Here is a 57011-nt window from a genome sequence, read left to right as displayed (position 1 = left end):
TCTCCTGAAACAACATGGCATCGAATCCGAGAACCCGATCGAATGCGTCGCAGATTTGCGCTCGCTGGAAACCGAAATAGCTTCGCAACACCCACTCCGTCTCGAGCATGACGCTTAACGACACGAAAAATTGGCCGGAGGAAAGGAGCCTCCGCGCAGGTGCTACATGCTCGCTTCCGTCGTCGACAAGAAAGCGGATAAGCACATTGGTATCAATGGCGCTCGGCATTCCACATCCGCCGTGCTTCCTCCTCCACGCCTCGCTCCATATCCTCAAGCGTCACCGGAGGACCGTCATATTTCAGGAAGCCTGCAACCTCGTCGAACGTGTATTTCTTACGCTCTTTTCTGAGGAGCGGCGTCAGAATAATGCGGTCAACCATGGTCTCGATATTCACTTCCGAGCCAGCGACCAGCCCGAACTCGTCTCTCACCGCCTTCGGCAGCACGAGTTGTCCTTTGCTCGATATCTTCGCTCGAACATTCATCTCGCTCTCCTAAAGTAAGATGCGGTAAGACAATATACGGCTTACCATGTCTTACTTCAACTCACACCAGTTCCCTGCCCTTGGCGTCGATTGCGTTGGCCACCACTTCATCCGTTGCCTCGTCCGGCAGCAGCATCTCGTTATGCGCCTTGCCGGAGGGGATCATCGGGAAGCAGTTGGCAAGAGCGGCCACCCGGCAGTCGAACAGAACCGGCTTGCGGATCTCGATCATTTCCTTGATGGCATCGTCGAGGTCACCCGGTTTCTCGCAGCGTATGCCATGGCCGCCATAGGCTTCGGCCAGCTTCACGAAATCCGGCATGGCCTCCGTATAGGAATGCGACAGCCGGTTCCCATGCAGAAGCTGCTGCCACTGCCGCACCATTCCCATATACTGGTTGTTGAGGATGAAGATCTTGATCGGCGCCTCGTACTGAACGGCCGAGCTCATCTCCTGCATGGTCATCTGAACGGATGCGTCGCCGGCAATGTCGATCACCAGCGCGTCGGGATGGGCGATCTGCACGCCAAGGGCTGCCGGCAGGCCGTAGCCCATCGTACCGAGTCCGCCCGAGGTCATCCAGCGGTTCGGCTTCTCGAAGCCGAAGTGCTGCGCGGCCCACATCTGGTGCTGGCCGACCTCGGTGGTAATGAATGTCTCGCGCCCTTTGGTCGCCTCGTAGAGCCTCTGGATGGCATATTGCGGCATGATGACGTCGTCATTCGGACGATAGGCGAGCGAATCCCGCGCCCGCCACTTTTCGATCTGTTCCCACCAGGGCTTGAGCGCGGCCTTGTCGGTCTTGGCCGTCGCCCGCCACAGACGGACCATATCCTCCAGCACCCTTCCGACATCGCCGATGATCGGCACATCGACGCGGACATTCTTGTTGATCGAGGACGGGTCGATGTCGATGTGGATCTTCTTGGAATGGGGCGAGAAGGCATCGACACGGCCTGTGATGCGGTCATCGAAACGTGCGCCAAGGCAGAGCATGACGTCGCAGTCATGCATCGCCATATTGGCTTCATAGGTGCCGTGCATGCCGAGCATGCCGAGCCAGTTCTTGCCTGAGGCCGGATAGGCCCCGAGTCCCATCAGCGTCGAGGTGATCGGAAAGCCTGTGAGGTCCACCAGTTCGCGCAGGAGATGGCTCGCCTCCGGGCCGGAATTGATCACGCCGCCGCCTGAATAGATGATCGGCCTACGGGCACCGGCCAGCAGCGCCACGGCCTCTTTGATCCTTTCGAGATCCCCCTGGACCGTCGGGTGATAGCTGGTGCGCGGCGCCGTCTGCGGCGAGGTGTAGATTCCCTTGGCGAACTGGATGTCCTTCGGGATATCCACCACGACCGGGCCGGGACGGCCTGTCGTCGCCACATGGAAGGCCTCATGAATGATGCGAGCAAGCTCGTTGACGTCCTTTACCAGCCAATTGTGCTTTGTGCAGGGACGCGTGATGCCGACCGTGTCGCATTCCTGAAAAGCGTCGGAGCCGATCAGCGTCGTCGGCACCTGACCGGTGATGCAGACCAGCGGAATCGAATCCATCAAGGCATCCTGCAGAGCCGTCACCGCATTGGTGGCGCCGGGGCCGGAGGTCACCAGCATGACCCCGGCCTTACCCGTCGAGCGGGCGTAACCCTCCGCAGCATGGCCGGCACCCTGCTCATGGCGCACCAGAATGTGCTGAACGTCATCCTGCTGGAAAAGCTCGTCATAAATCGGCAGCACGGCACCGCCCGGATAGCCAAAGATGTGCTTGACGCCATTGTCCTTGAGCGCCCGCACCACCATCTCGGCTCCCGACATCTCATTGCCGGTTTCGTTTCCTCTCGGATCTGTGTCTGCCTTCTGCATCGGTCTGGTCCCGCTTTTCGCGCCTTGCGGCATTCCTGGTCGTTTGACGGCCTCGCGGCCAATAAAAAAGGCCCCCGGAGGGAGCCTGCTTCGCGCATGAGTGGCTGTCGCCCGGCGGTTACACCGCCTTGCCCATGCGCGTTCCTACTACGAGAATGAGTGTCTGTTTCATGGGCGCGGACAGTAGTCGGCAATCATCGTGCCGTCAACGGCTTTTGTTCGGTACTTTTCTTTCGGTGCGTCACGGACGCTTAATGCCTCTTTAACCATGATCGGAAAGGCCCTTTGCATCCTCGGGCGGCACTTTATGCCATTCGGGCCCGAGCTGATGGCGCAGCCATGTGACCTGACGCTTTGCGTATTGGCGGGTTACCGCCTTGGCCCTTGAGACCGCCTCTTCCAGTGTCATCTTGCCATCCAGATAAGCCCGAAACTCCGGCACGCCGATCGCCTTCATGGCAGGCATCGAGGCATCCAGACGGAGCGCCAGCAGTTCCCTCACCTCCTCCACTGCGCCCGCCGCAACCATGCGGTCGAACCGCTCGTCAATTCTTCTGTGCAGCGATTCCCGATCAGGAACGAGCGCCAGAAGCCTGCTGGAACCCGCATCGACCAATGGTTGCGAGCGCTCTGCCTGCCATGCGCTGATGGGACGTCCCGAAGCTTCCAGCACCTCCAGGGCACGCAGGATGCGCTGCCCGTCCGAAGGCCGGATGGCTTCGGCGGCGGCAGGGTCCTTCCGCGACAGCAGGGCATGCAGGGCTTGTGGTCCCTCCTCAACAAGCCGACGGCGCAGCTTTTGCCTGATCTCGTCGGGAATGTCAGGCATGGGCGACAGCCCCTCCGTAAGCGCCCGGAAGTAAAGCCCCGTGCCGCCGACGAAGACGGCCGTACGGTTTTTGAACGTCCCCGCACCGATAAGACCGGCCACGTCGCGCATCCAGCGGCCCGTCGAATAGGGCTCGGATGGATGGACGTAGCCGTAGAGCTTGTGTGGTACCTTTGCCACGTCGGTTGCGGTCGGCCGCGCCGTTAGCACCGAGAGCACCGAATAGACCTGCATGGAATCGGCATTGACGACGATGCCGCCGGTGCGCCGGGCAAGTTCCATGGCAAGGTCGGACTTGCCGCTGGCGGTCGGCCCCGCTATCAGGATCGCGTTCTTCAACGGCCCGGCCTGACCGGGATCAGCGGACCGGTTCATGCCTCTCGTCGCCACTCTCATATCCAATCCGAAACAGCGCGCAGTGACGCCCGACCTTGCGAATAAGGCCACAGCGGCACTCGGCGCAAGCCATGTGGATTGGCTCGCCCCGCAAATCGCCTGCGATATCGTTCTTAGGCAGGGAATGCAGGCGGACGAAGCGAAGAAAATCCTGGCCGATCTGCTTTCCACTGTGCCTGTCGATTTCGCGGTGCATAAGGCCGAGGGCCGACGCAAGAAACTGCTGATCGCCGACATGGATTCCACCATGATCGATCAGGAATGCATCGACGAACTGGCCGACGAGATCGGCATCAAGGAGCATGTGGCCGCCATCACCGCGCGCGCCATGAACGGTGAGATCGCCTTCGAGCCTGCCCTGCGCGAGCGCGTCGCACTTCTGAAGGGTCTGGAGTCCTCGGTCATCGAAAGCGTGGTCGCGAACCGCATCACGCTTGCGGCCGGCGGTCGCGAACTGGTCGCCACCATGAATGCGAACGGCGCCAGGACGGCGCTGGTTTCGGGCGGCTTCGATGTCTTCACGTCCAAAATCGCCGAAAGGCTCGGTTTTCACGAGCAACAGGCGAACAGGCTTCTTGAGGAGGACGGCAAACTGACCGGCGAGGTAGCCGAGCCGATTCTCGGCAAGGCAGCAAAGGCCGAGGCCCTGCGTAGCCTGGCCGCGAGACTCAGCCTCGAAAATGCCGAGGTGCTGGCGGTCGGCGACGGAGCCAATGATCTCGACATGATCCGTATCGCCGGCATGGGGGTCGCACTCCATGCCAAGCCCGCAGTCGCGGCGGAGGCGCGTTTCCGCATCGACCATGGCGACCTGACGGCCCTTCTCTATCTTCAGGGCTATCGCCAATCGGAATTCTTGGCATGAAGCCGATCACCACCGAACGGCTGATCATCCGCAACTGGGAGGAGCGCGACCGCGGCCTCTTCCATCGGATCAATTCCGACGAGAAAGTGATGGAATTCTTCCCGTTCCGCCGGAACCGGGTCGAATCCGACCGGTTTTTCGACGAATTGCGGGCACGGATTGCCGAAAAGGGCTTCGGCTTCACCGCGATGGAATTGCGGGGTACAGCCGAATGCATCGGTTTCGCCGGACTGCATGCCGACAGCGTCGTTCCCTCCCTGCCCGCCGAGATGATCGAGATTGGCTGGSGGCTCGCGCCGGAATATTGGGGCAAGGGCTATGTGACCGAGGCAGCCGAGGCCCTTCTTCGGCACGGTTTCGAAGAGATGGGGCTGGACCGGATCGTCTCATTCGCCGTCTGGAACAACCAGCGTTCCATCAGTGTGATGCGCCGCATCGGCATGACGCCCGAGCCGGAACACGATTTCGATCACCCGAAAGTGCCCGACACGTATCCGCATCTGAAGCGGCATCTATTCTATCGCATCACGCGCGATGAATGGCTGGCGCGGAAGAAGGCAGCGTATAGACGGCGCGGCCCGAACAGAGCGGCACGAACAATCCGGTCGATGCCGGGCCACGACTAAAGGTCTACCCGTCAATCCATTCGGATTGTGACGAAGCGCAATTCACCTGTCTTTGAGGCCAGCATCAATAATGCGTTCTTGCGGCCTTGCTTCTTCAAGGCTTCCAGCCGCTCGACCATCTGCTGCGGAGAAGACACGGCTTCCTGAGCGATTTCGGCCACGACTTCGCCGGCTGCCACCCCCTTCTCGGCGGCAGGGGAACCGGGAGCGACCTCGGTTATCACCACGCCCGATACATCTTTGGATATCCCGAACTGCGACCGCGTTTCCTCATCCAGCGCGGCAAGGCTCATGCCGAGGACCTTGGCGACCTCGGCGGGCGCGCCTTCTTCGCTGGGCTGCCCGCCCGCCGTCTCGGTTTCCGCCAGCTTCTCACCGTCTTCGAGCCGGCCGAGCTTGACCTTGACCGTCTGTTCCTCGCCCTTGCGCACAATCACTACATCGACTTCCTTGCCGACCGGGCTTTCGGCGACGATGCGCGGCAGGTCGTGCATGTCATCGATCTCCTTGCCGTCGAAGCGGATGATGACGTCGCCGGGTTCGATCAGGCCGTTGTCGACCGGACCACCTTCCATGATGCCGCTCACAAGCGCTCCGTTGGCGCTATCCATGCCGAGGCTTTCGGCGATCTCGTCGGTCACCTCCTGAATACGGACGCCGAGCCATCCGCGCCGGGTCTCGCCGAATTCGCGCAACTGGTTGATGACGGAAACGGCCAGTTCCGAGGGGATCGAGAAGCCGATGCCGATGGAACCACCCGTCGGCGAAATGATGGCGGTGTTGATGCCGATCACCTCGCCGTTCATGTTGAAGAGCGGACCGCCCGAATTGCCTCGATTGATGGCAGCGTCGGTCTGGATGTAGTCGTCATAGGGGCCAGAGCCGATCTCGCGATTGCGCGCGGATACGATTCCCACGGTGACGCTACCGCCAAGCCCGAAGGGATTGCCGATCGCCATGACCCAATCACCAATGCGCATGGCATTGGAGTCGCCGAACTTGACTGCCGTCAGCTTCTTTTTGGTGGCATCAATCTTCAGGACTGCAAGATCCGTCTTGGGATCCTTGCCTACCAGTTCCGCATTCAGCTTCGAGCCGTCGGAAAAGTTCACGGCAATCTGGTCCGCGCCTTCGATGACGTGGTTGTTGGTAACCACGATGCCTTCATCGGCATCGATGATGAAGCCGGAGCCGAGTGACTGTACCTGGCGCGGGGAGCCGTCATTGCCCCGGCGATTGTTGAAGAACTCGTCGAAGAAATCCTGGAAGGGCGAGCCTTCCGGCAGTTGCGGCATAGGCACCTGACCGGACCCGCCGCCGCTTCGATCCATGTTCTGCGAGGTCGAGATATTGACCACCGCGCCGAGCAGGCCTTCGGCCAGATCGGCCACCGAGGCGGGCCCGCGCATTGCCGGCGCCTGCATCTGCGCCTGGGGTGCTTGTGGCGCCTGAGCTTTCTGTGCGGCAGCCGGCGACATTGCGAGGCCGGCCGCAACTGCCGTCACGAAAGACACCCCGCGTGCCGCCTGCGATAAACTGGACCAAATCATGCCAGATGTTCTCCCTGTCGCGGCTTTGGCATCGCATGTGCCGCATTCAACGATCATTCTGCAAGAAATAAGGCGTGGTTGGGGCTTCGCCCAGCTTCACGATAAATCCTGCGTTACCCGCGCACGCACCATACGAGAACGACCCCTGCCGCCATGGCCAGCAGGCCACCGATGCGCAGGGTCGATTCCGGCATTTGGGTCACCTCGGCGGCGAGCCGCTTGGCGAGATTGGGAGCGCCGCCGTAGACCAATCCCTCCAGCACGAGGACCAGACCCAGGGCGGCGACGAAATCAGCCACAGGACTCACTGTTCGGCGCTGCCATCAGCCTCCCCGCCTCCGGCGGGCTGTTCGGCCGCCGAAGCCGCAGGCCCACCAGTGCCATTTCCCCCGCGCTGGCCTTGCCCGCGGCCCTGGGGATCGCCAAAATAGCGGAAGAACTGCGAATCCGGCGAGAGCAGCATAGTGGTCCCCGCGGGATCGAGTGATTCACGGTAGGCCGACATCGAGCGATAGAATTCAAAGAATTCCGGATCGCGCTGGAAGGCATTTGCGAAGATCGCGTTGCGCTCCGCCTCGCCCTCACCGCGAAGGATTTCGGATTCCCGCTGTGCGGCGGCGAGGATTTCCACCACTTCGCGATCGGCACGCGCCCTGATACGGGCGGCAGCTTCGCGGCCTCGCGCACGCAGCCTTTCGGCCTCGGCCAGTCGCTCCGCCTTCATGCGGTCATAGGTCTGCTGGGAAACCTCGGCCGTCAAGTCGGTCCGGCGGACGCGCACGTCCCGGATTTCGAGACCAAGCGACGCAGCATCGGGCCGCAACTGGTCGGCGACCTCACGCATCATGGAGCCGCGCTCCTCCGACAGCGCCGCCTCGAAGCCGCGCAAGCCGTAGACACGGCGCAAGGCTGCATCGAGACGTGTCCTCAGACGCTGCTCCGCGAAGGCAACATTGCCGGAAACGGCTTGCCGGAAACGGCGCGGGTCGCTGATCGAATAGGCGACGAAGGCATCGACCTCGTAGAACTTGCCGCCCGAAACCTGAAGGCGGATGTCGTCGAGATCGAACCGCAGGATGCGATCCTCGATGATCTGCACATTGTCAGCTTCGAGGAAACCGAAAGGCAGCTTGAAATAGATGCCAGGCTCGGTCTCCACCTCCACGATTTCGCCAAAACGCAGCACGATCGCCTGCTGACGCTCATTGACCACGAAAATGGACGAGTAGACCAGGAAAAGAACGATGACGGCCAGTATGGCGATGAAAGGAAGACGGTTTGCCATCAGTTGCTTCCTCCCTGCGTCTGAAGCTGTCCCTGCCCGGTACTCTGCTGCCGCTGACGCAGTTCAGGCAGCGGCAGGTATGGAACGACGCCCGATCCGCCTTCCTGGCCGACGATCACCTTGTTGGCGCCTTTCAACACATTCTCGAGCGTCTCGAGGTACAGGCGCTCGCGCGTGACCTCGGGGGCTTTCGCATATTCCTCGTGCACCGAGATGAAGCGTTGTGCCTCACCCTCGGCTTCCTGGACGACACGGTTCTTGTAGGCTGCGGCTTCCTCGCGGATCTGTGCTGCCTCGCCGCGCGCCTGACCGAGTTTCTGGTTCGAATACTGGTTGGCCTCCTCGACGAAGCGGTCCTCATCCTGCTCGGCGCGCTGCACTTCGTCGAACGCATCGGCCACCTCGCGCGGCGGCGCCGCGTCCTCGATGGAGAGCGCATTGACCGTCAGGCCCGCGCCGTAATCCTCCATGGTGGTCTGTATGATGTCCCGGACGCTGTTGGCGATGCCCTCGCGATCGTCGCGGAACACATCCTGTGCCGGACGCCGGCCGACGACCTCGCGCATCGCGCTTTCGGCGACCTGTATCAGCATGGCGTCGGGGTCCGCGACACTGAACAGGTAAGCGATGGGGTCGGTGACCTGATAGGCCACTGAGAACTGGACGTCCACGATGTTTTGATCACCCGAAAGCATGAGACCGGTCGATGTGCCTCCGCGCGTTTCGCCGATATTGACAAGCTTTTCGGCGATGGTGGCTTTTTCAATGGTTTCGATCGGCCACCAGTGGAAGTGGAGACCAGGTTCGGAAAGTTCCGCCTTCGGCTTTCCGAAACGCAATTCCACCGCCAGCTCGTCGGGCTGGACGGTGTAGATGGACTGGAACAGCCACAGGGCGACGAGCACAAGGCCAATCAGCCCGATCATCGCCGGATTGGACCCGCCACCGCCCGGCAAAGCACGGCGCAGCCGATCCTGGCCGCGACGAATGATTTCCTCCAGATCAGGCGGCGAGCCTTGCGGGCCGCTCGGGCCCCGTGGTCCTTGCCCCCATGGGCCTCCTGTATTGCCGCCGCCCCCCCAAGGGCCGCCACCGCTCTGATTGTTCCAGGGCATTATGATTCCTTCTCGCTAGTCGCCACCCGAGGGCGACGGCCTTCCCGACGCCTTATATTTGCGGGACGGTTCCCTTTCAACACGACCACGTGTCGCAAGAAATTCGGCGCGCCGATGCCGGCACGGAGAGATCCGCCCTATTTCCCTTGGCGCCGTTCGTAAACGACATGTCGTGTGGGGTAAATGTCCTTTTCACCGGCAGGCACTTCCTCGGATCGCACCGGTTTCCAGACACCGGGCTCGATCTTGGGAAAATAGGTATCGCCATCGACATTCGCCAGCACATGCGTGACATAGAGCCGGTCGGCCAACGGCATCGCCTCGCGATAGACCTCTCCACCGCCAATGATGCTGACCTCGTCGGCCGGCGCCGAATCTCCGGCGGCCCTGCAGACCAGTTCCAGTGCCTCGCCCAGCGAGCCGACGACCTCAGCCCCTTCCGCCTTGTAGTTCCGGTCGCGGGTGATCACGATATTGCGCCGTCCCGGCAAGGGGTGCGTCGGAAAACTCTCCCAGGTTTTGCGTCCCATGAGGATGGGCTTGCCCATCGTCGTCGCCTTGAAACGCTTCAGATCGGTGGAAAGCCGCCAGGGCAGCCCGCCTTTGCTGCCAATCACCCCGTTCTCTGCGATTGCCACGACAAGTGCGATCTTCATCCCGCTTCTTCCAACCCAGTCACACGGCGATGGGCGCGCGGATGGTCGGATCGGCCTCGTAGTGCTCTAGGCGGAAATCCTCGTAGCGGAAGGCAAAGAGATCGGTGATCTCGGGATTGATCCACATTCCGGGCAACGGCTTGGGCGTGCGGCGCAACTGCTCCTTCGCCTGCTCGAAATGGTTCGCATAAAGATGCGCGTCACCGAGCGTGTGGACGAAATCACCCGGTTTCAGGTCGGTGACCTGCGCAATCATCATCGTCAGCAAGGCATAGGAGGCGATGTTGAAGGGCACGCCTAGGAAGATGTCGGCCGAGCGCTGGTAGAGCTGGCAGGACAGCCGGCCGTCGGCCACATGGAACTGGAAGAGACAATGACATGGTGGCAACGCCATATCGTCCACCTCGGCCGGATTCCAGGCCGTCACGATATGACGCCGTGAGTGAGGATTCGTCCGCAACTGCTTCAGAAGATTCGCAATCTGGTCGATGTGCCGTCCGTCCGGCGCAGGCCATGAGCGCCACTGGGCCCCGTAGACCGGGCCAAGATCCCCATTCTCGTCCGCCCACTCGTCCCAGATGGTGACGCCGTTATCGTTCAGATAGCGGATGTTGGTGTCGCCTTTCAGGAACCAGAGCAGTTCATGGATGATCGACTTCAGATGCAGCTTCTTGGTCGTCAGGGCCGGGAACCCCTCGGAAAGATCGAAACGCATCTGATAGCCGAAGACGGCTCGCGTGCCGGTTCCGGTCCGGTCGTCCCGGTCGATGCCCTTTTCCAGGACATGGGAGAGAAGATCGAGATATTGACGCATTCCGTTTGCCGATTCGTGTTTCGCGGCACCATAGCCCAACGGAACGAAATGGGCATCAGTCGATCCTGGACCGCGCGGCGATGCCCGCGGAAATATCCGGCTTATCTGACCGCGCCATTTCCGGGAGAGGCGACATGCGCCACGCCCGAAACCTGAACTTCGATTGGTTCTAGAGGGAGCTCAGCTTGTCGAGGTGCTTGGCGACCAGATAATAGAAGGTAACGCGGCTTTTGGTGTTGTCGCTCGACATGGTCTGGCAGACCTTCTCGATCACGGCATCGCATTTCGCCGCATCCGTCACGCCGAGCTTCTTTTCGCACCAGCGCTGCCGCACGCGCTCCAGCTCCTTGGGATCGGTGCACGAGACAAGCGACGAATCGCGGTTGCGCAACGCGATGCCGAGATGCCTGACGATCTTGTTGACCGCCTCCTCGCTGGCAGTCGCGTCATATTTCTTCACGTCTGCAACATAGTCGACCATGAAAATATTCCCTCCTTACCGATCCGAAAGGGCACCGGCCAATGGAAACCGACTGTCGGTGCAACCGTCGCCTTATTGTCGGCCCGTCCTCACCGGAAGCGAGCTTCGACAAACTGGGCTGGCGAGTCAATCCTCAAAAGGCCTTCCAAATCCGCCGCCTAGTTCCTATATTGGGCCCGTCAGCTCGACTGACTATGGCGATAAACGGCCGATGCAATAAGCCATTCGGACCCGGGGGCGGTACCCGGCGCCTCCACCACAAGCCGCCGCTGCTACGCTGGCGGTTTGTGATGGGGGCGAAACAGGATCGACGAGGGTGTAAAGATCGGACTTTCGCTCGGCATGGTACCACCGTTATCGGGCTAAACCTTATAGTTGCCAACGACAACTATGCTGAGGCACGTCTCGCTGCTTAATGCGGCGCGATAGTCTCGAATCAAGCCCTAGCAGTTAGCACTTCTAGGCGGGGTTCGGAGGCACCTGGCAACAGAAGCCTCCACTTACCCTCTTCCATCTCCCTATCTACAGCCCGCGCACATGCAGGACCTTCGCATGTCCGTCCCTGTCATGGCCCTGATCAATGCGGATCTGCAACTACCGATACTGTTCAACGAAACGCTGACAGACGAGCAGCTTGCCACCACGGCGACCACCGCCGCGCGCACCTTCCTGCACGCCTATGGCCGTCAGTACGCGCCGGCGGACAAGATCGAGGAAAAGCTTCCGGTCTGAGACCTGCTTTTACAGGTTTACGACCGCACGGACCTTGATTAGAGGTAGGTGGAACGAGTCCTGAACCTGTTCCTGCGATGGCTGAAGACCAGATCCGATACGACATTCTTGCCCAGGAGGCATTGCGTGGCGTCATGCGCAAGGTCCTGGCCGAAGTTTCGCGCACCGGCCTTCCGGGAAACCATCATTTCTTCATCACCTTCCTGACCAATGCGCCGGGAGTGCGCATATCGAGCCGGCTGCGCGAACGTTATCCGGACCAGATGACGATCGTGCTGCAGTACCAGTTCTGGGATTTGAAGGTGAGCGAGACGGGCTTCGAGGTCGGGCTTTCCTTCTCCGACATTCCCGAGAGACTCGAAATCCCCTTCTCCGCCGTGCGCGGCTTCTATGATCCGTCGGTCAATTTCGAACTCGAGTTCGACGTGAAGACCGATATTCCCGCTCCGGCCGAAGTCGACGCCCTGCCGGGACAGGAACGCACTGCGGACAGGAAGCCCGACGCAAAGACGACCAGGAAAAAGGATACGGTCCCTAGAGAGACCGCATCCGAAGGCGCAGAGGCGGAAAAGGAGGGCAAGAGCGCGGACGTCGTTTCCCTCGACGCCTTCCGCAAGAAGTGATCCCTGCCTCATGGGCGAGGTCGTCAATCTTCGCATGATCCGCAAGCGCAAGCAGCGTATGGAAAAAGAGCAGCTTGCAGCCGAGAATCGCCGGAAGCATGGACTCTTGCGCGCCGAGCGGGACCGGCAGCGGATGGTCGAGGAGCAGGCGAACCACATCCTCGACCTGCATCGTCGCGAAAAGCCCGCTGCGGACGGAAACGACGCAAGCGGCGGATCATGAGCGCCGTCCGCAAGCGCTCGGTGGTCATCCGAGGGCATAGGACGAGCTTTTCCCTGGAAGAACCCTTTTTCGCCGAACTGGAACGCATCGCGGTCGCACGTCGGATGTCGCTGGCCGCCCTCGTGGCCGAAGTCGATTCCAGGCGCGGCAGCGAAACCAATCTTTCTTCGGCTCTCAGGCTCCATGTTCTCGCATGGGTCAAGCGCGAGGGGGCTGACAAAATTTAGGGCGACCGTGATCCGGATTGCGGGTCGAGCAGGTCCATCAGCCCATCAACGCTGAGATTTTCCTGCCGGAAGAAATTCTCGACTTCGTCACCTGAGAGATCCAGCTGGCTGTCGTTTCTTCTGCCGGCCTCGGGCGCCGGCAATGGCGCGCGCTCGATCGTGGCGCCTTCCTGCCTGTTCCCCGAAGACGAAGGGGCGGGGACGGGAGCAAGCTGCAGCCGTTCCGCTTCGCGCGCCTTCCGTTCCGCCTCCTCCTCGGCTCTGGCCTTTCTTTCCGCTTCCGCCCTTAGCCGTTCTTCCTCGGCGGCTCTTGCCCTTGCCTCTGCTTCCCGGCGCGCACGTTCAGCCTCCTGGCGCAGCCTCTCGGCCTCGCGGGCAAGCCTTCGCTGCTCCTCGGCCACCTGTATCCTGGTCTCTTCGAGGGCGGCGTAGTAGCGTTCCTCGCGGCGAAGACGCTGCTTCTCCAGGAGCACGGCCTGCATGTGCTCGACGCGGGCCTGCTCGCGCTCCAATGCGCGCTGGGTGAAATATTGCGCCAATGGCTCCGTCTCCAGACGGACCTGCATGGCTCCCAGCGGACCGTCGGCGGCAAAACGTATTGCGGGCTCGGAACCGGCAACAGCCTGAAGCCCCGGATCATAGGCGATTGTGCCCTCGGCGGCGGCTTCAAGCTTCGTCAGATCGGCCCTTGTCTCTACCGACAGAACCGTGCCGCCATCCTTCAACTGCAGCGGCGGTATGCGGGCAACCCCGCTTGCAACCGTGAAGGCCGCCTGCACGGCACCGGCCTCGAAACTCCCCCGACGTACCAGTTCCGGCGCGAAGGCTGCGGCATCCTTCGCATCGACTTCGCGGCCGATGGCGTCGGCACGCTGGATCATAGGGCCGAAGGCATCCGGATTGATGCCGTCAATCATCAGATCTTCGACCGTAACCGAACCGGAACCGGCCAGCCCGGCGACAAGCCCCTCGATCGTCTTGCCGCTCGCCGTAACACTCGTCGTCAGGTCGGCCTGTCCGGAAAGACCGGCATTGGGCAGCAATGCCCCGATCTCCGCCCCATCGAGCTTCAGCTGTGCCGCAAGAAGGCCCGTGCCGTCATTGTTCTTCAATTCGATCAGGCCGCCCAGCTTTCCGCCATTCATGGTCGCGATGAGATCGGAGACGGCAAAGCCTTCCTCGTCCAGCCTGAAATTCATGGCCGCGACGTCTGCCTTTACCGCTTCCCCCACATAAAAGGTTCCAGCGGTCAGTTGCACATCGGCGCCGAAGGGAGCACCAGAGCGGTCCCGGAACGGCGCGCGCGGCCAGGTCGAATCGAGCGTGCCTTCAAGGGCAGCATCGCCCAGCACCATGGCCACAGGCAGCCAGAGATCGAAGACTTCCAGATCGAGCGAGCCGGTGAAATGCGGTTTACCGTCCTTCAGGGTCGCCTGAAGCGCACCGGAGACGGCCTTGTCTGCAACGCCGCCTTGCAAGTCCGTCATGGCAAGCCGGCCATCGCGCAGGTCGATATCTGCACCCAGCTCGACTGGCAGACCCAGCCCGAATCCCGGCAGCGTCACGGCGGCAACCGCAAGCCAGGGCTCCAAATCGCCGGTAACGACGCTGGCCTTGCCCTTGGCCGTTTCCGCAAGCGGTGAAACGACGCCCTCGAACCGCGCCTTCAGGTCTTCTCCCGAAAAGCCGAAAGACGTCTGGAGCCCATCTTGCAGGGTGCCCTTGGCGGACAATTCCGTATCAGCGGCACCGGCAAATCCCAGCGGAACGGAGGGGATGCCATAGAGCGCGTAAAGCGCAGCGGCTTCCTCGTTCCTGGCGGAGAAATTCAGCGAAAGGGGCGCCTGCGCCATATCCTCCAGCGTGCCATTGCCCGAACCGGCGAAGCTGAAGGAGGTGCCGCCTGCCCTGCCCTCAGCACTGACGGCCATCCCCGATGTGCCGTTGCCGTTTTCGGCCGCGCTGGCCACCAGATCGACCTCGGCATCTTCAAGCAGGCCGGGATAGTTCTTCGCGCGCTGGTCGATCTTGCGCAGGACCGGATTGTTCGGGAAGCGCTCCGCAAGTGTCTCCACCAGCGGTGCCAGATCGACCGCCACCACCGTGGCGTCGATCTTGCCCGTCGAGGCGTTTGGGAAGTCCTCCAGCGTACCGGTAGCGCTGACATTGGCTCCCGCGAGCCCGTTAATGCGCAGTCGGTCGACCTCCAGCATCCCCTCGCGCATGCGAAGGGCGGTATCGACCGATTCCGCCGTCAAACCTGCAGCATTCACCGGCCCGGCGGTCACCTGCAGATCCACATCATGGTCCACAAGGCGGTTTTCTCCTTCGTCGCTGACAAAGAGCGAAGCGAAGGCGGCCATCCCCTCCACGTCCAGTTGGTCGCCGTCGAGGATCACGGACACCGAGGCGCGGGCGTCCACCGGCTGCTGCCGCTCTATGCTGCCGCGGAAGTGCGCCGAGCCGAGGATCAGCTCCAGATTGGAAAAGACCTGCCGCTCCTCCGTGATATCGACATCGGCACTGAATCCTGCCGCCGGCAGCCGACGGATCGCATCGTCCACATCCTTGGCGAGCCAGGCCGCGAAGCCGGACGGTTGCTTCACCGCCAGCACAAGCGAGCCCGCGAAGCCGAGCCTGTCGCGCGTGCGCAAAATCCCCTGCCCCTCGAAGGTCGTCCGTCCCGGCAGGGTTGCCGCCATCGAGCCGATCGACCATCCCTCCTCGGCCGGTTCCGCCTCCAGCCTGATGTCGCGGATCGTCGTGTCGCCCGCCACGATGGCAGGCAGCTTGAGCTCGACCGTGCCGGGAATGGTCGGCTCAGGCAGGGAGAGCATGAAGTTGCGAAAGACGGCAAGCCTCTTGTCCAGAGCGAAGCCGGAATTTTGCACTTCACCGGGAGCCGGCTCTTCGAAGCGGATCTGCGCGCCGTCGGCCGTGACGGAAAACCGCGGATCGGCATCAAGCTCGATGAAAGCGCTACCATCGGCTGTGTAAGGATCTTCAAGCGGGCCGGTCTCGAAACGGAACTCGTCGAATGACAGCCGCTGGTGATCAAGGGCGAACCGGCCATTGACGCGATTGCCCGGTCCCTGTGCGCTTCCTTCATCGCGCGACCGGCCATCCTCCTCGGCAACCGTGCGCAGCCGGAACGTGCCGGCATAGAGAGCAGCACCGCCCGTGTCGATGCTCGCCTGCCCATCAGTCTCCAGCGCGAGGGGATAGTTCTCCGGCCGCGCCGCGATCCTGATGCGCATCATGCCGGTTTCTTCCTCCAGTTGCCCGGTGGAAGCCGAAAGGGCGGTATGCAGTCCGTCGATCGCGAGCGAGCCGCCGATCCGCCACGGTCCCGCGATCGTACGCGCCGACAGTTCGGCGTTTATGTCGGTAAGCTTATGCGTGCGGCCCGAAGCGCGATGATGCAGCGTGATGCTGCCGTCGGTGATCGTCACCTTTTCAAGCGACACCTGACGCGGATCGAAGGGCGTCGACGGACGCACCGCCCAGTCGATCCGGCCATCCTCTGCAATGTCGATCGTGGCGATGGGGCGCACAAGGCGCATGTCGAAGATCAGCACCTCGCCGCGCATGAAAGGCGCCAGTTCGGCGTCCATCGAGAATTCCTCGACCGTCATTGCCGGCTCGCCGGGGGCGTCCCCGGCCACCGTCACGTCCGTGAAGGTCACTGAAGGGAACGGCAGGAACCGCGCCCGCGCCATCCCTTCCACCTTGACGTCGCGGCCGAGGATGCGCCCTGCCTCGCGTTCGAAATCTCCGCGATAAGAGGTCCAGTCGATGAAATAGGGGCCGATCAGCGCTGCGGTCAGCAGCGCTACGACCAATCCGCCGACGATGACGAACAGACGTGCCAGCTCGATTCTCCCGCAAGCAGCTTTCCAGGCACGATCCTGGCCCCCATGCCCAAGATACGCATATCAGCACGTTTATAAAGTGACGAAACTGTCCACTCTACCTATTGCAGGGGAATCAAGGGAGATTAATTTCGCGCGCGGCCGATGATCTTTCCGGGATTCATGATGCCCAGCGGATCAAGCGCCTGCTTGATCGCGCGCATGTAATCGACACCCGGACCAAGCTCGTATTCGAGGAAAGGCATCTTGCCCTGCCCTATCCCGTGCTCGCCCGTGCAGGTGCCGTCCATGGAGATGGCGCGCATATTGAGCCGACCGACAAAGGTCTCGGCTTTCTCGACCTCCTGCGGATCGTCCATGTCCATCAGCACGAGAACGTGAAAATTGCCGTCACCGACATGGCCGACGATCGGTGCGATCAGACCCATCTCTGCGATGTCGGCCTCCGTCTCCGTGATGCACTCGGCAAGGCGCGAGATTGGCACGCAAACATCCGTGGACAGCCCCTTCGCGCCGGGGCGCAGCGCCATGCCGGCCCAATAGGCATCGTGCCGGGCCTGCCAGAGCTTCGTCCTCTCCTCGGCCACCGTCGTCCATTGGAAGGGTCCGCCGCCGAATTCGTCGGCAATCTCTCCAAACAGTTCCGCCTGCTCCTTCACGCCGGCATCGCTGCCATGAAATTCGAGGAAGAGACAGGGGCCTTCGGGGTAATCCAGCTTCGAGTAGCTGTTGAGCGACTTCATTCCAAGCGTGTTGACGAACTCGATGCGCGCCACCGGTATCCCCGACTGGATCGTCAGGATCACGGCCTGGCAGGCGGCGTCGACGGAGGGAAACGGGCAGACGCCCCCGGAGATCGCCTGCGGGATGCCGTAGAGCTTGACCGTCAGGGACGTTATGATCCCCAGCGTGCCTTCCGAGCCGATGAGCAGCCGGGTGAGATCGTAGCCGGCGGACGTCTTCTTCGCTCTTTGCGCCGTCCTGACGAGCCGGCCATCGGCCATAACGGCGCTGAGCGAAAGCACATTCTCGCGCATGGTGCCGTAACGCACCGCATTGGTGCCGGATGCGCGCGTCGAGGCCATGCCGCCAAGGCTGGCATTGGCCCCCGGATCAATGGGAAAGAAAAGGCCGGTATCGCGCAGGTAGTGATTGAGCTCCTGACGCGTAATCCCTGCTTCCACGGTGCAGTCCAGATCCTCCGCATTGACGGCGAGAACGCGATTCATCTGCGAAAGGTCGATCGATATGCCGCCGCCCGGCGCATTCACATGGCCTTCCAGCGATGTGCCGGTGCCGAAGGGGATGACCGGCACGCGCTGCTCGGCACAGACGCGGACGCAATCCTGCACGTCCTCGACGGATGTCGCGAACAGGACGCCATCCGGTATCTGGGCCGGAATATAGCTGGTGGTGTGGGCATGCTGCTCCCGGATCGAATGGCCGGTCTGGAACCGCTCGCCGTAGCGCTGCCGCAATATGCCGATCGCTGTGGCAATGCCCGCGTCGTTACGCTCGACCGTTTCAATCTGGGCCAGTGCCATCGCATCCTCTCCCTGTTGCGGCGTTCTTTTATATTGCCAGGTGGCCAACCCCGCGTCACGAAGCTAGGGTCAGGAAAGTCACCGCGCTATCCGCTATCGCATAGCGCAGTCTGAGCTTTCGTCAATCAATCCGCGGGAAGAATCCATGACATTTGCGGCTCCCTTCGTTTCAAGCGTGATGGAAATCGAAAAGGACTGGATCGACTATAACGGCCACCTGAACATGGCTTACTATAATGTCCTTTTCGATCGCTGCTGCGACGAGGCTTTCGAACTACTCGGGATGGGCCCGGGCTATGCCAGCGAACGGAAACTGACGATCTACACCGCCGAAGCCCATGTGTGCTACGTGCGCGAGCTCCATCTCGGCCACCCGGTCACTAGCACGTTCCACCTGCTCGATCATGACGAGAAGCGCATTCACGTCTACCAGGAACTGCGCCATGTCGACGGCTGGCTGTCGGCGACGTCCGAGGTTTTGAGCCTGCATGTGGACATGAACGGTCCCAGGGTCGCCCCCTTCCCCGTTGATATCATGGAAAAGATACAGGCAATGGCCGCTGCGCATGCGGTACTGCCCCTGCCGGAGCGTGCCGGCCGCAGCATCGGCATCAAGCGCAAAACCGCGGCAGCCTGAACAGGTCGGGGTCTGGCCGTTGGCTTAATAGCCGGCGGCGCCAGTGGCTTCGGACCAGAGGGCAACAACGCCGTCGGCCGCGCCCGACAGGGGATCGGTTTGCGGAAGCGGCACCGATCCAACCTCTCTGGCAATGTCCGCATCGTCCATTTCGCCGGGCCGGACAATATTGCCTTCCTGCCCCGGCGGATAGCCGCCAGCGACCAGGAAATCCTCGCTGGCCTCGACCCGTTTGTGGCCTACCCCAACCGGGATCACACAGACATCACCGAGGCGAACTTCGGCAACGATCCCTTCCTTGCCGCCGAAGCCGATCCTCGCCTCGCCGGAGACACAGGCAAGCACTTCATGGCCGCGCGTATGAAAATGCCAGAAAGGATAGACCGTATAGACCCAGGTTCCGCCCCATCCGTTCTTCTTGAGCATGGCACAGGCGGCGTCACCATTGCGAGTGCCGGCTGCGAGCCCCGCCTTGACGATAACCAGAGGCAAACTGCTGTTGGGGATACCGTCCTGGGGCTTCAGATAATGCAGTTCGGTCCTGGGCATTTCGACTGACGCGCCTGATCTCTCCCCGACTACTTTAGGAAACTGCCGGCGATCGTCCAGTGAAAAACCGACGCCGGGCCGGTCAGGCCGAGACTGCTCCGGTCCGCCATTCGCGGAACCCCTGGCCGAGGATCTGCGTAGCGGAGGTGAGGAAGAGCGCGGCCATGATTGCAGCCACGATCAGATCCGGCCAGGCCGTGGCCGTGCCCCACACGCCGAGCGCCGCCGCCATCACCGCCACATTGCCGATCGCATCATTGCGCGAGCACAGCCACACCGAGCGGACATTGGCATCACCATCCTTGTAGCGGACCAGAAGAGCCACGCTCGCTACATTGGCCGCGAGCGCCAGGAAGCCGATAGCGCCCATGACTTCCGCCTGCGGCAAGCCGAGGACGAAAACGCGATAGACGGTCGAGCTGAAAACCCACGCGCCCATCAGCAGCAGGCTGAGGCCCTTGGCGAGCGCTGCCGCCGAGCGCACCCGAAGCGACGCACCGATGACCGCGAGCGAGATGCCGTAGGTGAGAGAATCGCCGAAGAAATCCAGAGCATCGGCCTTGAGCGCCTGTGACTGGGCGATCTGGCCCGCTGTCATCTCGACCAGAAACATCGCCGCATTGATGGCGATGACCACCCAGAGACGGCGGCGATAATCTTTCGACATGCCATCGAACCGTTCGTTATGATCTCCGCAGCATGCACCCATGATGCTTCCTTTCTGCCTATTGTTGCCCTATGTGACGAGGCTAATCTCTCTAGTAACTAGAGGTTCAAGAGGTTTCTTCGGAAATGTTTTCAATCGGTGATCTCTCCCGCCGTACCGGCGTCAAGGTGCCCACGATCCGCTATTACGAGGAGACCGGCTTGATTGACCCGCCGGAACGTTCGGCAGGCAATCAGCGCCGCTACGGCCGTGACGCACTGGAAAGGCTGGCCTTTGTCCGCCATGCGCGCGAGCTTGGCCTGAGCATCGAGGCCATTCGCGAACTGGTGATTCTCGGCCAGGATCCGGATCGGCCATGCGCGGAAATCGACCGCATCGCGGTCGAGCACCTGAAGGAGATACGCGGCAAGATCGCGCGGCTGAAACGCCTTGAAAAGGAGCTGGCGCGGATCGTTGCAAGCTGCCGGCACGGCAGGGTCGATGACTGTCAAGTCATCCGGTCGCTAGCCGACCATTCGCTCTGCGAGACCGAGCACTGAGCCGCCTTCATTTTTCGCAAAGCCTGCGTGGCCCGTCATAGGGCTGGAAAGTGCAGTCGGACGCGCGGAAGGACCTGTAGGCCCGTTCGCATGCCTGTATGTTGCAGGAAACCTGGGCACCCCCTCCGCCTTCCGCAGCCAGGACATCCGGCAGCGGCTCCGAGGAAGCCGCTTCCATGAAGCGTCGCCAGATGGTCGCCGGCAGCGAACTGCCGGAAATATCCTCCATTGGCGAATTGTCGTCCCTGCCGACCCAGACGCCCGCGACCAGATTGTCGGAGAAGCCGATGAACCAGGCGTCCCTGTGGTCCTGGCTTGTACCGGTCTTGCCGGCGGCGAAGCCTCCGAAATCAGCTTCCCTGCCGGTCCCTCGCTCCACGGCAAGTTCCAGAAGGCGCGTCAGGTCCCGCTGTGCCGCGCCGAGCGGAATCGCAGGCTTTCCGCCTTTTTCCGCCCTTATGCTTCCGCCCTCCGCGCCGGCGGAAAAGGAGGCGATGCCGTAGGGCTCGACGGGCGCCATGCCGTTGCGGACGGAGGCATAGGCGCCGGTCAGGTCGAGCAGGGTCACTTCCGATGTGCCAAGCGCGAGGCTCGGCGTATCGTCGAGTGGGGCGTCGATGCCGAGCTCGCGGGCGGCGGCGATCACCTTGTCGATGCCGACTTCCATGGCGATCTTGACCGCCGCTACATTCAGCGAGCGGGCGAAGGCGTCGGGAAAGCTCACCCAGCCATGATAGCGCCCATCGAAATTTTCCGGTTTCCAGCCATCAATATCGACCGGCGAGTCGTCGACCCGGGCGCGCAGAGGTGTACCTGCCTTGAGTGCAGCATAGTAGACGAAGAGCTTGAAGGTGGAGCCCGGCTGGCGCAACGCTGAAACCGCCCGGTTGAACTGGCTTTCCTTGTAGCTCTTCCCGCCGACCATGGCCACCACGGCGCCCTGTGGCGTCATCGCGACGAGCGCCGCCTGCGGAACCTCTCCACCTCCATAGTCCTCCAGTGTCCGGTTCACCGCATCCTGGGTCATCCGCTGAAGCGACGGGACGAGCGTCGTGCGGACCCGGATCGTGCCATTATAGGGGCCAGCGATCTTGCGCGCTTCCTCCAGCACCCAGTCGGCAAACCAGCTTCCCGCAGTACCGGTCAGCTTCGTGGGCTCCACTTCCGCAAAGTCCAGCTCCGCCTCCTCCGCAGCCTGCGGACTGATCACGCCATTCGCAGCCATCGCATCCAGCACGACTTCCGTGCGGCGACGGGCAGCTTCCGCATCATTGACCGGGTTCAGGATCGACGGAGCCCGGATCAAGCCGGCGATCATCGCGGATTCGGCAAGCGTAAGATCCTTCACCTCCTTGCCGAAATAGACCCGTGCTGCGGCCGGAACGCCCGTCGCCCCCTCTCCGAGATAGATGGAATTGAGATAGCGAGTGAGGATCTCTTCCTTGTCGAGCTTCCAGTCGAGCCAAAGAGCAATCACCGCTTCCTGGATCTTGCGCCTGAAAGTACGTTCGCGTTCGAGATAGGAGATCTTGACGAGCTGCTGGGTGATGGTGGAGCCGCCCTGCACGACTTCGCCGGCCAGCACGTTGCGCACGAGCGCCCGCCCGATGCCCCACAGATCGAGGCCGTTATGCTCGAAGAACCGGCGGTCCTCGATCGTGGTTACAGCGGCAATGAGAGTGCCGGGAAAATCGTCATAGTCCGCATAGGCGCCGCGATAGGGCCCTTCCTGCACGATCGGTTCTCCATCGGCGGCCTCCAGCACGATCACGGGATCGCGCGTGCCTTCCGCGATTTCCTGCCAGGGCACATCGTGCAAGGCCCAGACGAGCACGATCAACAGGCATGCAAGACCTGCGGCACCGATCCCAAGGAACCAGACGAAGAGACGCCGGCGGGCGGAAGGGGCCGACGTGCTGATGGCGCTGTCATCGGAATCCGTTACCGCCAGCTCCTGCATATGCATGCGCGCATTACGAGACCGTACCCGCGTCTTTCTGCACAGATTGGCGAAAGCATCGGCGCTGTCTGCGGCCAAGGCACGCGCGAACCGGACGAAGGCTTCGCTGCTTTGGCGAAAGCCGCCATGCCCACCCTCTTCGCGGTCAGCGTCCAATTTCCTGCCGTGCCTCGCGCCCATATTTCCCGCCCCAATTGCGGCCCCGATCAACTACGCACAGGGCCGCATCCAAGGCAACGGGCCAGGAGACCTAAAGTTGCACTGACGGTCGTATCAGTCGTCGCGCCGTTCCCTGAACCGGATCCGATTGCCGAACGGGTCGATCACCTGCATCTCCGGACCCCATTCCTCATGTGAAAGACCGGGCCTGTTGTAGCGATAGTTCTTGGCAACCAGTTCCTTCTGCCAGGCTTCGACGCCGCGCATATAGACAACCATATTGCCGCCAGGACTTGCGTCGCCCGAATGCTCGCTGAGATGCAGCCGCAGTCCTCCGCGCGACACCTGGCAGTAAAGCGGCGTGTTGGGCGCGAACCGATGCTCCCAATCCAGGGTGAAGCCGAGGAAATCGAGATAGAATTCGCGCGCCTTGTCGATATCGAAGATACGTACAATAGGCACGGCCGGTTCGAAAACCAGACCCGCAATATCCTTCTCGATCTTTGCCGAAAGAATGTTCCAGGTACGGAAACCGAATTGCCTGGCCACGATTTCCAGGGCCTGGCCATGGGAGATTTCGACCGCTCTTTCGGCAAGGGCTTCCCGCAGCACCTTCGCCATGGCCTTGGCGTCATGATATGTGCGCATTTCGCGTCACCTTTCATATGCGGCGGAAATCGCGTCAGTGCCCGCATTGCCGACATTTCCGCCGTCCGAAAGGAGACGAGGAATGGACGTTTCTGGATGCATTCGCCATGCCTGAAACAGGCGCGGGCTGCCGGCTGCATCCGGCCGGGCAGCAAATTAGCCGTGGCGACGGCCAGCGTCAATCTGCGCCGGTAAGCTGTCGGCTGGCCTTTCTCGCCCGAATCACTACATTCGCAATGTGATGTCTGGATTTCCCGACGACCTGCCCTTTTTTGACGAGGACGACGCGCCGCGACGTCCCGACAACCAGTCTGCGCCTGCCGGCAGCGGCATCGCCGCGCGCGCCATGGCAGCCCGCCGGGGATCTGCTCCCGATTATCTCGCCGGCTTGAACCCCGAACAGCGACTGGCGGTGGAAACCACGGAGGGACCGGTTCTGGTGCTTGCCGGCGCCGGCACCGGCAAGACGCGGGTGCTCACGACGCGCATCGCGCATATCCTCGCCACCGGCCGCGCCTATCCTTCGCAGATCCTTGCCGTCACCTTCACCAACAAGGCGGCGCGCGAGATGAAGCAGAGGATCGGCGTGCTTGTCGGCGAGGCGATCGAGGGCATGCCGTGGCTCGGCACCTTCCATTCGATCGGCGTGAAGCTGCTGCGCCGGCATGCCGAGCTTGCCGGTCTGCGCTCGGATTTCACCATCCTCGACACGGACGATGTCATCCGCCTCCTGAAGCAGCTCATCCAGGCCGAAGGGCTGGACGACAAGCGCTGGCCGGCCCGCCAGTTCGCCATGATGATCGACGGCTGGAAGAACAAGGGCTACGGACCCGGGGACATTCCCGAGGGCGATGCAAGAGCTTTCGCCAATGGCAAGGGCCGCGAGCTCTTCACCGCTTATCAGGAACGGCTGAAGACGCTCAACGCCTGTGATTTCGGCGACCTCTTGTGCCATCCGATCCGCATCTTCCGCGATCACCCGGATGTACTGAGAGAATATCACCGCAAGTTCAGATACATTCTGGTGGACGAGTATCAGGACACCAACACCGCGCAATATATGTGGCTGCGGCTTCTGGCCCAGCGGCCTCAAGCTTCCTCCACTTTGAAGGAAGGTCCGGGTGTGGGTGCGCTCATGAACAATGCGGCCACCAATACCCTCACACCGCCGCTTCGCGACGACCCTCCCCTCAGGGAGGAAGGTAAAGCGGCCGTGAACGAGAACAAACCCACACAGCAAATCAATATCTGCTGTGTCGGCGATGATGATCAGTCCATCTACGGCTGGCGCGGGGCGGAAGTGGACAACATCCTGCGCTTCGAGAAGGATTTCCCCGGCGCGACGGTGATCCGTCTGGAGCGCAACTACCGCTCCACCGCCCATATTCTCGGCGCGGCTTCCCATCTCATCGCCCATAACGAAGGCCGGCTTGGCAAGACCCTCTTCACCGACGCAGCCGATCCCGATGAGCCGAAGGTGAAGGTCCACGCCGCCTGGGATTCGGAAGAGGAAGCCCGCGCCGTCGGCGAGGAGATCGAGGCGCTGCAGACCAGGGGCGAGAGCCTGAACGATATGGCGATCCTGGTGCGCGCCTCCTTCCAGATGCGCGAATTCGAGGACCGTTTCGTCACGCTGGGTTTGAATTACCGCGTTATCGGAGGTCCGCGCTTCTATGAAAGGCAGGAAATTCGCGATGCGCTGGCCTATTTCCGCGTCGTGGCGCAAGGCGCGGACGATCTCGCTTTCGAGCGCATCGTCAATGTTCCCAAGCGCGGCCTCGGCGAAGCCGCCATCCGCCAGATCTACGATGTCGCGCGCTTGCGCCGCGTCCCCATGCTGCAGGCAGCCCGCGACCTTGTCGGCACGGAGGAACTGAAGCCGAAGCCGCGCGCGGCATTGCGCAACGTGGTCGAGAGCTTCGAGCGCTGGCAGGGGCTGCTGGACAATACCCCGCATACCGAACTTGCCGAGATCATCCTCGAAGAATCCGGCTACACCGATATGTGGAAGAACGATCGTTCGGCCGAAGCGCCGGGCCGGCTCGACAACCTCAAGGAGCTGATCCGGTCCATGGAGGAATATGAGAGCCTGCGCGGCTTCCTGGAGCATGTCGCTCTCGTCATGGATGCCGAGCAGAACGAAGAGCTCGATGCCGTCAATCTGATGACCCTGCATTCGGCGAAAGGCCTGGAATTCGGGACGGTGTTCCTGCCAGGCTGGGAGGAAGGGCTTTTCCCGCACCAGCGCTCGCTCGACGAGGGCGGGCGTTCCGGCCTGGAGGAGGAGCGTCGCCTCGCCTATGTCGGCCTTACGCGGGCCAAAAGGAACTTGCATATCTGGTTCACTTCGAACCGGCGCATCCATGGCCTGTGGCAGTCCACCATCCCCTCCCGCTTTCTCGACGAATTGCCGGAAGCGCATGTCGAGGTGGCCGAGGAGGGCAGTTCCTATGGCGGCTATGGCAGGACCGGCGCCGGCCGGCCGAATCCCTACGGCGCGTCGCGCTTCGATGATGTCGGCAGTTCCTTCTCCAATACCTATGCGACGCCCGGCTGGCAGCGCGCTCAGAGAAACCGCACCGAAGCGACCGATCGCAACTGGGGCTCGCGGTCCGGCCATCAGGTCGAGCGGATCGGCTATGGCGAGCCGGATTCAGGCTATGGCGCCGGACGCGGTTCGGTCAAAGGGCGCGTGATCGAAGGCGAACTGGTGGCGAAATCGGTCTCCGACACCCCTTCGCCCTTCAAGATCGGCGATCGCGTCTTTCATCTAAAGTTCGGCAACGGCAATGTCGCCGCCATCGATGGCAACAAACTCACCATCGATTTCGACAAGGCCGGCCAGAAGCGTGTGCTGGACGGCTTCGTCGAGAGGGTTTAAACTCGCGCCTACGCATTCCAAAACGGCCTCAACCTTCGATAGCAGATTTAAGCACAACCGCCTGATTCTGTTTTTCATTTCTTGCGGAGTAAACGAGGGTCAACGGACCGTCCTTGGACCGCACGCGCAATTCGTCGATCAGATCGCCCTTGTGTCCCAATTCCTCGCGGTAGCGCTTCACGAACTCCTCCCAACGGCCCGATTCATGGTGAAACCATTTGCGCAGTTTCGTGGAAGGAGCGACCTCCTTCATCCACAGATCGATGGCGGCCTGCTTCTTCGAGACGCCGCGCGGCCAAAGGCGATCGACAAGCACCCGAAAACCGTCCGCCTCTTCCGGCGCATCATAGATGCGTTTGAGCCTGATCTCGTTCATCTCGTCCTCCCGGGAAAATCCTTGGAAGAACGCACCGTCTTGCCTGCAGTTGCAATGGAAAAAGCGCCGACCCGAGGGCCGGCGCTTCATTCACCACGATAAAATGCCGCTTGATCAGCGGACATAGATCGTCATCGTACCGTCGGCGTCAGCCTCGGCAGCCACGACATCAGAGGTATCGAAGTCCTGCGCTTCCAGTTCGGCCTTCAATGCCGAATTTTCGTCAATGGCGCTGCGCAGTTCCTCGATCTGCGATTGGTTTTCCTCCAGCGCGCTGTCAAGCTTGGCCGTTTGCTCGGCCTCCGCCTCTTCGCCGACACGAACGATATTGACGCTTGATGCATCGGTCATGCCCTCGATGTCGGACGCGCTTGCACCGGACGATATGGCTGAGATGGCTGTATCGATATCGGCTTCCGCATTGGTGCTGGCGGTCGTGCCGGTATCGACGCCTGGATCAGCTTCCATACCGGACTGCGTATCGGAACTCATGCCCGGTGTCGTTGTGCCGGAACCGGCTTCCATCCCGGTGTCGGCTCCCGATCCCACCTGGGCGCTGTTGTCACTGTCCAGTTTGTCCCCGGCAAGAGCCGATCCGGCAAAGGCGGTCGAGGCCAGCATGGATGCGGCGGCGATAGCAAGATTGCGTTTCATCGTCGCGTACCTCCTGTTGCTTCATTCTGTCCCTACGCCTTTCCAACCACCGGCCCGTCCGATCGTTCCGGCCCAATATTTGAAGATTTCGTGACGAACCTGCGGGGAATGGCTTTAACGGCCCCACCGCTCCAGAAAAGCTTCGATCTCGAGGGTTTGCATGTCGGGAATGACCTCGAACAGGGTTTCGACCGGCCAATCCCACCAGGCAAGTGCCTCGAGCCGCGCTGCGATGGCCGGTGCAAAGCGGTTGCGCAATCTACGCGCCGGGCTCCCGGCGACGATCTCATAGGCGGCGACGTCGCGCGTCACGACGGCATTGGCGCCAATGACAGCGCCGTTTCCGACAGCGACGCCCGGCATGATAACTGCGCCATGTCCGATCCACACATCATTGCCGATCGTCACCTTTTTCGCCCTGCGGCGCTCACGGAAGGCGCTGTCGACACCGAGGTACCGGAAATATTCGTTCGGCCTATAGCTCACCTTGTGCGTAGTGACGCGCTCGAGCGGATGCTCCAGCGCATTGATGCGCGTATTGGCGGCGATGGAGCAGAACTTGCCGATGCTCGTATAGATCGCCTCGGCATGGCGCTCGAAATAGGAGAAATCACCGACCGCGACCTCACGCAACACGACCCGTTCCCCGACGGCGACGTAGCGTCCCAACCGGCAGGATTTCATGACTGCCGTCGGATGGATGCGCGGCTCTGGATCGGTGAGGCGGAGATCGTCCATGTCTCCGCCCTACGCCTGGCGGACCGGCCCGGCAAGACCTATTCCGGCTTGCCCTGCACCCACTCGACCTTCTGGCCGTAGAGCGGCACGGTCGAGATCGCCATCTTGGCCGAGCCGTCCTGCACCTGACGCGAATGCGACAGATAGACCAGCGTGTCGTTTTCCTTGTCGTAAATGCGGTTGACCACCTGATGCTTCCATATCAGGCTGATATTCTGGCTGAAGACCTCCTCGCCTTCCCTGTCGAGTTCGATATCGCCGATGACGATCGGGCCGGTCTGCCGGCAGGAAATGGAGGAATTGGACGGGTCTTCGAACCAATTCCCTTTCTTCAGCCGGTCGATGACGCTGCGGTCGAAATAGGAGACATGGCAGGTCACCCCCTGCACCTTCGGATCGGTGATCGCCTCTATGACGATGTCGTTGCCGAACCAGTCGACGCCGACCTTTCCCACCTCTTCCGAGCGAGCGGGAAGCAGAAGCGTGACAATCATGACCACGGCCATGATCGCGATGACAAGACGTGCCATGCGTATCCATCCTTGAAGAAAGCCATTGCGGCGACAGATTGGTTGCACCATATCCGAATACAAGTGCAAATGGCGCGCCTGCGTTGCGGCAAACAGGCGTATTTCCGGCACGACGGCAAGACGCTATCATTCCGTCATGAGACAAGTCAGGTCCATTGCGTTGCGCAAGACACTCGTGATCAGCGGCACGGCACTGGCGCTTTCTGCGCTAACGGGCATCGCCTTTGCCATGTGGATGGACAACGGCGCCCGCATCTTCATGACGCTGGTTGAGTCCGGCCTCGCCTGGTGCTTCTAGAAAGATCCTACCCTCATGATGCGCTATATCCTCATCGGCATCCTTGTGGTTATGGCAGCCAGCGTCGGCGCCCTTACCTACCAATGGTATGATGCGCGCAATTCCGGCGATGCCTATGGCGCGCCTTTCGAGCTGGTCGATCAGAACGGAGAGCCGATTACAGAAGCCGCGTTCCGGGGCCACCCGACGGCACTTTTCTTCGGCTTCACCCATTGCCCCGAAGTTTGTCCCACGACGCTGTTCGAGCTGGACGGCTGGCTGAAGCAACTGGGCAATGACGGCGAGAACATCCAGGCCTATTTCATTTCCATCGATCCCGAACGGGACACGCCGGAAGTGCTCGGCAATTACGTCAGCAACGTCTCCGACCGCATCAAGGGTATCACCGGCGAGCCGGACAAGGTAGCGGCCATGGCGAAGTCTTTCGGCATCTATGCCCGTAAGGTGGAGCTGGAGGACGGCGATTACACGATGGACCATACGGCGTCCGTTCTCCTGCTGGATAAGGATGGGGCTTTCGCCGGCACGATCGCCTATGAGGAAAACCCGGAAACTGCCCTTGCCAAGCTGAAACGGCTGGCAGACGGCGCATGAACCCGGCGGAGTCTGCTCCGTGACCCAGAACCGTCTTTTTCTCACCGCGCCGCGCCCGGAAGCGGAACGCATCTACCAGACGCTCGAACGCGATTTCGAGGATGACGGTCTGCCGCTGGCCATCACGGAGACCGACGAGGAACGGCAGCTTTTCGAGGTCTCGCTTTATGCTGGTGACGATGTCGACGAGATCATGCAGCGCATGCGCAAAGCGATTGCCGGCCCGGGCGCGCCGCTTTCCATCGAGCGCGAAATCCTGCCCGAGATCGACTGGGTGGCGCATTCCCTGCAGGGCCTCAGTGCCGTGCGCGCCGGCCGCTTTTTCCTGCATGGCTCGCATGAGCGTGACCAAGCCCGGCCTGGCGAATTCGCCATCGAGATCGAGGCCGGGCTTGCCTTCGGCACTGGCCATCACGGCACCACCGCGGGCTGTCTCGAAATGATTTCCGACGTCATGAAGCGCGAGCGGCCGCGCAACGCCCTGGACCTCGGGACCGGAAGCGCGGTGCTTGCGATCGCGCTGGCCAAGCTGGCGCACATATCCGTGCTCGCTACGGACATTGATCCAATCGCTACACGTGTGGCGCGCGAGAATGTCCGGCTCAATAGGGTCGCACGCTGGGTGACGGCCGAGACGGCGGCCGGATTCCATCATCGCATATTCGCGGAACGCGCACCCTTCGATCTGATCGTCGCCAATATTCTGGCGCGGCCGCTGATGCGCCTGGCGCCGGAAATGGCCCGCCATCTCGCGCCCGGCGGATCGATCATCCTTTCAGGCATTCTCGATCGCCAACGGGATGCTGTTGTCGCTGCCTATGTAGGCCAGGACTTCCGCCATATGCGAACCACCCATCGCGAAGGCTGGGTGACCATTCATATGAAACGCTGACCCCAAAACAGGAAAGGCGGCCCATGAAGCCGCCTTTCCGATGCCGCATATCAAGCGGTGGTCAGAACATGTGATAAGCGCCGCCGCGCTGCTTCAGTTCTGCACGCGAATATCCATGTGCCTTCAGCGTCTCGTCATCGAGCATCAGCAGAGCGCCGCTCACATAGCGGCTCGCCTGCTTCTCGCGCGCGGCGATGAGCGCGGCCATGGCGTTACGGAAAAATCCATGTTTCGCATTCCGGGCCATTGGAAGATCTCCTTGCCATCACAACCATCCACATGATGGAAGGTAAGCATTGCTGACCTAAATCACCACTGCTCATTGTGCATGGCAGCAATCTGATTTTGCATATGCGAACATGATATTGCACTGCAAAAACGCACAGCCTGCACAAGTGACGGACAATCTGCCTTTTCGTTGCACTGGAAGGCGGCGGCGGCTAGGTTTCGGCATTTCCAACCGCATCCGGACCGAATCCATGTTCCAGTGTTTCGACGTCATCTCGGACCCGGCGCAAGGCGCGCCGCGAGTCGCCCATCTGCGTGGACGCCTCTCCAGCATGGGGCTCGACGGTTTTCTCGTGCCCCGGGCCGACGAGCATCAGGGCGAATATGTCGCGCCACGTTCCGAGCGGTTGCGTTGGCTGACGGGCTTCACCGGTTCGGCCGGCGTAGCTCTCATCCTGCGCGACAGGGCAATCCTGTTCGTCGATGGCCGCTACACCTTGCAGGCTCGCGCGCAGACCGATCCGAAAATCTTCACCATTGAGAGCCTTGTCGACAATCCGCCCCGCAAATGGATGAGCGACAATCTCAGCGCGGGGACGCGGATCGGTTTCGACCCATGGCTGCACACGATCTCCGAGATCGGCAAACTCGAGGAGGCTCTTGAAAGCAAGGGATGCGAACTCGTGGCCGTCGACGGCAATCCCGTCGATGAGATGTGGGACGACCAGCCCTCCCCGCCGCTGGAACCTGTCAGCATTCACGCGCAACAGCATGCGGGGGAAGGCGCCAGGGAGAAGCTGGCGCGCCTTGCATCGGCCGTCCGGGATGCAGGCGCGGATCACACGGTTCTCACCGATCCGTCGTCGCTGGCCTGGGCCTTCAACATACGCGGCGCCGACGTTCCGCACACGCCGCTTGCGCTCGGTTTCGCCGTCATATCGCCGGAAGGCTTGCCGCGCCTGTTCATGGACAAGCGCAAGCTTCCCCGCGAGACCGAAGCCTATCTGACACAGCTCGCCGACCTTCTTCCTCCATCCTCATTGGAACGGGAACTGGAGAAGCTGGCATCCGGTGGCGGCAAAATCGGCCTCGACCCTTCGCTTGCCGCCGACCAGCTCCGGCGGATCGTGGAGAAGACGTGCGGCTCCGTCGTCAACATGCCCGATCCCGCCCGCCTGCCGCGCGCAACGAAGAACGAGGCCGAGCTGGCGGGCGCGCGTGCCGCCCATCGGCGCGATGGCGCAGCGGTCTGCCGCTTCCTATGCTGGCTTGATGCTCAGCCGGGCGGAACGGTCGACGAGATCACGGTTGCCAGGAAGCTGGAGGAAATCCGCATCCATACGGGTCAGGAAATGCAGATGCCCCTGCGCGACATCTCCTTCGACACGATATCCGGAGCCGGTCCCAATGGCGCGATCATCCACTACCGCGTCACCACGGACACCAATCGCATGCTCGGAGACGGCGAGCTTTATCTGATCGATTCCGGTGCCCAATACGAGGACGGAACAACTGACATCACCCGCACGGTCGCCATTGGCGCGCCGAGCGGAGAGATGCGCGAGCGCGCAACGCTGGTGCTGAAAGGCATGATCGGCATTTCCATGCTGCGCTTTCCCGCCGGTACGCGCGGCATGGACATCGACGTGGTCGCGCGCATGGCCCTGTGGAAGGCGGGACTCGACTACGGCCACGGCACCGGCCATGGCGTCGGCTCCTATCTTTCGGTCCATGAGGGGCCGCAGCGCATTGCCAAGACCGGGAACGAAAAACTGCTGCCGGGCATGATCGTCTCGAACGAGCCCGGCTACTACAAGGAAGGAGCCTACGGCATCCGCATGGAAAACCTGATCGTCGTCACGCCGGCAGAGCCGGTGCCCGGCGGCGATATCGAAATGCACGGTTTCGAGACGCTGACGCTCGTGCCCTTCGACCGCAGGCTCGTCAAAACTGAACTCCTGACCGCCGAGGAGCGCGACTGGCTCGACGCTTATCACCGCCGCGTGCGGGAGGAGATCGGCCCGATGCTGGACGGCGAGGCCCTGGCCTGGCTGGAGAAGGCGACAGAGCCTTTGGCATAAATGCGGGATGGCTAATGCAGCAAGTATCTGAGCAGGATCAGCACCGCCGCTCCGCTCAGAAACATCGTCATCATACTGGCGCGTAGCGCGACGATCCCGGCAATAAGCAGGGCTCCGATCTCCGCCGGACCTCCGTGATAGACGGCCGGCGCGACGAGCGTGGTCAGGACAGCGGCAGGCACGGCGTTGAGCGCCGCTTCTACTCTCGGGTGGATGCGCTCGAAACGTGAGAGCACCATATGCCCGCCGGCGCGCGTCAGATAGGTCAGCACGGCACCTGCAAGGATGATCGCAACCGTCGTGCTCATGGTGCTTTATCGCCTTTCTCACCATTCCCTATCGGGGCCAGAACCGCCACCACGATGCCGGCAAGCGCGCCGACCGAAACATGCCAGGGCGATCCGATCGTATCATAGGCGAGCACCGAAACGATCGTGCTCGCCGCGACCACGGGCAGGAAAAGCGACCTGTCACGGAATTCCATCACAAGCCCGAGAAAGTAGATCGTCAGAAGGAAATCGATGCCAAGCGCTTCGAAATCGGGAACAAGCCGGCCGAAAAGCGCGCCCAGAACCGTAGCGGTGTTCCAGAAAACATAGATCGGTATGCCCATGCCGAAATACCAGGCAAAGCTGATCGGCTCGCCTTTTACGGCCCGCCTTTCGCTCTCGGCATATTGCGGATCGACAAGAAAGAAGAAGGCCACGGCCTTCTGCAAAAACGGCCAATGGCGGATATGCCTGCCCACAGCCGCCGAATAGAGGACGTGGCGGAAATTGACGGCGAAGATCGACAGCACGATCACCCAGGGCGCGATCTTCTCGTCGAACAGGTTGAGCCCGACCATCTGGCTGGCACCGGCAAAGATGGTCGCGCTCATGAGCAGGGCTTCAAAAACCGTAAATCCGTTGTCGATCGCCAGGGCTCCGAAAAGAATGCCGAACGGTGCCGAGGCGACGATGACAGGCACAGACCTGCGCATGCCGTCGACGAATTCATTCCTTCGCGACATCTCGGAGACCGCTTCGACGCTCATGAAAACTCCCGGAAGATTTCTGGTTTAGGTCAGGAAATCTGACCTGTCACATCAATTCCGTTGAGGTAAGGCTGAAGCGCGTTTGATGGATCACCGGGCGCGGTGAAAAATGGAAATCTCAACCGCCGATCCTGGCGAACCAGGCATCCTCGTCGATGATCTCTATGCCGAGTTCCTGGGCTTTCTTGAGCTTTGATCCTGCCCCGGGACCGGCCACGATGAGGTCCGTCTTGCTGGATACCGATCCCGCGACCTTGGCGCCCAGCCGCTCGGCCATGGCTTTCGCCTCGTCGCGCGACATGCGTTCCAACGCCCCGGTGAATACTATTGTCTTGCCCGAGACCGGCGAATCGCCGGCCGGCCGCTCGGCGTCCTGCACATTGACCTGGGCGGCGAGCGCCTCCACCAGCGCCCGGTTGTGGTCCTCGCCGAAATAGCGCGCGATGGCGTCGATTACCGCGTCGCCGATATCCTCCAGCGCATCCATCTCCTCGCGCGCATTCAGATCGCCATTGGCGATCGCAAGCGCGGCGTCATGGAAGGCCTGCCATGAACCATAGGCGCGCGCCAGGGTAACGGCCGTCCGCTCGCCCACATGCCGGATGCCGAGGCCATAAATCATGCGGTCGAGCGGGATGGTCCGCCGCGCCTCGATGGCAGCGAAGAGATTCGCGGCCGAGATCGCGCCCCAGCCTTCCTTGTCGCGCAGCTTCTTGAGGTTGGCGCCGTCCCGCTGGGCCAGCGTGAAGATATCAGCCGGGCTTTTCACCGGCAGGTCGGGATCGTGGAAGAAGAATTCTATCTGCTTCTCGCCCAGCCCCTCGATATCGAAGGCACGGCGGGAAACGAAATGGCGCAGATGCTCGATGCGCTGGAAAGGGCAGGCAAATTCACCCGAACAGCGGCGCACCACGCCTTCCGCACCGGCGGCGGTTCCCTCGCGGACAATAGGGGTCTTCAACTCGCAAGGACACACCATGGGAAATTCGAACGGTTTGGCATCCGTCGGGCGGCGATCCTCGATCATCCCAAGAATCTGCGGAATGACATCCCCTGCCCGCTGCACGATGACGGTATCACCGATCATCACGCCGAGGCGCTCTATCTCCTCGGCATTGTGCAAGGTGGCATTCGTGACCACCACGCCACCCACCGTCACGGGCTCCAGCCGCGCAACCGGGGTCAACGCACCCGTACGGCCGATCTGGATATCGATGCCCTTCAGGATCGTCATCGCTTTTTCGGCCGGGAACTTGTGCGCGATCGCCCAGCGCGGGCTTCGCGAGACGAAGCCGAGACGCTCCTGGAGGGCGAGGTCGTCCACCTTGTAGACGACACCGTCTATGTCATAGCCGAGAGTCGCCCGCTCCTCCTCGATGTCATGGTAGTGGGCGAGCAGTCCTTCCGCATCCTCGAAACGCTTCATCAGCGGATTGGTGCGGAAACCATAGCTTGCCAGCGCGGCCACCATTCCCATTTGCGTATCCGCCGGCATCTCGCTCACCTCGCCCCAGGCATAGGCGAAGAACTTCAGCGGCCGCGCCCGTGTTATCGAAGGGTCGAGCTGGCGCAGCGAACCGGCGGCCGTGTTGCGCGGATTGACGTAGGTTTGCTTGCCTTCCGCCTCCTGTCGCTTGTTGAGGGCCAGGAAGTCCGCATGGGTCATGTAGACCTCGCCGCGCACTTCCAGCACCCGAGGAAAATCGCCGGCAAGCACATTAGGAATATCGGCCACGGCGCGGGCATTGGCCGTCACGTTCTCTCCCACTTGCCCGTCACCGCGGGTAGCCGCGGAAACGAGCCGTCCTTCCTCATAGCGAAGCGAGAGCGACAGGCCATCGATCTTCGGCTCTGCCGTCATGGCGATCGGAGCGTCGGGAGACAGCTTGAGGTAGCGCCTGATCCGGCCGACGAAATCGACAACGTCCTGATCGGAAAAGGCGTTGTCGAGAGAAAGCATCGGGATCTTGTGCCGAACCTTCTCGAACTTGCCCGATACCGGAGCACCGACGCGAAAAGTCGGTGAATCCTCGCGCACCAGTTCGGGAAACCGTTGCTCGATGGCAAGGTTGCGGCGCCGCAGCGCGTCATACTCCGCGTCGGAAATGACGGGCTGATCCTCGTCGTGATAGAGCCGATCATGTTTGGCTATTTCAGCCGCGAGCCGCTCCAGTTCGGCAACCGCCTCCTGCTCGGTAAGGTCCTCGACGGGTTTTTCTGTTTTCGGCATTGGCGGCTTGCTTCTGCTGGTCGATTGATCGAGTGGCTATAGCTTGGATTTAGCCTGCTGCCGCATTCTCCCGCAACAAGCGTTCGGCAGCCGCCCTCGCCTCGTCGGTCACCGTGGCGCCGGCAAGCATGCGGGCTATCTCCTCCTGCCGTGCGGCGCGATCGATTTCCATCACCCCGGTCGAAACACGGTCTGCACCGCCGGACTTGGAAATCAGGTAATGCGTATTCGCGCGAGCGGCGACCTGTGGTGCATGGGTGACCGTGAGCACCTGGATGCGCCTTGCGAGCCGTGCAAGCCGCTGTCCGATGGCGTCCGCGACCGCCCCGCCGACACCCATGTCGATTTCGTCGAAGACCAGCGTCGGCGCCGAGCCACGGTCGGCAAGCGCCACTTTCAATGCCAGCAGAAAGCGGGAAAGCTCGCCGCCGGAAGCAACCTTCATGATGGGGCCGGGCCGCGTGCCCGGATTGGTCTGCACCCAGAATTCCACGCGATCTATGCCGCCCTCGCCACGGTCATCCGGCTCGCTGGATATCTCCACGATGAAACGGGCCCGCTCCAGCTTCAGCGCCGGCAATTCCTGCATGACGGCCTGCATCAGCGCCTCGGCGGCGGCGGCGCGCAGTTGCGACAACCGGCCGGCAGCCTCGTCATAGGCCTCCCTTGTCTCGCTCGCCTTTTTGCGCAGGATCTCCAGCTTTTCCTCGCCGGCATCGAGGTCGGCCAGATCGGCATCCATGCGGTCACGCAGTTCAGCCAGCTTGTCGACCTCGACATTGTGCTTCCGTCCCGCGGCCCGCAGGGCGAAAAGCCGTTCCTCCGCCTGCTCCAGCCTTTGCGGATCGAACTCGCTAGCGCGCATCGCCGCCTCAACCTCCGACTGCGCAGCGTCAAGCGAAAGAAGCGCCGCATCGAGCGGTTCGATGATCGGCTCCAGCAGCCCCGGAGCCTCCTGCGCCTTCCGCTGTAATCTCCTGAGCAGGCTGGAAAGCTGTGGCACCGGCGAATTTGCGCCGGAAAGGATTTCCTGCGCGTCGGCAATGTCGCCGACGGTCTTCTCCGCCCGCATCATCGCCGCACGTTCCTCGGCAAGCACCGTCTCCTCGCCCGGCCGCGGATCGAGCCGCGACAGTTCTTCGACTGCGGCCCGCAGGAAATCAGCCTCGCGGGCGGCAGCCTCGACCTTGGCCTTGTGGCGCGCGAAATCCTGTTCACTTTTCCGCCATTCGTGCCAGATCCGGCGAACCTCTTCCACAGCCCCCATATGGCCGCCGAACGCATCGAGCAGGTCGCGATGCATGGCGGCATCGACCAGCGCCCGTTCGTCATGCTGGCCGTGTATCTCCACCAGGGCGCGGCCGATATCGCGCATCAGGCCGACGCTTGCCGGCTGATCGTTGATGAACACGCGCGTGCGCCCATCCGCCGTCTGCACGCGGCGCAGGATGACGTCGCCATCGTCGTCGATGGCATTTTCGGTGAGCAGCAGGCGTGCCGGATGATTTCGCGGCACATCAAAGACGGCCGTGACCTGTCCCTGGGCTGCGCCATGGCGCACGAGCGCGGCATCGCCCCGCGCGCCGAGGGCAAGAGACAAGGCATCGAGAAGGATGGATTTTCCGGCCCCGGTCTCGCCCGTCAGAACGGAGAGGCCGGACGCGAAATCGATATCGAGCCGCTCGATCAGTACGATATCACGGATCGACAGATGGGACAGCATGAACGGCCGCGCCGTCAGGTACCGAAGATCAGCGCTCCGGCTTTCGAGATCCAGGAACCCTTGTTCTCATGCGGTTCCAGGCCGCCGGATTGCAGCAGAGCATAGGAATCCTTGTACCACTGGCTGTCCGGGAAGTTGTGCCCGAGCACGGCGGTCGCCGTCTGCGCCTCACCGGTCAGTCCCATTGCCATATAGGTTTCCGTCAGCCGGGCAAGCGCTTCCTCGACATGTCGGGTATTGCCGTAATTCTCGACCACGCCGCGGAAACGGCGAACGGCAGCGACATATTCGCGTCTTTCGAGATAGTAGCGCCCGATCTGCATTTCCTTGCCGGCAAGCTGGTCGCGGCCTATGCGGATCTTGGCCTTTGCATCCTCGACATATTCCGATTCGGGCCAGCGCTGGACGACCTCCTCCATCGCTTCGATCATGCGCCGCGTTTCGCGCTGGTCCTGGGTCACGTCGCGAATCTGACGATGATAGCTGAGGCCGATCAGATATTGCGCATATGCAGCGTCTTCCGTGGTCGGGTAGAGCGAGACATAGCGCTTGCCCGCAGTCACCGCTTCCTCATAATTGCCCTGCCGGTAATTGGCGAAGGTGTTCATGATCAGTGCCTTGCGGGCGAATTCGGAATAGGGATGCTGGCGGTCGATGGCCTCGAACTTGGCAACCGCCTCTTTCAGACGGCCTGCGTTCAGATTGGCAAGGCCCTGATTATACAAGACGTCCGCCGGTTCCGTCTGGTCGACAAGAGCGGCGAGATTGACGTCATCGTCGGAAGAAGCACAGGCGGAAATGAAAAGCGGCATGGCCACAGCGGCAGCCGTGACTAGCAAGGTCCGGCAGCCCCGGAAGGACATGGCAGCTTTGTTGAATGACATGATCGCTTTTCGCCCCTCCGGCGTCGTCAACAGGCAAATTCGGCCGCACTCATAGAGCAAAAGCCCCACGGCGAGCAACGCTATTGCCTTGCAATGGCGCATTTTTGTGGCGGCAGCAATTGTGCTCCACAGAAAGATAAACGCCTATTCCGCAAGCTATCCGGGCATTCTCCGAGTCGTATGACAACCCGGTTCCGCCGCCGGATCAGATCGCCCAGGGAGCGTAGACGGGCGCGTTGACCGCAATCATCTCCACCGAACGACCCCGCTCGCGATGGGAGGTCTCAACAATCTGAAAGGCGGAACGGTCCGACAGCAGACTGCGGAGCGCCGCGGCATTCAGCCGATGCCCCCCTCTGTAGGAACGGAAGCAGCCGATGAAGCGCGCTCCGGCCAGCGCCAGATCGCCCATAGCATCCAGCATCTTGTGACGGACGAACTCGTTGGGATAGCGCAGCCCTTCCATGTTGATGACGTTATTGTCCTCGCCGATCACCACCGAATTTTCGAGCGACGAGCCGAGCGCGTAACCAGCCGCCCAGAGGCGCTCCACGTCCTTCATGAAGCCGAAGGTGCGCGCGCGCGCAATTTCGCGGCGGAACATGTCGGGATCGATATCGGCAGCAAAGAACTGGCGTCCGATGGCCTTGCTCTCGAAATCGATCTCGATCTCGAAACGTGTGCCGTCATAGGGGCGAAATTCCGCCCAGGAGCCACCCGCTTCGAGACGCACGGGCTTCAGAATACGGATGAAGCGGCGCTTCAGCGGCTGAACCTCGATTCCGACGCTGTCAAAGGCTTCGACGAAGGCCATGGCGCTGCCGTCCATGATCGGCACCTCGCCGCCATCGATCTCGATCAGCACATTGTCGATGCCGAGCGACGAGAGCGCGGCCATCAGATGTTCGACGGTAGCGACGTGGTCGCCTGCGGGATCTCCGAGCGCCGTACAGAAATCGGTGCCGCCAATCTCGGAAACGAGGGCGCGGATCTCGCGTCCGGTTCCGGCGGAATCGATACGTTGTAGCACCACGCCGCTATCCGGATCAGCCGGGCTGAAATGGATGGTGACTGGTTTGCCACTGTGAACGCCGATACCGGATAAGGATACGCGCGACTTTAATGTGGTCTGGTAATCGTGCAACTCGATCCCCATAAGCCCGTCCTGTCTGTCCGCTACTCTGCCAGGCCGAGCGCGGCTCTCTTTAACGGAGCGGGGAAACACATCCCCAAAGCTTCCCGCTCCCCGCCATCATTTGCGGGTGAAGATAGTAGCGCGGCTACAAGAGTCCAAATCACGGTTTTTTTCCCTATGTTACGCCTTACAGCACAGCCGGCAAAGGGTTAACTACTTGATTTTCAAGGATTACTTAGGGCGAAAAGCGGGCGCTTTTGCGCCCGCTTGTTATATTTTGTTAACTTCCGTTACCAGTCAGTTCGCCTGCCTGCGAAGGAAGGCAGGGATTTCAAGCTGGTCTTCTTCCTGGATGCCACGAGTCTGCGGCGCCAGCCGGCCATGCTCGTCGATTTGTCCGCGCCGCGGCGCGTAGAGCTGAGGATCCTGGGTCGGCAACCGGCGGACCTCCGGGGCCTGACGGAGCTTCGGCTCGCGAGGCTGGGCGGCAGGCTGGGGAGCGAGTTCCTCCTCCCGACGCGAAAGACCATGGGTAAGCCGCTTGAGGAGCCCCATCGGACCGCGATCCTCAGGCTCGACATGACGCGTGCTGGCTTCCATCTCCGCCTTCACCACCGGCGGGAAGTCCTCGACGCGCGGCATGCGCGGCTGGACGGCGGCAGGCTGCTGGACAGGGGCCGGCTCGACGATCCTTGGCGCGGCAGGTGCCTGGACGACCGGCTCCGGCGGAGGCGGAGCCTTGAAAAGCCTGCTCTGCGGCTGGAAATCCGACTGCGGCTCGCGGACGACGGGAGCGGCCTGCAGTTCCGCGTTGCGCTCGGCGCTGCGAATCGCTTCGGCGACGGGATCGTTCTCGCGCTCGAAAGCTTCCTGCTGGGGCTGAACCGGGGCCTGGGCAGCCGGCGGCTGGCGAACCTCGCCGGCCATGGCCGGGCGCTGCTGCGGCGCGGGCTTCGGCTGCTGCCTGATGGTGATAGGCGCGGCGGCAATTTCCGCCGCCGACTTGTCGATGCCGGTTGCGACCACGGAGACGCGGATAACGCCTTCCAGTTCCTCGTCGAAGGTAGCTCCGAGGATGATGTTGGCATCCTGATCGACTTCCTCGCGGATGCGGGTCGCAGCCTCGTCCACCTCGAACAGCGTCAGGTCGCGGCCGCCGGTGATTGAAATCAGCAGACCCTTGGCGCCCTTCATCGACGTCTCGTCGAGCAGCGGATTGGAGATGGCGGCTTCCGCGGCCGCCATGGCCCTGCCCTCGCCGGAGGCTTCGCCGGTGCCCATCATGGCCTTGCCCATCTCGCGCATCACCGAGCGGACGTCGGCGAAGTCCAGATTGATCAGGCCTTCCTTGACCATCAGATCGGTGATGCAGGCCACGCCCGAATAAAGCACCTGGTCGGCCATCGCGAAGGCGTCTGCGAAAGTCGTCTTGTCATTCGCGATGCGGAAAAGATTCTGGTTCGGGATGACAATCAGCGTATCGACGCATTTCTGCAGTTCCTCGATGCCGAGATCGGCCGTCTTCATGCGGCGCTGGCCCTCAAAATGGAACGGCTTGGTGACCACGCCAACGGTCAGGATGCCCTTTTCACGCGCCGCGCGGGCTACGACCGGAGCTGCACCCGTGCCCGTGCCGCCGCCCATGCCGGCGGTAACGAAGCACATATGCGTATTGGAAAGGTGGTCCACGATCTCGTCGATGCATTCTTCCGCAGCGGCCCGTCCCACTTCCGGCTGCGAGCCTGCGCCGAGGCCTTCGGTCACATTGGCGCCGAGCTGGATCAGCCGATCGGATTTCGACTGGGTGAGCGCCTGCGCATCCGTATTGGCGACGACGAATTCGACGCCCCGGAGACCTGCCGTGATCATGTTGTTGACGGCGTTGCCGCCGCCGCCGCCGACACCGAAAACGGTGATTCTCGGCTTAAGCTCCGTGATATCGGGCTTCTGCAGATTGATAGTCATTTACCTCGTCCTTTTCGCCTGTCTGCCGCCTCGCCGCTGCGGCCGCCAATCCCGAAAGGGTAACCCCTCTCAAAAACTCTCTCTGAACCACTGACTCATGCGCTGAAGCCGTCCGCCCGTGCCTGTCGCCAGCAGGCGGAAACCGCTTCTCATGGCGCGACTCTCGAACTCCGCGACCTGCGGATAGATCATAAGCCCCACCGGTACGGCAAATGCCGCCCCTTTCGCCGCCTCGGGCAGCCCGGCTATGCCAAGCGGCCTCCCAAGGCGTACATTGCGCCCGAGAATCCGACGCGCGGCCTCGGGCAATCCTGTCAACTGGCTGGCGCCGCCGGTAAGCACCACGCGCCTGCCGACTATGTTTCCGTAGCCGGAGCGGTTCAGCCGGTCGCGCACGATCTCGAGCGTCTCTTCGATCCGCGCCCTCACGATCCGCGTCATCACGGAGCGCGGCACCTGCAGCGGCTGGTCTCCCTCCTCGCTGCCCATGGGGAGGATCGAAACGATATCGCGGTCATCCGCACTGTCCGGCAGGGCCGAGCCGTGCATGACCTTCAGCCGCTCGGCATCTTCCATTCTCGTCGAAAGACCCCGGGCAAGATCCATCGTCACATGCGAGCCGCCGATCGGAATGGCATCGGCATGCACGAACTTGCCGTTCACGAAGACGGAAATGGTCGTCGTTCCGCCGCCCATGTCGATACAGGCCGCGCCCATTTCGATTTCATCATCGACCAGCGCGGCAAGCCCGCTGGCGTAAGGCGTGGCGACGAGCTGCTCGACCGAGAGATGCGAGCGGTTCACGCAGAGCTCCAGATTGCGCATCGGAGCCGAATCCGCGGTCAGGACATGCATGTCGACGCCGAGCGTATCGCCGACCATTCCACGCGGATCGCGAATGCCGCGCTCGGTATCGAGAGAGAAGCCGGTCGCCAGGGAATGCACCACCTCCCGCTCGGCGGCGAGCGCCTGCCGCGCGCCGGCAGCCAGAACGCGGTTGATGTCGCCTTGAGTCGTCTCATGGCCGCCGAGATTTATGGTGGCAGAAGCGCTTTCGCTCTTCAGCCGGCCGGCCGACAGATTGACGATCAGCGAGTCGACCGTAAGCCCCGCCATGCGCTCGGCCGCGTCCACGGCAAGGCGCATCGCCTGCTCCGCGCGATCGAGATCGACGATGACGCCGGACTTCACCCCTTGCGACTTCTGATGACCGATCCCGATCACCTTGATGCGATGCGTACGATGCCGCAGCGCGCGGTTCTCCTCGAACGGCAGGAGGCGCGCGATGATGCAGCAAATCTTGCTCGAACCGACATCCAGCACCGTGACGATCCCGGAGCGCGTCGAGGAATTCCTGTTGCCGCCAAGCCAGCTCATATGTTCGCCCCCCGCCGGCCGTTGCGGGAAAGCTGTTCCTTCAACGCCGCCTCGCGACGCTCTGCTGCCTCGGGCGTCAGCCGGACGACCAGCCGGTCGGCAAAGCGCATGTCGACGGTCGCAATGTCTCGCGACAGCAATCCGCTTTCATTGTCCAGGGCAACGAGTGCGGCGATAGCCGCATCCTCGCCGGTCTCCGGCAGCTTGATCGTGATGCCGTTGCGCAGAACAAGGTTCCAGCGCCGCTCGGCCACCCGCACATACGCCCTTACGCGCGCGGCGAACTCGGGCGTCCTTTTCAGCCGGTCGATGAATTCGGGACCGGCTTCCGTCGAGCCCATGCCGATCAGCAGCGGGAGCGAGGCATAGCGGCCGCCCACAAAGGGGGCGATGACATTGCCCGACCGCTCCACAAGCGTCAGCTCGCTGCCATGCTGCCAGATCGCGAAAGGCTCACGCTCGACAATGTCCACGTCGAGAGTCGCAGGATAGATCTTGCGGACTGAAACGCTCTCCACCCAGGGAAGTGCAGCAATGCGCTCGCGGGCATCCGACGCATCGAGGCCGACAAGCGAGGTCCAGCCGTCAAGGCCGACCTCCTGGAGGATATCGATATCGGAAACGTTCTGGTTTCCCTTGATGCGCACATCCGCAACGGCAAATCCACTGCGCGCGGTAACGGCCTGCACCACCGTGTCGGTATGCCCGCCGGCAATTGCGCCATAGATGCCGGCGGCGGCGAACAATGCGGCGCTCGCCATGGTCGCGGCAAATGGCGGCGGATCATAGTCGCCGAGACGGAGGCGCTCCATCATGCGCGCAAGTCGGCGAAACCAGCGGGGAAAGACGAAGCCACCGCCAAAGACGACGCATCGCCAGCCGGCTCCATAGGAGGCCTCGGCCGAATGCCTGTGCCTTGACCTCAACGCAAACACGAAGCGTCCTCCACCATCCAACTCAACAAGTCACCAAACGAATAGCCCGCCACCGCGGCGATCTCGGGCACCAATGACGTCGGAGTCATGCCGGGCTGGGTGTTGACCTCCAGCCAGACAAGCTCGCCATCCTCGGAATGACGGTCATCGTAACGGAAGTCCGACCGGGTCACGCCTCGGCAGCCGATCGCTTGGTGCGCCTTAAGCGCCAGTGTCTGTATTTTTTGGTAAATATTCGGTGAAACTTTTGCCGGGCATTCGTGTTTTGATCCACCCGGCACGTATTTCGAATCATAATCATAGAAGGAATGTCCGACGGGGATGATCTCGCAGACATCGAGCGCCACGTCGCCCATGACTGCGCAGGTCAGTTCCCGACCCGGAATGTAGCGCTCCACCATGACGGTATCGCCATATTTCCAGTCGGACGAGGCTATCACCTGCGGCGGATGCGACTGATCCTCCTTGACGATGACGACACCGAAGCTCGATCCTTCCGTCACCGGCTTGACCACGTAAGGCGGCACCATCGGATGCGAATTGCCGATGTCGAAGCGATTCAGGATTTGCGACCGGGCAACCGGAATGCCAGCGGCCGCCGCCACCCTCTTGGCGAGATCCTTGTTCATGGCAAGCGCCGAGGCCAGCACTCCCGAATGCGTATAAGGAATCTGCAGATATTCGAGGACGCCCTGGATCGTGCCGTCCTCGCCGAACGGGCCGTGCAGCGCATTGAAGACGACATCGGGCTTCAGCTCGGACAGGACGCCGCCGACCTCGCGCGTCACGTCGATTCGGGTAACCCTGTAGCCCTCGGCTTCAAGCGCGTCGGCACAGGCATTGCCGGAAGACAGACTCACGGGCCGCTCGGAGGAAAAACCTCCCATCAATACAGCCACATGCTTCCTCGTCATCTACCGGTCATCCCCTATCCGGTCGGTTAGGCGGTTTCACTGGATTGAGTCCGAGCCTTGCAGGGACAAGCCCCGCCGCAGGACGCGCCGACTCAAATCAGGAAACCCTCTGCCCCAAAGAATCAGAGAGTTGATTCCGTGGCAAGGGCTTGAGATTCCTCGGATTCAATTTTTTCGAAGAAAGTGGCTCTCTGACGGATTCCGGGCCGCACGTCGGCCGGTAATTCACAGCATCCGACCGAGGAATTCGTCCACTTCGCGGCCCGGCATGAACGTACCGATTCGCTTGATCTCCCATTGCAGCCTGATTCCTGAATGTTCCAGAACACGGGCGCGAACGGTCTCGCCGAGATATTCGAGATCATATCCGGTGGCGGTGCCCGTATTGATCATGAAGTTGCAATGCATGGGCGACATCTGCGCGCCGCCGATCATCAGTCCGCGGCAGCCGGCCTTGTCGATCTCCTTCCAGGCCGAAGTACCTTCGGGGTTCTTGAAGGTCGAACCGCCGGTCTTCTCGCGGATCGGCTGCACCGTCTCGCGGTGATGCTGGACCGCGTCCATGTCCGCCCGGATCTTTTCGCGGTCGTCCGGGTAGCCTTCCAGCACCGCCGAGGTGAAGATCAGTTCCTTGCCGGCCGAGGAATGGCGATAAGCATAGCCCATATCCGCATTGGACAATATGTGCAGTTCGCCTTTGCGGTCGAGCGCGCGCACCTCCACGACGCGTTCCCGCGTCTCGACCCCGTTGGCGCCGGCATTCATGCGCAGCGCGCCGCCGATGCCGCCGGGAATGCCGTGATAGAAATGAAAGCCGCCGACGCCGGCTTCGAGTGCGGCGGCGGCCACGCGTTTGTCGGGAACTGCCGCTCCGGCAACAAGACGCACTTCCGAAACCGCTGAGACCTCGCCGAAACCCCTAGCCGAAAGACGAACCACGAATCCTTGAAGACCGCCATCCCGGACCAGAAGGTTGGAGCCAATGCCGACGATCGTAACCGGGATATCCTCGGGAACGGCTTTCAGAAAGGCGGCAAGATCCTCCTCGTCGGCTGGCTGGAAGAGAACCTCGGCCGGCCCGCCGGCGCGGAACCATGTGATCTTGTCCATGCCCGCGTTCGGCGTGAGCTTCCCGCGCAGGCCGGCAAGCCTGCCGCCCAGTCTGTCGATGAGCGCCTGCCCGTCCCTCATGCGGGCGTGCCGCCGAGCTCGCGCGGCAGGGCATAGGCCCATTGGGTGATGTTGCCGGCGCCAAGGAAGATCACATAGTCCTCCGGCTTGGCGATCTGCCGCACGAGGGGCGCAATCGCCTCCGGCCCGCTGATGGCGCGCGCGTCGCGATGGCCTGCCGCGCGGATGCGCGAAACCAGCGTCTCGGAGGAAACGCCGTCAATCGGGTCCTCGCCCGCAGCATAGACGGGGACCACGAGCACGGTATCGGCCTCGTTGAAGCAGGAGGCGAAATCGTCGAACAGGTCATGCAGACGAGTGTAGCGATGCGGCTGGGCGATCGCGACGATGCGCCCTTTCGAGGCTTCGCGCGCCGCCCGCAGCACCGCCTTTATCTCGACCGGGTGATGCCCGTAGTCGTCGAAGATGCGCACACCGTTCCACTCGCCGGTCGGCGTGAAGCGGCGCTTGACGCCTCCGAAGGAAGACAGACCTTTTCGGATGGCATCCGCAGAAATGCCGAGTTCATGCGCCACGGCCACGGCCGCGGTGGCATTGGAAACATTGTGACGGCCTGGCATAGGAAGGCGCAGTCCCTCTATATTCTCCACCTTGCCCGTCTTGCGGTCGCGTATGGTGATATCGAAGAGCGAGGCCGGGCCATCCATGCGATGATTGCCGAAGCGCACGTCGGCCTGCAGGTTCTCGCCATAGGTGACGACGCGGCGGTCCTCTATCCGGGAGATCAGGGCCTGCACCTCCGGGTGGTCGATGCACATGACGCCGAAACCGTAGAAGGGCACGTTCTCCACGAATTGCCGGAACGCCTCGCGCACCTTGTCGAAGGAGCCGTAGTGGTCGAGATGCTCCGGGTCGATATTGGTCACGACGGCGATCTCGGCCGGCAGCTTGAGGAAAGTGCCGTCGCTCTCATCCGCCTCGACCACCATCCAATCGCCCTTGCCCATGCGCGCATTGGTGCCATAGGCATTGATGATGCCGCCATTGATCACGGTCGGGTCGAGACCGCCCGCTTCCAGAAGTGCGGCGACCATCGAGGTCGTTGTCGTCTTGCCATGCGTGCCGCCGATCGCCACCGCCTGACGGAAGCGCATCAGTTCGGCGAGCATCTCGGCACGGCGCACGATCGGCAGCAGCTTCTCGCGGGCTGCGGCCAGTTCGGGATTTGTCTTCTTGATCGCCGTCGAGACGACGACGACCTCGGCCTCGCCGAGATTCTCGGCCGCATGGCCGATAAAGACCTCGATGCCCTTCTCGCGCAGCCGCGCGACATTGGCGTTTTCCGCCTGGTCGGAACCTTGCACCCGATAGCCGAGCGTGTGCAGCGCCTCGGCAATACCGCTCATGCCGATACCCCCGATGCCGATGAAATGCACGACCCCGATGGTCTGCGGCATCTTCATGAGCCTGATCCTTCCTTGAATTGTCCGACCGAAACGCCCGAGGCAATAGCCTCTGTCAGGTCGGCAAGCAACCGCGTGGCGTCCGTACGGCCGACGCTTTTTGCTGCCTCTGCCATCGCGGCAAGTCGCGCTCCATCGCCCAGGAGCCCAGCCAATTCCCCGCCCAACGTCGCGATATCGATCTCGTTTTGCCGGCGCAGCAAGGCGCCGCCCGCTTCTGTGAGGATGCCGGCATTGTGCCCCTGATCGTCGTCCAGCGCATGCGGCAGCGGCACCAGCACGGACGGGCGGCCGATCACCGAAAGCTCGAGCACACTCGAGGCGCCGGCCCGGCAGATGACCAGATGGGCGGTCGCCATGCGTGCCGGCAGATCGGCAAAGAAGGGAGCGACCTCGGCCTTGACGCCGAGTTCGTCATAGCGCCCCCTCACGCGGGCCTCGTCCTCGGGGCGTGCCTGATGGGTGACGGCAAGCCGCGACCGCAAGGCCTCTGGCATTTGAGCAATCACCTCGGGCATTGTGTCGGAGAAGAACCGCGCCCCCTGACTTCCGCCGAAAATCAGGAGCCGGACGGCTCCATCTCCTGCCGGTGGCTCATAGGGTGTTTCCGCCACGTCGAGTACCGTCTGGCGCACCGGATTGCCGACCGTGACGATCTTGCCGGCTTGGGTGCCTGCGGGCCTCAGGAAACCGCCGGCAATGGCCTGCACCCGAGGCGCAAGTGCCTTGTTGGCGCGGCCCATCACCGCATTCTGCTCATGGATGATCGTGGGAACGCCGCGCCGTGTCGCGGCATAGACCGGCGGCAGCGTCGGATAACCTCCGAACCCGACCACGACCGCCGGCCTGATCCTGCCCATCAATGCCGAGGCCTGCCGGAAGCCGCGCCAGATCGTCAGGGCGCTCTTGAGGAAAGCGACGGGATTGCGCGAGCCGAAAGTGGCGGAATCGATCGCATGCACCGCCTCGGCCGGAAAATGTTCCGCAAAGCGCGCCGCCCGATGATCCGTTGCCAGATGGATCTGCCATCCGCGCCCGACGAGTTCATGCGCCAAAGCCTCGGCTGGAAAGAGATGACCTCCGGTCCCTCCGGCGGCCAGCAGGGCGACTTTCCCGGCCATGTTATCTCGCGGGCGCGGCGTGGACGCCCGTTCCGGGCACGAAGGGCGMCTGCCGCTTCTGCGGCTTCCTGCGCGTAAGCGCCAGCACCATGCCCATGGAAATGGCCATGGCGATCAGCGACGAGCCGCCATAGGAGATGAAAGGCAGGGTCATGCCCTTGGCCGGCATCATCTGCACGTTCACCGCCATGTTGATCAGCGATTGCAGGCCGAACAGGATGACCAGGCCGCTGACCGCGTAACGGGTGAAGTCATCGCTTTCGCGATGCGCGATGATGAGTCCGCGCAGGACGACGAAGCCGAACAGGGACAGGACGAACATGCAGAAGATGAGGCCGAATTCCTCGCCCGCCACCGCGAACACGAAGTCCGTATGGCTGTCGGGCAGGATACGCTTGACGGTGCCCTCGCCCGGCCCCTGCCCGAACCATCCACCGCGCGTCAGCGCCTCGAGACCCACATCCACCTGATAGGTATCGCCCTCGCCGGTCAGGAAGCGGTCAATGCGCTCGGCCACATGCGGGAAGGCCTTGTATGCCGCAAAGAGCCCGCCGAGACCGGCTCCGCCGAGCAGGACCACCCACAGCCACGGCATGCCGGCGATGAAGAACATCGCACCCCAGGTGGCAAGCACTAGCATGGTCTGGCCGAGGTCCGGCTGGGCGACGAGCAGCGCCACGACGAGGCCGAGCAGGATCATCGCGAACAGGTTTCCGGGCACTTCCGGATGCCGCGAATGTTCGGAGAAAAGCCAGGCGCAGATGATGACGAATGCCGGTTTCAGATATTCGGAAGGCTGGATGGAAATGCCGGCAATATAGATCCAGCGCCGCGAGCCTTTCACCTCAAGCCCTATATAGAGGGTGGCCACCATCAGCACGAGCGAGATGCCGAGCATCAGGAGCCCCAGCCGGCGCACTTGGCGCACATCGAAGAACGAGACGACGATCAGCACGACGAGAGCCGGCAACATATAGATGATCTGGCGCGTGACGAAGTGGAAGCTTTCCAGGCCGATGCGCTCCGCCACGGCCGGGCTTGCCGCGAAGGAAAGCACGATGCCGAGCCCCATCAGCGACAGGAATGCCGCCAGGAACCATCGGTCGACGGTCCACCACCAGTTCGCCACCCGGCTGCGGTCGGTACGGCTGATCATTGTCCCTTCCCTCCGATAATCTCCATGTCCCCAAGAGCGTGGACGGCGTCGCGAAAAGCTGCCCCTCGCAGCTCGAAATTCCTGAACTGGTCGAAACTGGCGCAGGCGGGCGAAAGCAGCACCACCGCCTCGTCTGCCGGATCGGCGGCGGCATCCCGCGCGGCATGCTCCACGGCAACCTGGATCGTGCCTGATATCTCGTAAGGTGCTGCCTCGCCGATAGTGGCCGCGAAGACAGGTGCTGCCTCACCCACCAGATAGGCCTTGGCGATGCGTGGGAAAAATTTCTTCAGCGTCTCGATGCCGCCCTGCTTCGGCAGGCCTCCGGCGATCCAATAGATACGCTCGAAGCTCGAAAGGGCCGGTGCGGCCGCTTCCGCATTGGTCGCCTTGGAATCATTGACGAAGAGAACGTGCCCCCGGCGGCCCACTTGCTCCATCCGATGCGCAAGGCCCGGAAAACTTGCAAGGCCCGTCTGGATTTCCTCCGGCGTGAGTCCGCATTCCAGGCAGGCGGCGAGAGCGGCCAGCACGTTCTGTGCATTATGGCGACCGCGCAGGGAACCGATGCCTTCAAGGCTGGCAATCTGTCCGGCAGTGCCACCGGATGCCTGCATCAGTGCCATCCCCTCGGCATAGAAGCCGTTCTCCAGCGGGGTCGCGGTCGAAATACGCGCGACCTTCCGGCCTGCCTTTTCAAGGCGATCGGCAATGCGCCGGCAATAGTCGTCATCGACACCGATTATCGCCGTGTCGCTGCCGGCCACGAGGCGTTCCTTGATGGCGGCGTAATTGTCCATCGTGCCGTGGCGGTCCAGATGATCCGGCGTCAGGTTGAGCAGGATGCCGACCGTAGGATTGAGCGAAGGTGCAAGGTCGATCTGGTAGGAGGAGCACTCGACCACGTAATGACACGCGGCCGTGACGGGGTCGAGCGTCATGACCGCGCGGCCGATATTGCCTCCCATCTGCGCGTCGCGGCCTGCCGAGGCGAGCACATGCGCCGTCAGCGCCGTCGTGGTTGATTTGCCGTTGGTGCCGGTGATGGCGATGAAAGGCGCCTCGGGTGCGGTCGCCTTGCGCTCTCGCGAAAACAGTTCGACATCGCCGATGATCTCCACGCCTGCCGCATGGGCGAGATCGACCGTCCAATGCGGCTTCGGATGGGTCAGCGGCACGCCCGGTGAAAGTATGAAGGAGGCAAAACGCGACCAGTCGACTTGGTGGAGATCTCGCACCTCGATCCCTTCCCCGCGCGCCTTTTCGACGCTGTCGGGGTTGTCGTCCCATGCAGTCACTGAAGCTCCGCCCGCGATCAGCGCCTGCGCCGTCGCCGTCCCCGAGCCACCGAGGCCGAACAGCGCCACCGACTTGCCGTTGAGGCTGCGAGCCGGAATCATGCCTTCACCGCAGCTTAAGTGTGGACAGGCCGATCAGGGCCAGGATCACCGCGATGATCCAGAAACGGATCACCACCTGGCTTTCCGTCCAGCCGAGCTTTTCGAAATGGTGGTGAATCGGCGCCATCAGGAAAACCCGCTTGCCCGTCATCTTGAAGAAGGCCACCTGAATGATGACGGAAAGGATTTCGACCACGAACAGCCCGCCGATTATGGCGAGCACGATCTCGTGCTTCGTCGCCACCGCCACAGCACCGATCAGGCCGCCCAGCGCCAGCGATCCCGTATCGCCCATGAAGATCGCCGCCGGCGGCGCGTTGAACCACAGGAAGCCAAGCCCGGCTCCGATCACAGCGCCGAGGATGACGGCAAGCTCGCCCGTGCCGGGCACGAAATGAATCTGCAGGTATTCCGCGAAGATTGCATTGCCCGACAGATAGGCAATGACACCGAAGGAGGCCGCCGCCACCATCACCGGCACTGTCGCAAGGCCGTCGAGCCCGTCCGTCAGGTTCACGGCATTGCCCGCGCCGACCATGACGAAGGCGGCGAAGGGAATGAAGAAGATGCCGAGATTGACGAGCAGGTCCTTGAAGAAGGGGAAGGCGAGCGAGGAAGAGAACGGCGCCTGACCGGCCCGCATGATCAGCCACGCCGCAAAGCCTGCGATGAGGAATTCGACCGCAAGCCTGAATTTGCCCGAGACACCGAGATGCGACTGCTTGGTGACCTTGAGATAGTCGTCGTAGAAGCCGATCGCGCCGAAGCCGACCGTCACCATCAGCACGACCCAGACATAGACGCTGGAAAGGTTCGCCCACAGCAGCGAGGAGCCGATGATCCCCGACAGGATCATCAGGCCGCCCATGGTCGGCGTGCCCGCCTTCTTGAAATGCGTCTGCGGCCCGTCGGCGCGGATCGGCTGGCCGCGTCCTTGCCGCACGCGCAGCGAATCGATGATCGCCGGGCCGAAAAGGAAGACGATCAGAGCCGAGGTGATGAGCGCTCCACCAGTGCGGAAGGTGATGTAGCGAAAGACGTTGAAGACCGAGATTTCGTCGGCGAATTCAACGAGGAAAAGGAACATGACGGAATTTCCCCCAGCGGCCGCGTTCAGGCGTTCACCGGTCTGGCGACCGCAGCCGGATAGTGTTTCACAAGGGCGTCGACCAGCTTGGAGAAGCCGACGCTTTTCGAGGATTTGATCATTACGGCGTCGCCCGGTTTCAGCGTTTCGATCAGGAGCGGCTGAAGCTCCTCGACGCGCGAGCGATATTCGACACGGAAATCCACCGGCAGCTTGTCGGCCAGGGCCTTCATTTCCTGGCCGGCCAGAAACACAAGGTCGGTGCTGGTTTCCGAGATGATGTCGGCAAGGGCGGCATGCAGCTTCTGTGAATGGGCGCCCAGTTCCAGCATGTCACCGAGAACGGCAATCCGCCTGCCCTTGCCGTCCACCGGCGTGGCATCGAGAAGCTGGATCGCCGCCTTCATGGAAGCCGGATTGGCGTTGTAGCTTTCGTCGATCAGCGTGATGGAGCCTTCGGGATGCTTCAGGAAATGACGCCGACCGCGCCCCCTTTCCGGAACGATGTCGGCAAGAGCCAGCAGGACCTTGGCGAGATCCGCTCCCGCCAGATAGGCCGCGCCGATGGCGGCAAGCGCGTTCTGCACCATGTGACGGCCCGGCGCCCCGATCTTGGCGATCAGTTCCTGCCCGTCGACCTTGGCCGTGATTGTCGAATTGTCCGCATTGAGGCAGCATTTGACGAGCTTGAACTGCGCCCGCGCATGCTCTCCGAAGCTCCAGATATTCTTGACACCCGCCTCGGAAGCCAGCTTGGAAAGTGTCTTCCAGCGATGGTCGTCGCGGTTGATCAGCGCATGTCCGTCGGGCTCCACGCCCTCGAATATCTCGCCCTTGGCGCGCGCGATCTCCTCGAGGCTGGAAAAATGGCCGAGATGCGCGGCAGCCACCATGGTGACGACGGCAATATGCGGTCTGACGAGCTTCACCAGCGGCCGGATCTCCCCCGGATGGTTCATGCCGATCTCGAATACGGCATAGTCGCAATCAACCGGCATCCTGGCGAGCGTCAGCGGCACGCCCCAGTGATTGTTGAAGGACTGGTCGGCGGCATGCACCTTGCCCGAGGTTGCCAGGCAGTGGCGCAGCATCTCCTTGGTCGTCGTCTTGCCGGCCGACCCGGTGATTGCAATAACCGTCGCCTTTGAACGGGCGCGGGCGGCCTGCCCGACATGCTCCAGGGCTTTCAGCACATCCGGCACGACGAGCATCGGGACGGCAAGCCTGCCGAGCGCCGGCAGCTTGGCTTCCGAGACGACGAGCAGGCCCGCGCCGGCCACCATGGCGGCGGTCGCGAAATCATGGCCATCGAATTTCTCGCCCTTGATGGCGAAGAAGGCATCGCCCGGATTGAGCGTGCGCGTATCGATCGAAACGCCGCTCACGCCTTCTAGAGCGCGGCCGACGGGGCGGCCGCCCGTCGCGGCCACCAGTTCCTCCATGGTCCACAAGAGGCTCATGCCGCCTTCTCCGTCAGGGCCTTGCGCACTTCCTCGTGATCCGAGAACGGATATTTGCGGCCTGCGATCTCCTGACCGTGCTCATGGCCCTTCCCGGCCACCACCAGCGTGTCGCCCGCCTGCAGCATGTTGACCGCGGTGCGGATCGCCTCGCGCCGGTCGCCGATTTCCTGGGCGCCCTTTGCAGTCGCCATGATCGCGGCACGGATCGCCGCCGGGTCCTCCGAGCGCGGATTATCGTCGGTCACGATCGTCACATCCGCAAGCCGTGCGGCGATCTCGCCCATGATCGGACGCTTGCCGCGATCGCGATCGCCGCCGCAGCCGAAAACCACAATGACACGGCCGGTGGTGAACGGTCGAACGGCCTGAAGCACGTTCTCCAGAGCGTCGGGCTTGTGGGCATAATCGACATAGACCGGGGCGCCGTTGGCCGTCGTCCCGACGAGTTCAAGCCTCCCCGAAGCGCCCTGCAACCTCTCGAGAGCGGCCAGCGCCTTGTCGGCGGCGACCCCCGTCGAGATTGCCAGCCCCGCCGCAACGAGAGCGTTGGCGACTTGGAAATCACCCGCAAGCGGCAGGTCTATCTCATATATATGTCCGTTCAGCTCGATTTCGGCGCGCTGCCGGAACCGCTCATGCTCGACACGCTTGAGCCGGAGAAAGGCCCCCTTGCGCCCGACCGTCAACACATCGAGGCCCGCCTTGCGGGCTCTCTCCTCCGTCGCGGACGACCAGGCGTCATCGGCAAAGATCACAGCGGGCGCGCCGCGCGGAAGCAGCGCATCGAAGAGCCGCATCTTGGCAGCGTGATACTCCTCGACCGTGGGATGATAATCCATATGGTCGCGGCCGAGATTGGTGAAGCCGCCCGCGGCCAGCCTGACACCATCCAGCCGCCGCTGATCGAGGCCGTGGCTGGAAGCCTCCATCGAAGCATGGGTAACACCGGCCGCCGCCAGTTCCGCCAGCAGCTTGTGCAGCGCGATCGGATCGGGCGTTGTCAGCTCGCCATAATCGGAGCGTCCCGGTGCGACGACGCCGGTCGTCCCGATGCTGGCGGCGGCATGGCCCGCCTGCTCCCATATCTGCCGGGCGAAGGAGGCGACGGATGTCTTGCCGCTCGTGCCGGTGACGGCGACCATGGTTTCCGGCTGCCGGCCGTAGAACCGCGCGGCTGCAAGTGCGAGAGCGCGGCGGGGATCTTCGACCTCGACAACCGGCAGGCCCGGATCGTTCTTCAACGCGCCTTGCCTCGTTACGACAGCAGCCGCACCGCGTGCAGCCGCATCGGCAGCGAAGGCGGCGCCATCGGTTTTGCTGCCGGCGAGAGCAAAGAACAGATCGCCCACAGCCACATTCCGCGAATCGGATGAAAGGCCGGAAATCGTTATGTCGGCGGCCAGTTTTCCGCCGGAAGGCAATATCTCCGCAAATTCACTGAGCTTCATCGATTTCCAGTCGTCTCGAGGTCTCGATCGTTTCCATCGTGATGGGATCGGCAGAATCATTATCGGGAAACGAGCAGAGCCGCACTTTCATGGCCGAAATCAGGCTTGACGCCAAGCAGCGGCGCGGAGCGGCGGATGATGTTGCCGGCCATGGTGCCGGCATTCAGTCCTGCTGTCGCGCCCATGCCGGGCTTCTCCGGTTTCGGCTCGTCAATAATGACCAGCACGACATAATCGGGATCATTCGCCGGAAAGCTGGCGATGAAGGCGTTGAAGCGTTTGTCGCTGGAGTAGCGGCCATTGACCACCTTTTCAGCCGTTCCCGTCTTGCCGCCAACGAAATAGCCTTCCACGTCGGCGCGCCGGCCTGAACCACGCTCCGCGTTGAGCCGCAACAGATAGCGCATCAGGGCGCTGGTTTCCGGGGAGATCACCTGTTCAGCGATGGCGGCGGCCTCGCTCTCCGTGCGCGGCAGGAAGGTCGGGGGGATCAGCTTGCCTCCATTGACCATGGCCGCGGCGGCCATCGCCGTCTGAAGTGGGGTCGTCGCAACGCCGTGGCCAAATGAAATGGTGATGGAATTGAGCTTCTTCCACACGCGCGGCTCGGTGGGGTGCGCGACCTCGGGAAGCTCGGTCCGCATGCGGTCGAGAAGGCCGACGCGCTTGAGGAATTCGCGGTGGCCCTCGATGCCGACCACATCGGCCATCTTGGCCGTGCCGATATTTGAGGAATAGATGAAGATTTCCGGCACCGTCAGGACGCGATGCTTGCCATGGAAATCGTTGATGGTGAAGCCGGCGATCCGCAGCGCCCTGGTGGCGTCGAAGCTGTCATTGATACTGACGAGACCGGAATCGAGCGCCATGGCCGTGGTGAAGAGCTTGAAGGTCGATCCCATCTCGTAGACACCGGCCGACATGCGGTTGAGCCGGTCCTTCTCGAGGGCGTTATAGGGTTTGTTCGGGTCATAATCCGGCACCGAGGCCATGGCCACCACTTCGCCGGTCTTGGCATCCAGAACGACGGCGCCGGCGGCAATGGCGTGATATTTCTCCATTCCCTGCACGAGCTCGTCATGGACGACGTGCTGCACCCTGAGATCGACCGAGAGGCGCACCGGCTCCAGGTTGCCGGGAACGGCAAGGCCCGTCGCCTGCAGGTCGGCCAGACCCTGATCGTCGACATATTTCTCCATGCCGGCGATGCCCTTGTTGTCGATATTGACAAGGCCGAGAATATGGGAGGCGGTCGAACCGCCGGGATAGAAGCGGCGTTTTTCCGTGCGGAAGCCCAGTCCCGGCACGCCGAGCGCCATGATTTCGGCCTGCTGGCGCGGAGAAAGCTGCCTCCGCAGCCATACGAAGCCGGCATCGCTGTCGAGCTTGCGGTAGGTCTGATTGTAGTCGAGATCGGGCAGCACGGTCGCCAGCTTCTCGATCGCCTCGTCTATATCGACGATACGACGCGGCTCGGCAAAGAGCGACGCGGTCTTGATGTCGGTCGCCAGCACCTCGCCATTGCGGTCCACAAGGTCGGGACGCGATGCGGTTATATGAACTCCGGGCGCGCTGCTGGCCGGAGGCTCCTGCAAACCGAGATAGACCAGCCGGCCGCCGATGGCTGCATAGAGGCCGAAGAACACCGCGACCGACATCAGCACCCGATGACGCGTGCGTCCTCCGGTCGACTTGCGGGCGCCCTCCATCACGATGGAACGCGGCCTTGCCGCCCCTTCGGCGGCGGTTCCACGGGATTTCTTCCATAGTCGGATCATCGGACAACACCTCCCGTGACGACCGGGTCCTGGCCGCTGTCGGCCATGCCGCCGGCATCGGCAGGTCTCCGATCTCCACGATCTGCCGCGCCTCCACCGGTTCGAGTTCGAGCTGCGACTTGTAGATTTCCGTCAGCCTTTGCAGAC

At 62.3% G+C, this 57011-nt stretch carries 54 protein-coding genes and 1 other RNA gene (1 of these 55 running past the window's edge); 14 read left to right on the top strand and 41 right to left on the bottom strand.

Annotated features, from left to right (window positions below):
- The 4 genes from L598_RS00335 to miaA form a co-directional block, all read right to left on the bottom strand.
- A protein-coding gene (locus L598_RS00335) for a type II toxin-antitoxin system VapC family toxin (protein WP_144858916.1) crosses the window boundary here: on the bottom strand, nt 1–229 show its 5' portion. 167 nt of this gene lie to the left of the window's left edge; the window shows 229 of its 396 coding nt (coding positions 1–229); the start codon lies at nt 227–229; its stop codon lies off the left edge, out of view.
- Entirely contained in the window at nt 213–488 is a 276-nt protein-coding gene (locus L598_RS00330) for an AbrB/MazE/SpoVT family DNA-binding domain-containing protein (protein ID WP_144858914.1), read from the bottom strand. The genes L598_RS00335 and L598_RS00330 overlap by 17 nt, the downstream gene beginning before the upstream one ends.
- A 61-nt stretch (nt 489–549) precedes the next feature.
- Nucleotides 550–2349 (bottom strand): acetolactate synthase 3 large subunit, encoded by a 1800-nt coding sequence (locus tag L598_RS00325; protein ID WP_281407345.1) that lies wholly within the window; start codon nt 2347–2349, stop codon nt 550–552.
- Between the two features lie 262 nt (nt 2350–2611).
- The gene (gene miaA, locus L598_RS00320) at nt 2612–3553 is read right to left on the bottom strand and encodes a tRNA (adenosine(37)-N6)-dimethylallyltransferase MiaA (protein ID WP_144858912.1); all 942 of its coding nucleotides are present in this window, start codon (nt 3551–3553) and stop codon (nt 2612–2614) included.
- Between miaA and serB the strand changes: the two genes are divergently transcribed.
- Together serB and L598_RS00310 are read left to right on the top strand one after the other, a co-directional pair.
- Nucleotides 3552–4439, top strand: a complete 888-nt coding sequence (serB, locus tag L598_RS00315; RefSeq protein ID WP_144858910.1) for a phosphoserine phosphatase SerB — start codon at nt 3552–3554, stop codon at nt 4437–4439. The two genes, miaA and serB, sit on opposite strands and share 2 nt — an antisense overlap.
- Complete coding sequence (locus tag L598_RS00310; protein ID WP_144858908.1) at nt 4436–5065, top strand: GNAT family N-acetyltransferase; 630 nt, start codon at nt 4436–4438, stop codon at nt 5063–5065. The genes serB and L598_RS00310 overlap by 4 nt, the downstream gene beginning before the upstream one ends.
- Nucleotides 5066–5076: 11 nt before the next feature.
- Here the strand turns inward: L598_RS00310 and L598_RS00305 are convergent, their stop codons facing one another.
- From L598_RS00305 to L598_RS00275, 7 genes are all read right to left on the bottom strand, one after another.
- The gene (locus L598_RS00305; protein WP_246658573.1) at nt 5077–6489 is read right to left on the bottom strand and encodes a DegQ family serine endoprotease; all 1413 of its coding nucleotides are present in this window, start codon (nt 6487–6489) and stop codon (nt 5077–5079) included.
- 239 nt (nt 6490–6728) lie between these two features.
- Nucleotides 6729–6914, bottom strand: a complete 186-nt coding sequence (locus L598_RS00300) for a DUF2065 family protein (protein WP_144859341.1) — start codon at nt 6912–6914, stop codon at nt 6729–6731.
- 5 nt (nt 6915–6919) lie between these two features.
- The gene (locus L598_RS00295; protein ID WP_144858904.1) at nt 6920–7900 is read right to left on the bottom strand and encodes a protease modulator HflC; all 981 of its coding nucleotides are present in this window, start codon (nt 7898–7900) and stop codon (nt 6920–6922) included.
- Complete coding sequence (gene hflK / locus L598_RS00290; protein ID WP_144858902.1) at nt 7900–9015, bottom strand: FtsH protease activity modulator HflK; 1116 nt, start codon at nt 9013–9015, stop codon at nt 7900–7902. The genes L598_RS00295 and hflK overlap by 1 nt, the downstream gene beginning before the upstream one ends.
- A 137-nt stretch (nt 9016–9152) precedes the next feature.
- A complete protein-coding gene (locus L598_RS00285; RefSeq protein ID WP_144858900.1) occupies nt 9153–9671 on the bottom strand; it encodes a dihydrofolate reductase in 519 nt (172 codons plus the stop codon).
- Between the two features lie 19 nt (nt 9672–9690).
- Nucleotides 9691–10485 (bottom strand): thymidylate synthase, encoded by a 795-nt coding sequence (locus L598_RS00280; protein ID WP_144858898.1) that lies wholly within the window; start codon nt 10483–10485, stop codon nt 9691–9693.
- A gap of 169 nt (nt 10486–10654) precedes the next feature.
- Complete coding sequence (locus tag L598_RS00275) at nt 10655–10966, bottom strand: DUF2853 family protein (RefSeq protein WP_144858896.1); 312 nt, start codon at nt 10964–10966, stop codon at nt 10655–10657.
- Between the two features lie 139 nt (nt 10967–11105).
- Between L598_RS00275 and ssrA the strand changes: the two genes are divergently transcribed.
- The 5 genes from ssrA to L598_RS00250 all read left to right on the top strand — a co-directional run bounded on the left by ssrA (nt 11106) and on the right by L598_RS00250 (nt 12771).
- Nucleotides 11106–11467, top strand: a transfer-messenger RNA (tmRNA) gene (ssrA, locus tag L598_RS00270).
- Between the two features lie 51 nt (nt 11468–11518).
- Nucleotides 11519–11698, top strand: a complete 180-nt coding sequence (locus L598_RS00265) for a hypothetical protein (protein ID WP_144858894.1) — start codon at nt 11519–11521, stop codon at nt 11696–11698.
- A gap of 77 nt (nt 11699–11775) precedes the next feature.
- On the top strand, nt 11776–12321 hold the full coding sequence (locus L598_RS00260; RefSeq protein ID WP_144858892.1) for an SspB family protein: 546 nt from the start codon (nt 11776–11778) through the stop codon (nt 12319–12321).
- A gap of 10 nt (nt 12322–12331) precedes the next feature.
- Nucleotides 12332–12544 carry a DUF4169 family protein gene (locus tag L598_RS00255; protein WP_144858890.1) on the top strand — a complete coding sequence of 71 codons (213 nt, stop codon included), beginning with the start codon at nt 12332–12334 and terminating at the stop codon, nt 12542–12544.
- Nucleotides 12541–12771 carry a ribbon-helix-helix domain-containing protein gene (locus L598_RS00250; protein WP_144858888.1) on the top strand — a complete coding sequence of 77 codons (231 nt, stop codon included), beginning with the start codon at nt 12541–12543 and terminating at the stop codon, nt 12769–12771. Before L598_RS00255 ends, L598_RS00250 begins: the two co-directional genes overlap by 4 nt.
- On the opposite strand, the gene L598_RS00245 is transcribed toward L598_RS00250, so the two are convergent.
- Both L598_RS00245 and L598_RS00240 read right to left on the bottom strand, forming a co-directional pair.
- Complete coding sequence (locus L598_RS00245) at nt 12768–16625, bottom strand: AsmA family protein (RefSeq protein WP_281407351.1); 3858 nt, start codon at nt 16623–16625, stop codon at nt 12768–12770. The genes L598_RS00250 and L598_RS00245 overlap by 4 nt on opposite strands.
- 143 nt (nt 16626–16768) lie before the next feature.
- The gene (locus tag L598_RS00240; protein WP_144858884.1) at nt 16769–18187 is read right to left on the bottom strand and encodes an FAD-linked oxidase C-terminal domain-containing protein; all 1419 of its coding nucleotides are present in this window, start codon (nt 18185–18187) and stop codon (nt 16769–16771) included.
- 145 nt (nt 18188–18332) lie between these two features.
- Between L598_RS00240 and L598_RS00235 the strand changes: the two genes are divergently transcribed.
- Complete coding sequence (locus L598_RS00235; RefSeq protein WP_144858882.1) at nt 18333–18824, top strand: thioesterase family protein; 492 nt, start codon at nt 18333–18335, stop codon at nt 18822–18824.
- A 24-nt stretch (nt 18825–18848) separates the two neighbouring features.
- On the opposite strand, the gene L598_RS00230 is transcribed toward L598_RS00235, so the two are convergent.
- Both L598_RS00230 and L598_RS00225 read right to left on the bottom strand, forming a co-directional pair.
- Nucleotides 18849–19373: a hypothetical protein gene (locus L598_RS00230; protein ID WP_144858880.1), complete on the bottom strand. Its 525-nt coding sequence runs from the start codon at nt 19371–19373 to the stop codon at nt 18849–18851.
- Between the two features lie 82 nt (nt 19374–19455).
- On the bottom strand, nt 19456–20082 hold the full coding sequence (locus L598_RS00225) for a cation transporter (protein ID WP_144858879.1): 627 nt from the start codon (nt 20080–20082) through the stop codon (nt 19456–19458).
- An 83-nt stretch (nt 20083–20165) separates the two neighbouring features.
- Between L598_RS00225 and L598_RS00220 the strand changes: the two genes are divergently transcribed.
- Nucleotides 20166–20579 (top strand): helix-turn-helix domain-containing protein, encoded by a 414-nt coding sequence (locus tag L598_RS00220; protein WP_144858877.1) that lies wholly within the window; start codon nt 20166–20168, stop codon nt 20577–20579.
- 7 nt (nt 20580–20586) lie between these two features.
- On the opposite strand, the gene L598_RS00215 is transcribed toward L598_RS00220, so the two are convergent.
- Together L598_RS00215 and L598_RS00210 are read right to left on the bottom strand one after the other, a co-directional pair.
- Nucleotides 20587–22446, bottom strand: coding sequence for a PBP1A family penicillin-binding protein (locus L598_RS00215; protein ID WP_246658572.1), 1860 nt, complete (start codon nt 22444–22446; stop codon nt 20587–20589).
- A gap of 366 nt (nt 22447–22812) precedes the next feature.
- Entirely contained in the window at nt 22813–23346 is a 534-nt protein-coding gene (locus tag L598_RS00210) for a glyoxalase superfamily protein (protein ID WP_144858873.1), read from the bottom strand.
- 241 nt (nt 23347–23587) lie between these two features.
- On the opposite strand from L598_RS00210, the gene L598_RS00205 reads away from it, so the two are divergent.
- On the top strand, nt 23588–26227 hold the full coding sequence (locus tag L598_RS00205; RefSeq protein ID WP_144858871.1) for a UvrD-helicase domain-containing protein: 2640 nt from the start codon (nt 23588–23590) through the stop codon (nt 26225–26227).
- A 28-nt stretch (nt 26228–26255) separates the two neighbouring features.
- Here L598_RS00205 and L598_RS00200 read toward each other — a convergent pair whose 3' ends face one another.
- The 4 genes from L598_RS00200 to L598_RS00185 form a co-directional block, all read right to left on the bottom strand.
- The gene (locus L598_RS00200) at nt 26256–26603 is read right to left on the bottom strand and encodes a DUF488 domain-containing protein (protein ID WP_144858869.1); all 348 of its coding nucleotides are present in this window, start codon (nt 26601–26603) and stop codon (nt 26256–26258) included.
- Between the two features lie 114 nt (nt 26604–26717).
- Complete coding sequence (locus L598_RS00195; protein ID WP_144858867.1) at nt 26718–27257, bottom strand: hypothetical protein; 540 nt, start codon at nt 27255–27257, stop codon at nt 26718–26720.
- A gap of 114 nt (nt 27258–27371) precedes the next feature.
- Nucleotides 27372–27995: a DapH/DapD/GlmU-related protein gene (locus L598_RS00190; protein WP_144858865.1), complete on the bottom strand. Its 624-nt coding sequence runs from the start codon at nt 27993–27995 to the stop codon at nt 27372–27374.
- A 38-nt stretch (nt 27996–28033) separates the two neighbouring features.
- Complete coding sequence (locus L598_RS00185; RefSeq protein ID WP_246658571.1) at nt 28034–28501, bottom strand: CreA family protein; 468 nt, start codon at nt 28499–28501, stop codon at nt 28034–28036.
- A gap of 160 nt (nt 28502–28661) precedes the next feature.
- On the opposite strand from L598_RS00185, the gene L598_RS21315 reads away from it, so the two are divergent.
- Genes L598_RS21315 through L598_RS00175 form a run of 3 tightly spaced genes read left to right on the top strand, consistent with a single transcriptional unit; the run spans nt 28662 to nt 30309 of the window.
- Complete coding sequence (locus L598_RS21315) at nt 28662–28823, top strand: hypothetical protein (protein WP_186444898.1); 162 nt, start codon at nt 28662–28664, stop codon at nt 28821–28823.
- A gap of 15 nt (nt 28824–28838) precedes the next feature.
- A complete protein-coding gene (locus L598_RS00180; RefSeq protein ID WP_144858861.1) occupies nt 28839–29417 on the top strand; it encodes an SCO family protein in 579 nt (192 codons plus the stop codon).
- 19 nt (nt 29418–29436) lie between these two features.
- On the top strand, nt 29437–30309 hold the full coding sequence (locus L598_RS00175; RefSeq protein ID WP_144858859.1) for a 50S ribosomal protein L11 methyltransferase: 873 nt from the start codon (nt 29437–29439) through the stop codon (nt 30307–30309).
- A 61-nt stretch (nt 30310–30370) separates the two neighbouring features.
- On the opposite strand, the gene L598_RS00170 is transcribed toward L598_RS00175, so the two are convergent.
- Nucleotides 30371–30556 carry a hypothetical protein gene (locus L598_RS00170; RefSeq protein WP_144858857.1) on the bottom strand — a complete coding sequence of 62 codons (186 nt, stop codon included), beginning with the start codon at nt 30554–30556 and terminating at the stop codon, nt 30371–30373.
- A gap of 232 nt (nt 30557–30788) precedes the next feature.
- Here L598_RS00170 and L598_RS00165 point away from each other — a divergent pair, with 232 nt between their 5' ends.
- Complete coding sequence (locus tag L598_RS00165) at nt 30789–32618, top strand: aminopeptidase P family protein (protein WP_144858856.1); 1830 nt, start codon at nt 30789–30791, stop codon at nt 32616–32618.
- 11 nt (nt 32619–32629) lie between these two features.
- On the opposite strand, the gene L598_RS00160 is transcribed toward L598_RS00165, so the two are convergent.
- From L598_RS00160 to L598_RS00070, 19 genes are all read right to left on the bottom strand, one after another.
- Nucleotides 32630–32926, bottom strand: coding sequence for an AzlD family protein (locus L598_RS00160; RefSeq protein WP_144858854.1), 297 nt, complete (start codon nt 32924–32926; stop codon nt 32630–32632).
- Complete coding sequence (locus tag L598_RS00155) at nt 32923–33654, bottom strand: AzlC family ABC transporter permease (protein ID WP_144858852.1); 732 nt, start codon at nt 33652–33654, stop codon at nt 32923–32925. The genes L598_RS00160 and L598_RS00155 overlap by 4 nt, the downstream gene beginning before the upstream one ends.
- 118 nt (nt 33655–33772) lie before the next feature.
- Entirely contained in the window at nt 33773–35884 is a 2112-nt protein-coding gene (ligA, locus tag L598_RS00150) for an NAD-dependent DNA ligase LigA (RefSeq protein WP_144858850.1), read from the bottom strand.
- A gap of 49 nt (nt 35885–35933) precedes the next feature.
- Entirely contained in the window at nt 35934–37607 is a 1674-nt protein-coding gene (gene recN / locus L598_RS00145) for a DNA repair protein RecN (RefSeq protein ID WP_144858849.1), read from the bottom strand.
- Nucleotides 37608–37621: 14 nt separating this feature from the next.
- Nucleotides 37622–38491, bottom strand: a complete 870-nt coding sequence (locus L598_RS00140) for an outer membrane protein assembly factor BamD (RefSeq protein ID WP_144858847.1) — start codon at nt 38489–38491, stop codon at nt 37622–37624.
- Nucleotides 38492–38696: 205 nt separating this feature from the next.
- On the bottom strand, nt 38697–39647 hold the full coding sequence (gene lpxC, locus L598_RS00135) for a UDP-3-O-acyl-N-acetylglucosamine deacetylase (protein ID WP_144858845.1): 951 nt from the start codon (nt 39645–39647) through the stop codon (nt 38697–38699).
- Between the two features lie 276 nt (nt 39648–39923).
- Entirely contained in the window at nt 39924–41591 is a 1668-nt protein-coding gene (gene ftsZ, locus L598_RS00130) for a cell division protein FtsZ (RefSeq protein ID WP_144858843.1), read from the bottom strand.
- A 69-nt stretch (nt 41592–41660) separates the two neighbouring features.
- Nucleotides 41661–42968 carry a cell division protein FtsA gene (ftsA, locus tag L598_RS00125; protein ID WP_144858841.1) on the bottom strand — a complete coding sequence of 436 codons (1308 nt, stop codon included), beginning with the start codon at nt 42966–42968 and terminating at the stop codon, nt 41661–41663.
- The gene (locus L598_RS00120) at nt 42965–43903 is read right to left on the bottom strand and encodes a cell division protein FtsQ/DivIB (RefSeq protein ID WP_246658560.1); all 939 of its coding nucleotides are present in this window, start codon (nt 43901–43903) and stop codon (nt 42965–42967) included. The genes ftsA and L598_RS00120 overlap by 4 nt, the downstream gene beginning before the upstream one ends.
- On the bottom strand, nt 43891–44817 hold the full coding sequence (locus tag L598_RS00115; protein ID WP_144858839.1) for a D-alanine--D-alanine ligase: 927 nt from the start codon (nt 44815–44817) through the stop codon (nt 43891–43893). The genes L598_RS00120 and L598_RS00115 overlap by 13 nt, the downstream gene beginning before the upstream one ends.
- Before the next feature lie 225 nt (nt 44818–45042).
- A complete protein-coding gene (murB, locus tag L598_RS00110) occupies nt 45043–46008 on the bottom strand; it encodes a UDP-N-acetylmuramate dehydrogenase (RefSeq protein WP_144858837.1) in 966 nt (321 codons plus the stop codon).
- Nucleotides 46005–47411, bottom strand: coding sequence for a UDP-N-acetylmuramate--L-alanine ligase (murC, locus tag L598_RS00105; RefSeq protein WP_144858835.1), 1407 nt, complete (start codon nt 47409–47411; stop codon nt 46005–46007). The genes murB and murC overlap by 4 nt, the downstream gene beginning before the upstream one ends.
- Complete coding sequence (murG, locus tag L598_RS00100; RefSeq protein WP_144858833.1) at nt 47408–48532, bottom strand: undecaprenyldiphospho-muramoylpentapeptide beta-N-acetylglucosaminyltransferase; 1125 nt, start codon at nt 48530–48532, stop codon at nt 47408–47410. Before murG ends, murC begins: the two co-directional genes overlap by 4 nt.
- A gap of 1 nt (nt 48533) precedes the next feature.
- On the bottom strand, nt 48534–49688 hold the full coding sequence (ftsW, locus tag L598_RS00095; protein ID WP_144858831.1) for a putative lipid II flippase FtsW: 1155 nt from the start codon (nt 49686–49688) through the stop codon (nt 48534–48536).
- Nucleotides 49685–51088 carry a UDP-N-acetylmuramoyl-L-alanine--D-glutamate ligase gene (gene murD / locus L598_RS00090; RefSeq protein ID WP_144858829.1) on the bottom strand — a complete coding sequence of 468 codons (1404 nt, stop codon included), beginning with the start codon at nt 51086–51088 and terminating at the stop codon, nt 49685–49687. The genes ftsW and murD overlap by 4 nt, the downstream gene beginning before the upstream one ends.
- A 4-nt stretch (nt 51089–51092) precedes the next feature.
- Entirely contained in the window at nt 51093–52175 is a 1083-nt protein-coding gene (gene mraY / locus L598_RS00085; protein ID WP_144858827.1) for a phospho-N-acetylmuramoyl-pentapeptide-transferase, read from the bottom strand.
- Between the two features lie 26 nt (nt 52176–52201).
- The gene (locus tag L598_RS00080) at nt 52202–53635 is read right to left on the bottom strand and encodes a UDP-N-acetylmuramoylalanyl-D-glutamyl-2,6-diaminopimelate--D-alanyl-D-alanine ligase (RefSeq protein ID WP_144858825.1); all 1434 of its coding nucleotides are present in this window, start codon (nt 53633–53635) and stop codon (nt 52202–52204) included.
- Nucleotides 53632–55086: a UDP-N-acetylmuramoyl-L-alanyl-D-glutamate--2,6-diaminopimelate ligase gene (locus tag L598_RS00075; RefSeq protein WP_144858823.1), complete on the bottom strand. Its 1455-nt coding sequence runs from the start codon at nt 55084–55086 to the stop codon at nt 53632–53634. The genes L598_RS00080 and L598_RS00075 overlap by 4 nt, the downstream gene beginning before the upstream one ends.
- Before the next feature lie 59 nt (nt 55087–55145).
- Nucleotides 55146–56864, bottom strand: a complete 1719-nt coding sequence (locus tag L598_RS00070) for a penicillin-binding protein 2 (protein WP_144858821.1) — start codon at nt 56862–56864, stop codon at nt 55146–55148.
- Nucleotides 56865–57011 lie beyond the last annotated feature (147 nt).

Source organism: Mesorhizobium sp. J18 (assembly GCF_007829525.1).
Classification (GTDB): Bacteria; Pseudomonadota; Alphaproteobacteria; order Rhizobiales; family Rhizobiaceae; genus VLJP01.
Note: the sequence above shows the minus strand (reverse complement) of the source record. Positions and strands in the feature narration are given on the sequence as shown.

Excerpts from the sequence above, each read along its gene's own strand:
- L598_RS00330 (WP_144858914.1), bottom strand. The coding sequence starts at position 488 with ATGAATGTTCGAGCGAAGATATCGAGCAAAGGACAACTCGTGCTGCCG.
- L598_RS00325 (WP_281407345.1), bottom strand. The coding sequence starts at position 2,349 with ATGCAGAAGGCAGACACAGATCCGAGAGGAAACGAAACCGGCAATGAG.
- serB (WP_144858910.1), top strand. The coding sequence starts at position 3,552 with ATGCCTCTCGTCGCCACTCTCATATCCAATCCGAAACAGCGCGCAGTG.
- miaA (WP_144858912.1), bottom strand. The coding sequence starts at position 3,553 with ATGAACCGGTCCGCTGATCCCGGTCAGGCCGGGCCGTTGAAGAACGCG.
- L598_RS00305 (WP_246658573.1), bottom strand. The coding sequence starts at position 6,489 with ATGCAGGCGCCGGCAATGCGCGGGCCCGCCTCGGTGGCCGATCTGGCC.
- L598_RS00295 (WP_144858904.1), bottom strand. The coding sequence starts at position 7,900 with ATGGCAAACCGTCTTCCTTTCATCGCCATACTGGCCGTCATCGTTCTT.
- hflK (WP_144858902.1), bottom strand. The coding sequence starts at position 9,015 with ATGCCCTGGAACAATCAGAGCGGTGGCGGCCCTTGGGGGGGCGGCGGC.
- L598_RS00285 (WP_144858900.1), bottom strand. The coding sequence starts at position 9,671 with ATGAAGATCGCACTTGTCGTGGCAATCGCAGAGAACGGGGTGATTGGC.
- L598_RS00280 (WP_144858898.1), bottom strand. The coding sequence starts at position 10,485 with ATGCGTCAATATCTCGATCTTCTCTCCCATGTCCTGGAAAAGGGCATC.
- L598_RS00275 (WP_144858896.1), bottom strand. The coding sequence starts at position 10,966 with ATGGTCGACTATGTTGCAGACGTGAAGAAATATGACGCGACTGCCAGC.
- L598_RS00265 (WP_144858894.1), top strand. The coding sequence starts at position 11,519 with ATGTCCGTCCCTGTCATGGCCCTGATCAATGCGGATCTGCAACTACCG.
- L598_RS00260 (WP_144858892.1), top strand. The coding sequence starts at position 11,776 with ATGGCTGAAGACCAGATCCGATACGACATTCTTGCCCAGGAGGCATTG.
- L598_RS00255 (WP_144858890.1), top strand. The coding sequence starts at position 12,332 with ATGGGCGAGGTCGTCAATCTTCGCATGATCCGCAAGCGCAAGCAGCGT.
- L598_RS00250 (WP_144858888.1), top strand. The coding sequence starts at position 12,541 with ATGAGCGCCGTCCGCAAGCGCTCGGTGGTCATCCGAGGGCATAGGACG.
- L598_RS00240 (WP_144858884.1), bottom strand. The coding sequence starts at position 18,187 with ATGGCACTGGCCCAGATTGAAACGGTCGAGCGTAACGACGCGGGCATT.
- L598_RS00235 (WP_144858882.1), top strand. The coding sequence starts at position 18,333 with ATGACATTTGCGGCTCCCTTCGTTTCAAGCGTGATGGAAATCGAAAAG.
- L598_RS00230 (WP_144858880.1), bottom strand. The coding sequence starts at position 19,373 with ATGCCCAGGACCGAACTGCATTATCTGAAGCCCCAGGACGGTATCCCC.
- L598_RS00225 (WP_144858879.1), bottom strand. The coding sequence starts at position 20,082 with ATGGGTGCATGCTGCGGAGATCATAACGAACGGTTCGATGGCATGTCG.
- L598_RS00220 (WP_144858877.1), top strand. The coding sequence starts at position 20,166 with ATGTTTTCAATCGGTGATCTCTCCCGCCGTACCGGCGTCAAGGTGCCC.
- L598_RS00210 (WP_144858873.1), bottom strand. The coding sequence starts at position 23,346 with ATGCGCACATATCATGACGCCAAGGCCATGGCGAAGGTGCTGCGGGAA.
- L598_RS00205 (WP_144858871.1), top strand. The coding sequence starts at position 23,588 with ATGTCTGGATTTCCCGACGACCTGCCCTTTTTTGACGAGGACGACGCG.
- L598_RS00200 (WP_144858869.1), bottom strand. The coding sequence starts at position 26,603 with ATGAACGAGATCAGGCTCAAACGCATCTATGATGCGCCGGAAGAGGCG.
- L598_RS00195 (WP_144858867.1), bottom strand. The coding sequence starts at position 27,257 with ATGAAACGCAATCTTGCTATCGCCGCCGCATCCATGCTGGCCTCGACC.
- L598_RS00190 (WP_144858865.1), bottom strand. The coding sequence starts at position 27,995 with ATGGACGATCTCCGCCTCACCGATCCAGAGCCGCGCATCCATCCGACG.
- L598_RS00185 (WP_246658571.1), bottom strand. The coding sequence starts at position 28,501 with ATGGCCGTGGTCATGATTGTCACGCTTCTGCTTCCCGCTCGCTCGGAA.
- L598_RS21315 (WP_186444898.1), top strand. The coding sequence starts at position 28,662 with ATGAGACAAGTCAGGTCCATTGCGTTGCGCAAGACACTCGTGATCAGC.
- L598_RS00180 (WP_144858861.1), top strand. The coding sequence starts at position 28,839 with ATGATGCGCTATATCCTCATCGGCATCCTTGTGGTTATGGCAGCCAGC.
- L598_RS00170 (WP_144858857.1), bottom strand. The coding sequence starts at position 30,556 with ATGGCCCGGAATGCGAAACATGGATTTTTCCGTAACGCCATGGCCGCG.
- L598_RS00165 (WP_144858856.1), top strand. The coding sequence starts at position 30,789 with ATGTTCCAGTGTTTCGACGTCATCTCGGACCCGGCGCAAGGCGCGCCG.
- L598_RS00160 (WP_144858854.1), bottom strand. The coding sequence starts at position 32,926 with ATGAGCACGACGGTTGCGATCATCCTTGCAGGTGCCGTGCTGACCTAT.
- L598_RS00155 (WP_144858852.1), bottom strand. The coding sequence starts at position 33,654 with ATGAGCGTCGAAGCGGTCTCCGAGATGTCGCGAAGGAATGAATTCGTC.
- ligA (WP_144858850.1), bottom strand. The coding sequence starts at position 35,884 with ATGCCGAAAACAGAAAAACCCGTCGAGGACCTTACCGAGCAGGAGGCG.
- recN (WP_144858849.1), bottom strand. The coding sequence starts at position 37,607 with ATGCTGTCCCATCTGTCGATCCGTGATATCGTACTGATCGAGCGGCTC.
- L598_RS00140 (WP_144858847.1), bottom strand. The coding sequence starts at position 38,491 with ATGTCATTCAACAAAGCTGCCATGTCCTTCCGGGGCTGCCGGACCTTG.
- lpxC (WP_144858845.1), bottom strand. The coding sequence starts at position 39,647 with ATGGGGATCGAGTTGCACGATTACCAGACCACATTAAAGTCGCGCGTA.
- ftsZ (WP_144858843.1), bottom strand. The coding sequence starts at position 41,591 with ATGACTATCAATCTGCAGAAGCCCGATATCACGGAGCTTAAGCCGAGA.
- ftsA (WP_144858841.1), bottom strand. The coding sequence starts at position 42,968 with ATGAGCTGGCTTGGCGGCAACAGGAATTCCTCGACGCGCTCCGGGATC.
- L598_RS00115 (WP_144858839.1), bottom strand. The coding sequence starts at position 44,817 with ATGACGAGGAAGCATGTGGCTGTATTGATGGGAGGTTTTTCCTCCGAG.
- murB (WP_144858837.1), bottom strand. The coding sequence starts at position 46,008 with ATGAGGGACGGGCAGGCGCTCATCGACAGACTGGGCGGCAGGCTTGCC.
- murC (WP_144858835.1), bottom strand. The coding sequence starts at position 47,411 with ATGAAGATGCCGCAGACCATCGGGGTCGTGCATTTCATCGGCATCGGG.
- murG (WP_144858833.1), bottom strand. The coding sequence starts at position 48,532 with ATGGCCGGGAAAGTCGCCCTGCTGGCCGCCGGAGGGACCGGAGGTCAT.
- murD (WP_144858829.1), bottom strand. The coding sequence starts at position 51,088 with ATGATTCCGGCTCGCAGCCTCAACGGCAAGTCGGTGGCGCTGTTCGGC.
- mraY (WP_144858827.1), bottom strand. The coding sequence starts at position 52,175 with ATGTTCCTTTTCCTCGTTGAATTCGCCGACGAAATCTCGGTCTTCAAC.
- L598_RS00080 (WP_144858825.1), bottom strand. The coding sequence starts at position 53,635 with ATGAGCCTCTTGTGGACCATGGAGGAACTGGTGGCCGCGACGGGCGGC.
- L598_RS00075 (WP_144858823.1), bottom strand. The coding sequence starts at position 55,086 with ATGAAGCTCAGTGAATTTGCGGAGATATTGCCTTCCGGCGGAAAACTG.
- L598_RS00070 (WP_144858821.1), bottom strand. The coding sequence starts at position 56,864 with ATGATCCGACTATGGAAGAAATCCCGTGGAACCGCCGCCGAAGGGGCG.